Origin of the sequence: Streptosporangium sp. NPDC000095 (genome assembly GCF_042899335.1) — a bacterium.
GTDB lineage: Bacteria > Actinomycetota > Actinomycetes > Streptosporangiales > Streptosporangiaceae > Streptosporangium.
Genome location: NZ_JBIAZS010000008.1, coordinates 283,265 through 339,230 on the forward strand (window position 1 = coordinate 283,265; position 55,966 = coordinate 339,230).

General features: G+C 71.4%; 53 protein-coding genes and 1 riboswitch (1 of these 54 only partly in view). Of the genes, 23 read left to right on the forward strand and 30 right to left on the reverse strand.

Annotated features, from left to right (window positions below; translation table 11 throughout):
- Window positions 1–73: 73 nt before the first annotated feature.
- Complete coding sequence (locus ACFY3V_RS20100) at window positions 74–469, reverse strand: VOC family protein (RefSeq protein WP_350947205.1); 396 nt, start codon at window positions 467–469, stop codon at window positions 74–76.
- Between the two features lie 273 nt (window positions 470–742).
- The gene (locus ACFY3V_RS20105) at window positions 743–1,702 is read right to left on the reverse strand and encodes a helix-turn-helix transcriptional regulator (RefSeq protein WP_389775196.1); all 960 of its coding nucleotides are present in this window, start codon (window positions 1,700–1,702) and stop codon (window positions 743–745) included.
- An 81-nt stretch (window positions 1,703–1,783) separates the two neighbouring features.
- On the opposite strand from ACFY3V_RS20105, the gene ACFY3V_RS20110 reads away from it, so the two are divergent.
- The 5 genes from ACFY3V_RS20110 (at window position 1,784) to ACFY3V_RS20130 (ending at window position 6,216) form a co-directional block, all read left to right on the forward strand.
- Window positions 1,784–2,530 (forward strand): alpha/beta hydrolase, encoded by a 747-nt coding sequence (locus tag ACFY3V_RS20110; RefSeq protein WP_362901313.1) that lies wholly within the window; start codon window positions 1,784–1,786, stop codon window positions 2,528–2,530.
- A 195-nt stretch (window positions 2,531–2,725) separates the two neighbouring features.
- Complete coding sequence (locus tag ACFY3V_RS20115; protein WP_389775200.1) at window positions 2,726–3,694, forward strand: ABC transporter ATP-binding protein; 969 nt, start codon at window positions 2,726–2,728, stop codon at window positions 3,692–3,694.
- Window positions 3,694–4,419, forward strand: coding sequence for an ABC transporter permease (locus ACFY3V_RS20120; RefSeq protein ID WP_362901309.1), 726 nt, complete (start codon window positions 3,694–3,696; stop codon window positions 4,417–4,419). The genes ACFY3V_RS20115 and ACFY3V_RS20120 overlap by 1 nt, the downstream gene beginning before the upstream one ends.
- Before the next feature lie 22 nt (window positions 4,420–4,441).
- The gene (locus ACFY3V_RS20125) at window positions 4,442–5,614 is read left to right on the forward strand and encodes a histidine kinase (RefSeq protein WP_362901307.1); all 1,173 of its coding nucleotides are present in this window, start codon (window positions 4,442–4,444) and stop codon (window positions 5,612–5,614) included.
- The gene (locus tag ACFY3V_RS20130; RefSeq protein WP_362901305.1) at window positions 5,611–6,216 is read left to right on the forward strand and encodes a response regulator transcription factor; all 606 of its coding nucleotides are present in this window, start codon (window positions 5,611–5,613) and stop codon (window positions 6,214–6,216) included. Before ACFY3V_RS20125 ends, ACFY3V_RS20130 begins: the two co-directional genes overlap by 4 nt.
- 95 nt (window positions 6,217–6,311) lie before the next feature.
- On the opposite strand, the gene ACFY3V_RS20135 is transcribed toward ACFY3V_RS20130, so the two are convergent.
- Window positions 6,312–7,202 (reverse strand): SGNH/GDSL hydrolase family protein, encoded by an 891-nt coding sequence (locus ACFY3V_RS20135; RefSeq protein ID WP_389775205.1) that lies wholly within the window; start codon window positions 7,200–7,202, stop codon window positions 6,312–6,314.
- A 164-nt stretch (window positions 7,203–7,366) separates the two neighbouring features.
- Between ACFY3V_RS20135 and ACFY3V_RS20140 the strand changes: the two genes are divergently transcribed.
- The 3 genes from ACFY3V_RS20140 (at window position 7,367) to ACFY3V_RS20150 (ending at window position 10,186) form a co-directional block, all read left to right on the forward strand.
- On the forward strand, window positions 7,367–8,596 hold the full coding sequence (locus ACFY3V_RS20140; protein ID WP_362901301.1) for an isochorismate synthase: 1,230 nt from the start codon (window positions 7,367–7,369) through the stop codon (window positions 8,594–8,596).
- Window positions 8,597–8,924: 328 nt separating this feature from the next.
- On the forward strand, window positions 8,925–9,479 hold the full coding sequence (locus tag ACFY3V_RS20145) for a GNAT family N-acetyltransferase (protein WP_350947196.1): 555 nt from the start codon (window positions 8,925–8,927) through the stop codon (window positions 9,477–9,479).
- Window positions 9,480–9,556: 77 nt separating this feature from the next.
- Complete coding sequence (locus ACFY3V_RS20150; protein WP_389775209.1) at window positions 9,557–10,186, forward strand: hypothetical protein; 630 nt, start codon at window positions 9,557–9,559, stop codon at window positions 10,184–10,186.
- Window positions 10,187–10,315: 129 nt separating this feature from the next.
- Here ACFY3V_RS20150 and ACFY3V_RS20155 read toward each other — a convergent pair whose 3' ends face one another.
- Window positions 10,316–11,041: a MerR family transcriptional regulator gene (locus ACFY3V_RS20155; protein WP_389775212.1), complete on the reverse strand. Its 726-nt coding sequence runs from the start codon at window positions 11,039–11,041 to the stop codon at window positions 10,316–10,318.
- An 87-nt stretch (window positions 11,042–11,128) separates the two neighbouring features.
- Between ACFY3V_RS20155 and ACFY3V_RS20160 the strand changes: the two genes are divergently transcribed.
- Window positions 11,129–11,605, forward strand: a complete 477-nt coding sequence (locus ACFY3V_RS20160; protein WP_362901295.1) for a DUF6194 family protein — start codon at window positions 11,129–11,131, stop codon at window positions 11,603–11,605.
- A 196-nt stretch (window positions 11,606–11,801) separates the two neighbouring features.
- On the opposite strand, the gene ACFY3V_RS20165 is transcribed toward ACFY3V_RS20160, so the two are convergent.
- The 3 genes from ACFY3V_RS20165 to ACFY3V_RS20175 form a co-directional block, all read right to left on the reverse strand.
- Window positions 11,802–12,437 (reverse strand): DedA family protein, encoded by a 636-nt coding sequence (locus ACFY3V_RS20165; protein ID WP_350947180.1) that lies wholly within the window; start codon window positions 12,435–12,437, stop codon window positions 11,802–11,804.
- 378 nt (window positions 12,438–12,815) lie between these two features.
- Window positions 12,816–13,445 (reverse strand): YigZ family protein, encoded by a 630-nt coding sequence (locus tag ACFY3V_RS20170; protein ID WP_362901292.1) that lies wholly within the window; start codon window positions 13,443–13,445, stop codon window positions 12,816–12,818.
- A gap of 43 nt (window positions 13,446–13,488) precedes the next feature.
- Window positions 13,489–15,417: a sigma-70 family RNA polymerase sigma factor gene (locus tag ACFY3V_RS20175; protein ID WP_389775217.1), complete on the reverse strand. Its 1,929-nt coding sequence runs from the start codon at window positions 15,415–15,417 to the stop codon at window positions 13,489–13,491.
- Between the two features lie 377 nt (window positions 15,418–15,794).
- Between ACFY3V_RS20175 and ACFY3V_RS20180 the strand changes: the two genes are divergently transcribed.
- From ACFY3V_RS20180 to ACFY3V_RS20195, 4 genes are all read left to right on the forward strand, one after another.
- Window positions 15,795–17,195 carry a DUF1996 domain-containing protein gene (locus tag ACFY3V_RS20180; RefSeq protein ID WP_362901288.1) on the forward strand — a complete coding sequence of 467 codons (1,401 nt, stop codon included), beginning with the start codon at window positions 15,795–15,797 and terminating at the stop codon, window positions 17,193–17,195.
- A 112-nt stretch (window positions 17,196–17,307) separates the two neighbouring features.
- Window positions 17,308–17,907 (forward strand): DUF305 domain-containing protein, encoded by a 600-nt coding sequence (locus ACFY3V_RS20185; protein ID WP_362901286.1) that lies wholly within the window; start codon window positions 17,308–17,310, stop codon window positions 17,905–17,907.
- On the forward strand, window positions 17,904–19,286 hold the full coding sequence (locus tag ACFY3V_RS20190; RefSeq protein WP_362901284.1) for a ferredoxin reductase family protein: 1,383 nt from the start codon (window positions 17,904–17,906) through the stop codon (window positions 19,284–19,286). Before ACFY3V_RS20185 ends, ACFY3V_RS20190 begins: the two co-directional genes overlap by 4 nt.
- A 372-nt stretch (window positions 19,287–19,658) precedes the next feature.
- Window positions 19,659–20,645 (forward strand): sulfotransferase, encoded by a 987-nt coding sequence (locus tag ACFY3V_RS20195; protein ID WP_362901282.1) that lies wholly within the window; start codon window positions 19,659–19,661, stop codon window positions 20,643–20,645.
- Window positions 20,646–20,726: 81 nt separating this feature from the next.
- Here ACFY3V_RS20195 and ACFY3V_RS20200 read toward each other — a convergent pair whose 3' ends face one another.
- From ACFY3V_RS20200 to ACFY3V_RS20210, 3 genes are all read right to left on the reverse strand, one after another.
- Entirely contained in the window at window positions 20,727–21,617 is an 891-nt protein-coding gene (locus tag ACFY3V_RS20200; protein WP_362901280.1) for a hypothetical protein, read from the reverse strand.
- A 433-nt stretch (window positions 21,618–22,050) separates the two neighbouring features.
- A complete protein-coding gene (locus ACFY3V_RS20205; RefSeq protein ID WP_362901278.1) occupies window positions 22,051–23,373 on the reverse strand; it encodes a lanthionine synthetase LanC family protein in 1,323 nt (440 codons plus the stop codon).
- Window positions 23,374–23,500: 127 nt separating this feature from the next.
- A complete protein-coding gene (locus ACFY3V_RS20210; RefSeq protein ID WP_389775223.1) occupies window positions 23,501–24,337 on the reverse strand; it encodes an inositol monophosphatase family protein in 837 nt (278 codons plus the stop codon).
- A 130-nt stretch (window positions 24,338–24,467) separates the two neighbouring features.
- Here ACFY3V_RS20210 and ACFY3V_RS20215 point away from each other — a divergent pair, with 130 nt between their 5' ends.
- The gene (locus ACFY3V_RS20215; RefSeq protein WP_350947170.1) at window positions 24,468–25,205 is read left to right on the forward strand and encodes a GntR family transcriptional regulator; all 738 of its coding nucleotides are present in this window, start codon (window positions 24,468–24,470) and stop codon (window positions 25,203–25,205) included.
- Window positions 25,206–25,353: 148 nt separating this feature from the next.
- Entirely contained in the window at window positions 25,354–27,633 is a 2,280-nt protein-coding gene (locus ACFY3V_RS20220) for an AAA family ATPase (RefSeq protein ID WP_389775227.1), read from the forward strand.
- Window positions 27,634–27,750: 117 nt separating this feature from the next.
- Here ACFY3V_RS20220 and clpB read toward each other — a convergent pair whose 3' ends face one another.
- The 8 genes from clpB to ACFY3V_RS20260 all read right to left on the reverse strand — a co-directional run bounded on the left by clpB (window position 27,751) and on the right by ACFY3V_RS20260 (window position 37,103).
- On the reverse strand, window positions 27,751–30,357 hold the full coding sequence (clpB, locus tag ACFY3V_RS20225; RefSeq protein ID WP_362901271.1) for an ATP-dependent chaperone ClpB: 2,607 nt from the start codon (window positions 30,355–30,357) through the stop codon (window positions 27,751–27,753).
- Window positions 30,348–30,836, reverse strand: coding sequence for a chaperone modulator CbpM (locus ACFY3V_RS20230; protein WP_362901269.1), 489 nt, complete (start codon window positions 30,834–30,836; stop codon window positions 30,348–30,350). Before ACFY3V_RS20230 ends, clpB begins: the two co-directional genes overlap by 10 nt.
- On the reverse strand, window positions 30,836–31,786 hold the full coding sequence (locus ACFY3V_RS20235) for a DnaJ C-terminal domain-containing protein (RefSeq protein ID WP_389775232.1): 951 nt from the start codon (window positions 31,784–31,786) through the stop codon (window positions 30,836–30,838). The genes ACFY3V_RS20230 and ACFY3V_RS20235 overlap by 1 nt, the downstream gene beginning before the upstream one ends.
- On the reverse strand, window positions 31,786–32,361 hold the full coding sequence (locus tag ACFY3V_RS20240; RefSeq protein ID WP_389775234.1) for a nucleotide exchange factor GrpE: 576 nt from the start codon (window positions 32,359–32,361) through the stop codon (window positions 31,786–31,788). The genes ACFY3V_RS20235 and ACFY3V_RS20240 overlap by 1 nt, the downstream gene beginning before the upstream one ends.
- On the reverse strand, window positions 32,354–34,273 hold the full coding sequence (gene dnaK, locus ACFY3V_RS20245) for a molecular chaperone DnaK (RefSeq protein WP_362901263.1): 1,920 nt from the start codon (window positions 34,271–34,273) through the stop codon (window positions 32,354–32,356). Before dnaK ends, ACFY3V_RS20240 begins: the two co-directional genes overlap by 8 nt.
- A gap of 216 nt (window positions 34,274–34,489) precedes the next feature.
- Window positions 34,490–34,972 (reverse strand): general stress protein, encoded by a 483-nt coding sequence (locus ACFY3V_RS20250; protein WP_350947163.1) that lies wholly within the window; start codon window positions 34,970–34,972, stop codon window positions 34,490–34,492.
- 192 nt (window positions 34,973–35,164) lie between these two features.
- The gene (locus ACFY3V_RS20255) at window positions 35,165–35,806 is read right to left on the reverse strand and encodes a response regulator transcription factor (RefSeq protein ID WP_362901261.1); all 642 of its coding nucleotides are present in this window, start codon (window positions 35,804–35,806) and stop codon (window positions 35,165–35,167) included.
- Between the two features lie 172 nt (window positions 35,807–35,978).
- A complete protein-coding gene (locus ACFY3V_RS20260; RefSeq protein ID WP_362901259.1) occupies window positions 35,979–37,103 on the reverse strand; it encodes a histidine kinase in 1,125 nt (374 codons plus the stop codon).
- A 157-nt stretch (window positions 37,104–37,260) separates the two neighbouring features.
- Here ACFY3V_RS20260 and ACFY3V_RS20265 point away from each other — a divergent pair, with 157 nt between their 5' ends.
- Both ACFY3V_RS20265 and ACFY3V_RS20270 read left to right on the forward strand, forming a co-directional pair.
- A complete protein-coding gene (locus ACFY3V_RS20265) occupies window positions 37,261–37,947 on the forward strand; it encodes an ATP-binding cassette domain-containing protein (RefSeq protein WP_362901257.1) in 687 nt (228 codons plus the stop codon).
- Window positions 37,944–38,681, forward strand: a complete 738-nt coding sequence (locus ACFY3V_RS20270) for an ABC transporter permease (protein ID WP_362901255.1) — start codon at window positions 37,944–37,946, stop codon at window positions 38,679–38,681. The genes ACFY3V_RS20265 and ACFY3V_RS20270 overlap by 4 nt, the downstream gene beginning before the upstream one ends.
- Window positions 38,682–38,803: 122 nt before the next feature.
- Here ACFY3V_RS20270 and menD read toward each other — a convergent pair whose 3' ends face one another.
- Together menD and menB are read right to left on the reverse strand one after the other, a co-directional pair.
- Complete coding sequence (gene menD / locus ACFY3V_RS20275; protein ID WP_362901253.1) at window positions 38,804–40,462, reverse strand: 2-succinyl-5-enolpyruvyl-6-hydroxy-3-cyclohexene-1-carboxylic-acid synthase; 1,659 nt, start codon at window positions 40,460–40,462, stop codon at window positions 38,804–38,806.
- A gap of 175 nt (window positions 40,463–40,637) precedes the next feature.
- Complete coding sequence (gene menB / locus ACFY3V_RS20280) at window positions 40,638–41,486, reverse strand: 1,4-dihydroxy-2-naphthoyl-CoA synthase (RefSeq protein ID WP_350947313.1); 849 nt, start codon at window positions 41,484–41,486, stop codon at window positions 40,638–40,640.
- A 116-nt stretch (window positions 41,487–41,602) separates the two neighbouring features.
- Between menB and ACFY3V_RS20285 the strand changes: the two genes are divergently transcribed.
- The 3 genes from ACFY3V_RS20285 (at window position 41,603) to ACFY3V_RS20295 (ending at window position 44,842) form a co-directional block, all read left to right on the forward strand.
- Window positions 41,603–42,796 (forward strand): AMP-binding protein, encoded by a 1,194-nt coding sequence (locus tag ACFY3V_RS20285; RefSeq protein ID WP_389775306.1) that lies wholly within the window; start codon window positions 41,603–41,605, stop codon window positions 42,794–42,796.
- A 51-nt stretch (window positions 42,797–42,847) separates the two neighbouring features.
- Entirely contained in the window at window positions 42,848–43,222 is a 375-nt protein-coding gene (locus ACFY3V_RS20290) for a hypothetical protein (protein WP_362901249.1), read from the forward strand.
- A gap of 195 nt (window positions 43,223–43,417) precedes the next feature.
- Window positions 43,418–44,842, forward strand: coding sequence for an RNA polymerase sigma factor (locus ACFY3V_RS20295; RefSeq protein WP_362901247.1), 1,425 nt, complete (start codon window positions 43,418–43,420; stop codon window positions 44,840–44,842).
- A 225-nt stretch (window positions 44,843–45,067) separates the two neighbouring features.
- Here the strand turns inward: ACFY3V_RS20295 and ACFY3V_RS20300 are convergent, their stop codons facing one another.
- On the reverse strand, window positions 45,068–45,277 hold the full coding sequence (locus tag ACFY3V_RS20300) for an MbtH family protein (RefSeq protein ID WP_362901245.1): 210 nt from the start codon (window positions 45,275–45,277) through the stop codon (window positions 45,068–45,070).
- Window positions 45,278–45,757: 480 nt separating this feature from the next.
- Window positions 45,758–46,159 carry a hypothetical protein gene (locus ACFY3V_RS20305; protein WP_350947155.1) on the reverse strand — a complete coding sequence of 134 codons (402 nt, stop codon included), beginning with the start codon at window positions 46,157–46,159 and terminating at the stop codon, window positions 45,758–45,760.
- 195 nt (window positions 46,160–46,354) lie between these two features.
- Here ACFY3V_RS20305 and ACFY3V_RS20310 point away from each other — a divergent pair, with 195 nt between their 5' ends.
- A complete protein-coding gene (locus tag ACFY3V_RS20310; RefSeq protein WP_362515827.1) occupies window positions 46,355–46,957 on the forward strand; it encodes a TetR/AcrR family transcriptional regulator C-terminal domain-containing protein in 603 nt (200 codons plus the stop codon).
- 409 nt (window positions 46,958–47,366) lie between these two features.
- Entirely contained in the window at window positions 47,367–47,558 is a 192-nt protein-coding gene (locus ACFY3V_RS20315) for a DUF5999 family protein (RefSeq protein ID WP_307558872.1), read from the forward strand.
- Window positions 47,559–47,565: 7 nt separating this feature from the next.
- Here ACFY3V_RS20315 and ACFY3V_RS20320 read toward each other — a convergent pair whose 3' ends face one another.
- Window positions 47,566–48,198, reverse strand: a complete 633-nt coding sequence (locus tag ACFY3V_RS20320) for an alpha/beta family hydrolase (protein ID WP_389775310.1) — start codon at window positions 48,196–48,198, stop codon at window positions 47,566–47,568.
- 146 nt (window positions 48,199–48,344) lie between these two features.
- Here ACFY3V_RS20320 and ACFY3V_RS20325 point away from each other — a divergent pair, with 146 nt between their 5' ends.
- Entirely contained in the window at window positions 48,345–48,695 is a 351-nt protein-coding gene (locus ACFY3V_RS20325; RefSeq protein ID WP_350947153.1) for a hypothetical protein, read from the forward strand.
- 163 nt (window positions 48,696–48,858) lie between these two features.
- Here ACFY3V_RS20325 and ACFY3V_RS20330 read toward each other — a convergent pair whose 3' ends face one another.
- From ACFY3V_RS20330 to ACFY3V_RS20360, 7 genes are all read right to left on the reverse strand, one after another.
- A complete protein-coding gene (locus tag ACFY3V_RS20330) occupies window positions 48,859–49,641 on the reverse strand; it encodes a tetratricopeptide repeat protein (protein WP_389775245.1) in 783 nt (260 codons plus the stop codon).
- Window positions 49,642–49,776: 135 nt separating this feature from the next.
- A complete protein-coding gene (gene gcvP, locus ACFY3V_RS20335; RefSeq protein ID WP_362901241.1) occupies window positions 49,777–52,632 on the reverse strand; it encodes an aminomethyl-transferring glycine dehydrogenase in 2,856 nt (951 codons plus the stop codon).
- Between the two features lie 179 nt (window positions 52,633–52,811).
- Window positions 52,812–52,904: riboswitch (glycine riboswitch) on the reverse strand.
- Between the two features lie 14 nt (window positions 52,905–52,918).
- Entirely contained in the window at window positions 52,919–53,539 is a 621-nt protein-coding gene (locus ACFY3V_RS20340; protein ID WP_350947150.1) for a MerR family transcriptional regulator, read from the reverse strand.
- A gap of 144 nt (window positions 53,540–53,683) precedes the next feature.
- Window positions 53,684–54,154, reverse strand: a complete 471-nt coding sequence (locus ACFY3V_RS20345) for a bifunctional nuclease family protein (RefSeq protein WP_326639501.1) — start codon at window positions 54,152–54,154, stop codon at window positions 53,684–53,686.
- 79 nt (window positions 54,155–54,233) lie between these two features.
- On the reverse strand, window positions 54,234–54,884 hold the full coding sequence (locus ACFY3V_RS20350) for a MerR family transcriptional regulator (RefSeq protein ID WP_386205217.1): 651 nt from the start codon (window positions 54,882–54,884) through the stop codon (window positions 54,234–54,236).
- Between the two features lie 26 nt (window positions 54,885–54,910).
- Entirely contained in the window at window positions 54,911–55,423 is a 513-nt protein-coding gene (locus ACFY3V_RS20355) for an FHA domain-containing protein (protein WP_350947148.1), read from the reverse strand.
- Window positions 55,424–55,782: 359 nt separating this feature from the next.
- Window positions 55,783–55,966, reverse strand: partial view of a mannose-1-phosphate guanyltransferase gene (locus ACFY3V_RS20360; RefSeq protein ID WP_362901238.1) — the end only. 2,318 nt of this gene lie beyond the right edge of the window; only the last 184 of its 2,502 coding nucleotides appear in the window; its start codon lies off the right edge, out of view — the gene reads right to left on this strand; its stop codon occupies window positions 55,783–55,785.

Here is a 55,966-nt window from a genome sequence, read left to right on the forward strand (position 1 = left end):
GAGCACGCGTGGCCACGTACATCGCATGCGACGGATCCCACCGACGGGGGCGGGATCCGTCACGGCGAGAAGATCAGGCGAGGTTCAGCTGCCAGGAGACGCCGAAGCGGTCGTTGGTCCAGCCGAAGCGCTTGCTGAAGCCGTAGGAACCGAGCGGCATCAGCGGTTCGCCGTTCTCCGACAGCGCCGCGTACAGGCGCTCGATCTCCGCGTCCGACTCGCACTGCACGTACAGCGAGACCGACGGGGTGAAGCCGAAGGCGTGCTCCACGTTGCTGTCGATGGCCATGTACTGCCCGCCCGCCATCGTGAACGTGGCGTGCATCACGCTGCCTTCCGCGCCGGGCCCCTCGGGGCCGTAACGGAGGAGGTTGAGAATCTCGGCGTCGTCGAAGAGCGACGTGTAGAACGTCATCGCTTCCTCGGCCGCGCCCTGGAACATCAGGAAAGTGGTGATCTTCTGCGACATCGGGGCTCCCATCAGAGGGGGAATGGATGAGAATGTCCGCCGTTACGGGAACGTCCCGCTCGACGACGGCTTCGATGCCGGACCCGGCGGCCAGGAACATCGAACACGTACTCGGCAAATATTTCAGGCTCTGCTTATATAAGTCAAACTCGATACACTGGAGTGCCGACCACGCCCACCGCGCGACAGAGCAAGCGCCCATCGAAACCGGATTACATTCAACAAAAGGAACCCTTGCTCCTCATCGCTCGACGACTTCGTCCCCGGGGCGCTTCAGGGTGGGGAGGCGTCGGCGGAGGCGACGAGGCGGGCGGCCAATGCCCTGACCTCGTCGCGCAGCTCCGCGGGGGCGATCACGGTGAACGGTCGGCCGAAGCCGGCGAGCATCCGCGCCATCCCGTCCAGCCGCTCGGCCCTGGCGGACAGTAAGATCCCGCCGGAGGTCTCGGCCAACGTCGCCGTGGCGGCGGGGATCCACGCGGCGGCCTCCTCCAGGGTGGTCTCCAGCAGCACTTTGACCTCGTGCCGGTACGGCACCGCCGACAGCGATCCGACCACGTGGGCCACCGGGTCGAAGCCGTCGGGAACCTGGAAGCCCTGCTCGGTACACGCGGCGCCCGCCACCCGATCCACCCGGAACGTCCTGATCTCCCCGCTGCCGTGGTCAAGCCCGGCGACGTACCATCGGCCGGAGTGGAAGACGATGCCGTACGGGTCCAGATCGCGCTCGGAGGCGTCACCGCGCCAGGAACGGTAGGCCAGCCGGACGGTGACCCGGCGCCGGGCGGCGCCGGCGAGAGCGAGCAGCGGTCCCGCCTTCGGAGCGCTCACCCTCGGCTCCGCGTTCCCGGTGTGGCCCAGCGTCTCCGACACCGCGTCGACGCGCTCGCGCAGCGGGCGCGGGAGCACCCTCTGGATCTTGGCCAGCGCGCTCTCGGTCGCGGCCTCCCCCACCGCCAGCCCGGTCCGCCGCCCGGCCAGCAGCCCCAGCACCACGGCCGTGGCCTCGTCGTCGGTGAGCATGAGCGGCGGGAGCTTGTAGCCGGGCAGTAGCCGGTAGCCGCCGTACCGGCCCCGCTCGGCCTGGACCGGCACCCCGAGCTCCGACAGTCTCACCGCGTAGCGGCGGACCGTGCGCTCGTCCACCTCCAGCCGTGCGGCGAGGTCGGAGCCGGTCAGGCCGGGGGTGGCCTGCAGCAACTCCAGCAACGCGAGCACCCGGCCTGCGGTCATCGAAATTCCCCTCAAAAATCAGGACTGATTCTGTCCGGATTCGATCCTAGGGTGAAACCAGGCGAACAGAGGAGAGACAGTATGAGCACCTACGTCCTGGTCCCTGGCTTCTGGCTCGGCGCGTGGGCCTGGGAGAAGGTCACCGGGCCGCTGCGCGAGGCCGGACATGACGTCCACCCGGTCACGCTCACCGGCCTTGGTGACAGGGTTCACCTGGCGGGCCCCGAGGTCGACCTGGAGACCCACATCCAGGACATCGTCAACACCGTCGTCTTCGCGGATCTGACCGAGGTGATCCTCGTCGCCCACAGCGGGGCCGGCGCCCCGGTCACCGGTGCGGCCGACCGGATTCCCGAGCGCGTCGCCCGGATCGTCTACGTCGACAGCGGACCGATGGCGGACGGGATGTCCCAGCTGGACCTCCAGGAGCCCGAGTGGCGGGCGTTCGTCGAGAGGCGGGTCACCGAGCGGGGCGAGGGAGTGCACTACCCGTTCCCCTCCTGGGAGGAGCACGAGCGTGCCGGCGCCGGCCTGGAAGGACTGGGTCAGGCCGAGCGCGAGTGGCTCGCCGCCCGCGCGACCCCGCAGCCGTACGGGACCATGACCCAGCCCCTGATGCTCAAGGGGGGCGCGGACGAGCTGCCCAAGACGCTTGTCACGTGCTCGTTCCCGCTGGAGCAGGTGCACGCCATGATCGCCTCCGGTCATCCCTTCTTCACCGCGCTCGCCGGGCCCGAGTGGAGCTTCGTCGCGGTGCCGACCGGTCACTGGCCGATGGTCTCCAGGCCGCGGGAGACCGCCGCCGCGCTGGCCGCGCTGGCGGGCTGAGAGGGGACAGGCTCGGGCGGAGGACCTCGGAGAGCACGGCGCCAGGGCCCCGCGATGCCCTGGCGGACCGGCCGAGCCCGGGAGGGCCGGACATCCCGGAGTTCTCGGAAGGGCGGAGCACCGGGACATTTGTCATGACTGGCTGTGGATCGATGGATCTGCCTCGAACAACGCACGCTCCGTAGCGTCATCCACATGACAGACGACACGAATGACGCGAATGACACGGTGTCACTCAAGGACGTGACCAAACGCTTCGGGGCGGTGCGCGCCGTGGACGGTCTCAGCCTCGGCATCCCCGCCGGGCGCACCGTCGCCCTCCTCGGTCCCAACGGCGCGGGAAAGTCGACCACGATCGCGCTGCTGCTCGGGTTGCTGACCCCCGACTCCGGGACGGTACGCGTCCTCGGGGGCACCCCCGAGGACGCGATCCGGAGCGGGCGGCTGGCGGCGATGCCCCAGGAGGGCGGCCTCGTCTCCCGGACCACGGTCCGCGAGCTGGTCGGATTCGTCTCGGGGACCTACCGGGCGCCGCTCCCCCTGCAGGAGGTGCTGTCGATCGCCGGGCTGGAAGGGCTCGCCGGTCGCAGGCTGGAGCGGTTGTCGGGCGGCCAGGCACAGCGGGTCCGCTTCGCGCTCGCACTGGCCGGAGACCCCGAGCTGATCCTGCTCGACGAGCCGACCGCGGCGCTGGACGTACGGGCCAGGCGGGAGTTCTGGGAGAGCATGCGCGCCTTCACCGCGCGCGGCAGGACGATCCTGTTCTCCACCCACTACCTGGAGGAGGCCGACGAGTACGCCGACCGGGTCGTGGTGGTCGACAAAGGCCGGATCGTGGCCGACGGCACCAGCGGGGAGATCAAGCGGCTGGTCGCGCTGTCCACGGTCAGCGTCACCGCCGGTGGGGACGGCGCCTTCCTGGAACGCCTGCCCGGGGTCGTCTCCGTCGAGATCCGGGGGGAGCGAGCCCACCTGCGTACCCGCGACGCCGACGCCACCGTCGTGGCACTGGCGGCGGCGGGAGGCGTACGAGACCTCGAGGTCGTTCCCGCCGCGCTCGAGGACGCCTTCCTCGCACTGACAGGGCAGGCGGGCCAGGCAGGACCGACAGGACAGGCGGAACGGGCAGGGCGGGCACCGAGACCGTCGGAGGTGGAGGTCTGATGCTCGGCTACGTCCGCCTGGAGGTCACCAGAATCCTCCGCGACCCCGGATACGTGATCATGGGTTTCGCGATGCCCGTGACGATGTACCTCGTCTTCACCAACCTCGGAGTGGCGGGCGACGACCGCGTCTGGGCCGCCCTCTACATGATGGTCAACATGGCCGCCTTCGGCGCGATCGGCTCGGCCTTCAACAACGGCGCCGGCATCGCCGAGGACAGGACCGCGGGCTGGCTGCGGCAGCTGCGGACCACTCCCCTCGCCCCGGTACGGGTGGTCGCGGGCAAGGCGGCGACCGGTGTGCTCATGGTGCTGCCCGCGATCACCGGGGCGTGCCTGTCGGCGGCGCTGCTCAACGGGGTACGGCTGGAGGTCTGGCAGTGGATCTCGATCGTGCTCCTGCTCTGGGTGGGTTCCCTGCCCTTCACCCTGCTCGGCATGGCCCTCGGCTACCTGTTCAGTGGCCAGACCGCCGCCGTGTTCACCATCGCGGCCAACATGACGATGGCGATCGTCGGAGGGCTGTGGCTGCCTACCGAAGGCTTCCCCTCCTGGCTGAGGACCGTCGCGCAGTGGACGCCGAGCTTCGGCTACGCCGACCTGCCGCGCAAGGTCGCCTTCGGCGAGACCCCCGGGGCCGGCACGGCGCTGATCCTGACCGGCTGGCTGGTCGTCTTCGGAATCCTGGCGGTGTACGGCTACCGCCGGGCAGGGCGCGCGCGATGAGCCGCGTGATAGGAGTGACCCGATGAGCGGGAAGGCGGAGCGGCCCCGGGAGGTGCGGGTGAAGGGGCCACAGGCTGTGGAGGTGACGGGCGGGAAAGAGGCCAGGAAGGGGCGGGAGAAGATGGCAGGGAGGGAGGGCTCACAAAGAGGGGGAGGCGGACCTGGAGAGTTCGCCTTCTACCCGTGGCTGATGCTCGCCTACCCCCCGATCAGTGACCTCGCGGCGGGCCACGTGCGGCCGGTGGTGCCGGCCGCGCTGGGCGTCGCCGCCTTCGCCGTCCTGTACGTGCTGTGCGTCCGGCTGGCCTTCCACAACGGGCGGCGCGCGGCGACCGTGGCGCTGGCCGGGCTGCTCACGGTGGCCTTCCTGCTGCTGGCGGGCTTCGCGCACAACTGGTTCTACCTCGCGCCGCTGATGACCATCGCCTGCGGGGTCGTACTGCGCGGCCGATCCGTCTACGTCATCCTCACCGCGCTCACAGTCGCGCTGGTGGCGGTGATGTGGCGCTCGGGGGCGAGCTGGCAGAGCATCTCCCTGGCCAGCTGGGGGACGACCACCGGCGGCCTCGTGGTCAGTGTCGTCCTGAAGCTGTTCTCCGTGATCGCCGAACTCCAGGAGACCCGCGAGGAGCTGGCCCGGGTCGCGGTGGCCGAGGAGCGGCTGCGCTTCTCCCGCGACCTGCACGACCTGCTCGGGCACACCCTGTCGGTGATGGTGGTCAAGGCGGAGGCCGTACGACGGCTCGCCCCCCGCGACGCCGAGGCCGCGGCGCGGCAGGCGGCCGACATCGAGGCCGTCGGCAGGGAGGCGCTCACCGAGGTGAGGGCCGCGGTCACCGGCTATCGGGGCCGAGGGCTCGACGCGGAGCTGGCCTCGGCGCGCACGGCCCTGGCCGACGCGGGCATCACCGCCACCGTCACCGTCACCGGGGAACGGCGGGCACCGGAGGCCGACGCCCTGCTGGGCTGGGCCGTGCGGGAAGGGGTGACCAACGTGGTCCGCCACAGCGCCGCGGGCACCTGTGAGATCCTCCTGGAGGGAACGACGCTGGAGATCCGTGACGACGGCCGGGGACGCGGCGGGAGCCCGGCGGGCAACGGCCTGCGCGGCCTGACCGAGCGGGTCGTCGCACTCGGCGGGACGCTGGAGATCCATGACCACGACGGCTTCCTGCTGAGGGTGACGCTTCCATGATCAAAGTGCTGCTCGCCGAGGACCAGGGCATGATGCGCAGCGCGCTCGCCCTGCTTCTCGACCTGGAGGACGACATCGAGGTGGTCGCCACGGTCACCAGGGGCGACGAGGTCGTGCCGGTCGCGCTCGCCGTGCGACCCGACGTCGCCCTGCTGGACATCGAGATGCCGGGAGCGAGTGGCCTGGAGGCCGCGGCCGGGCTGCGGGACGGGTTGCCGGGCTGCAAAGTGCTGATCCTGACCACCTTCGGCAGACCGGGCTACCTGCGGCGGGCGATGGAGGCGGGCGCCGCCGGGTTCATGGTCAAGGACGGTCCCGTCGAGGATCTCGCCGCGGCGATCCGCCGGGTCCTGGCCGGCGAGAAGGTGATCGACCCCGTACTAGCCGCCGCCGCGCTGAGCACCGGTACCAGCCCGCTCACCGATCGCGAACGGGACGTGCTCGCCGCGGCGGCCGACGGCGCGGCGATCTCCGACATCTCACGGCGGCTGCACCTGTCGGAGAGCACCGTGCGCAACTACCTGTCCGCCGCGATCGGCAAGACCGGCACCCGCAACCGCATCGAGGCCGCCCGCACCGCCCGGCACAACGGCTGGCTCTAGACCACCCGCCTCACCTCCCCCGAAACGGACCGACCACGAGGGAGACCCGGCGCCGTGCGCAACGGAGGCGCGCACGGCGCCGGGCAGGGCCGAGATCAAAGAACGGGGGCCGGGGCCGGGACGGGCCCGGTGTCGCCCGCTGTGTCGTTCTCGGTGAGCCAGTCGCGCATCATCGCGTAGGTCTTCTCCGCGATCAGCTTCTGGCCCGCGGCGTTGGGGTGGAAGAAGTCCCACTTGCTCAGGTGTCCGGTCGTGAAGCGCTGCCTGAAGACCTCGTTGCCGTCGAACCTGCAGGCGGGGCCGTACGCCGCGCAGACCCTGGCGAGCGCGGCGTTGTAGTCGGCCACCCTGGCTCGCACGCGGTCACGGCGCGCCTGGTCGGCCACCGAGGTCGAGGTGGGCCGCGCCAGCATGGTGGGGCAGATCCGGCCCACCGCCCAGAACCCGCGCGCCACCGAGTTCTTCCTGCCGATCTGCCACAGCCGCTTGAGGTCGGGGATGCTCGCCACGAACACCCGGCCGCCGGGGCGCCCGGCACGGAACAGCGCCAGGGCCTCGGCCACCCGCCTCTCGTAGACGGCCACGGGGGTCATCAGCCGTTCGGCGGACACGCAGGCGTCCTGGGCGCCGATCAGCACCGTCACGTAGTCGGCACGCCGGCTGACCGCCCGGGCCACCTGCCCGGCGAGGTCGGCGCTGGTGGAACCGGGGACGGCGAGGTTCACTGTGCTCCCGGCGACCACGTCCGCGGCCCGCAGCCTCACGTACTGACTCTGGACGCTCGGATGGTCACCGGTGGACCAGGAGCGTGAGGCGCAGGTGAGGTACCAGCCGCAGGCGTTGAACCCCGCGCTGATGGAGTCGCCGAGCGCGGCCATGACCACCGGCCGCCAGGGCTCCGCCGTCCGGGTGGCTCCGGCCGGGGGCGCCCAGGCGGTCATGAGGGCGGCCAGCCCTGTGAGTGCTGTCACAGTCGTGCGAAGCATGACACCTCCGCTGAGAGATCGCGTCTGCTTCGGATGTATCACCGCAGGCCAGGACGGTAGAGTCTGTTGACCGAGTGCCTTGGTTTTCTTGACAGCGCGTGGCGGATGTGCTGGCGGGCATACTGCCGTCGAACACGTTCAGTTCCCCGCATAGAGTGGCGGAGGTGAGTGTAGCGCTCGGATCAACCCGTCCTCTCGTGGTGACGACCACCCCCATCGACGACCCCGGTGACCTGTTCACCCGACTGCCCGAGGCCGCCCCCTACGCCTGGGTGAGACACGGAGAGGGCCTCGTCGCCTGGGGCGAGGCCGTCCGCCTGACCGTGCCGCCCGGTCCGGGCCGTTTCGACTGGGCCCGCGACCGGCTGTCGGGCCTCTTCGGTGAGGCGCACGTCGACGACGACGTGACGGCGCCCGGCTCGGGTCCCGTCGCCTTCGGCTCCTTCACCTTCGATCCGGAGGCGCACGGCTCGGTTCTCGTCGTCCCCCAGACCATTCTCGCCCGCCGCGACGGCCGCGCCTGGCTGACCACCGTCGGCGAGCGGCGGCTCGACGCGGTCACTCCACTCCGCGCCCCCGGCAGGATCCGCTACGGCGACGGCAGCCTGACCGCGCCCGAGTGGGAGCACGCCGTGGCCAGGGCCGTCCGGCGTATCAGGTCGGGCCGGCTGGAGAAGACCGTGCTCGCCCGCGACCTGACCGCCGTCGCGGAGCGTCCGATCGACGTCCGGCTGCTGCTCGCCCGCCTGTCCGGACGCTACCCGGAGTGCTACACCTTCTCCTGCGCGGGGCTGGTCGGCGCCACGCCCGAACTACTGGTCCGGCGCGCCGGGGAGACCGTCGAGTCCCTGGTGCTCGCCGGCACGATCCCGCGCGGCGCCGACGAGGCCGACGACGTGGCGCGCGGCACGGCCCTGTTCGCCTCGGAGAAGAACCGCTACGAGCACGCCTGCGCGGTCGCCTCGGTGCGCGAGGCGCTCGACCCGCTCTGCGCCGAACTGAAGATCCCCGAGGAGCCCGAGCTCCTGGTGCTCTCCAACGTCCAGCACCTGGCCAGCCCGGTGCGGGGACGGCTGTCGGACGGGGCCTCGGTCCTTGACGTGGTGGCGGCCATGCACCCGACCGCCGCCGTCGGCGGCACCCCCACGGGAGCGGCTCTCGGCGTCATCCGCGAACTGGAGGGCATGAACCGCGCCGGGTACGCGGGCCCGGTGGGCTGGATCGACGCGCGGGGCGACGGTGAGTGGGGCATCGCGCTGCGCTGCGCCCAGATCGAGGGCCCCACCGCCCGGCTGTTCGCCGGCTGCGGCATCATGGGCGACTCCGATCCCGCCTCCGAGCTCGCCGAGGCCGAGGCCAAGTTCCGGGTGATGCGATACGCCCTGGAGGGCTGAGGCCGATCCGGCGCCCTCCCCTCCCGTCCTGGAGAGGCGGGCCGTTCCTCCTGGCCGTCTCCCGGCTCCGAGGGCGGGCCGATTCCCCTTTCCCGCGCCCTCCCCCGGGAGAGCGTGAGCGGTCACGGCGGGTGACGCCCGCCCTCCTTTTCTGGAGACACCAGGGAGACGTCCCGGCTATCCCCGCCCTGCTTCGCCGCTACCCGGTGAATAGGCGTACTCTCACAAGTGCAATACGTCGGATATTTCCAGCAAGAAACCGATATTTCTCCAGGTCGGCGTCCTCTCGTCGCCGTATGGCCGGTCAACTCGTCAGGGAGAGGAAAACATGGCCCTACTGACCACCGCCCGCCTCACGGTGCGTGACTGGAGTCCCGACGACGCCGCCGAGGCCCTCGCCATCTACGGTGCCCCCGAGGTCACCCGGTGGCTCTCCCCCGCGATGACGCAGCTCGAGGGCGAGCAGGCGATGCGGGCCACGCTGGAGTCGTGGGACCGTAACCGCAGCACCCTCACGCCCCCGCTGGGCCGGTGGGCGATCGTCCGCAACTCCGACCAGCGGGTCGTCGGCGGCCTCTCCCTGCGCTACCTGCCTCCCGACGAGGAGGACATCGAGATCGGCTGGCAGCTCTCCCCCGACGCCTGGGGAAAGGGCTACGCCACCGAGGCCGGCCGCGCCCTGGCCGCCTGGGCGTTCTCCATCGGCGCCCACGAGCTGGTCGCGGTCGTCCGGGTGAACAACGACCGCGGCGCGGCGACGGCCAAGCGCATCGGCATGCAGTGGGTCGGGGAGACGGACAAGTACTACGAGACGCGTCTCAACGTCTACCGGCTCTGGCCCAGCGACCTCTCCCCCGCCGACAAGGACCCGCTCCGCCCCTGAGGCTCCGATGCCAGGAGCCCTCTGGGAAATACGGGAACCTCTGAGGCGTGCCATGCCGCTGTTACTACGCTGGGTCGATGACCGATCAAACGATCTCCGCGGGTGGTCGGGCGACGAACCTCGATCTTGAGTCCGTCCTGGCCTCGAGGTGGGCTGTTCCCGAGTCCTTCGACGCTGAGGAGTTCCGTCGAGCCGAGGCGTTCTGGCAGGCACGGCACGCGGAGGACGAGCGGCTCCTGCGGGTCCGCGCCGCGGCGGCCCACCTTGTCGAGTCCTGGACGGGGCACACGCCGCGTGACGTCGGCTCCTTCGGGATCCAGCTCAACCTTCAGACCAGTGATCTGGACCTGGGAATCGGCTACCCGATCGCCGGTCGCGAGGAGCTGATGGCGGCGCTCGCCCCGCACGCCGCCTTCAAGGGCGAGCGCTTCACCCGGTTCACCACCACCCGGCTGGTGTTCTCCTTCGAGGTCGACGGCGTCGAGATCGACCTGTCGGCGCTGACCGAGGAGGACTTCGTGGTCGCGTGCCGCATGCTCGACGAGATCGACACCGGCATGAGCCGCCAGGAACGGATCGCCCACACCTGGGTCAAACACCTGCTGCGCGCCACCGGCCGGACACGGGAGTACGCGGCCTGGAAGCTGGCCACCTACTCCCGCTACTGCCCGGAGTTCAACTGGGTGCCCATCTCCGAACCCGCCTGAGGTGCAGCGGGTCAGGTGCCGCACGGATCAGCCGCGTTGATCAGTGCCCAGCCTGTCGTGGCCGCCCACCGGCTGTGCTCATGGACGAGCCGGTCGGCGACCTGCGTGCGTGGAGTAGAAAGCCGGGACTCAGGCCCGTACGTCCACGGCGGTCTCCCTGGAGGCGCCCGCCGGCGGGATCAGCGTGCTGAGCACGGCGGCGGCGTCGAGGAGGGCTCTGGAGCGGGCGTCGACGCTCGCGTCCCTGGCGGCCAGCGTGGTCATCACCTCGTCCCAGCGGCGGGTGCGCCGCAGCTCCGGCATCAGGGCCCGGAGCGGGGCGACGCGGTGGCCGGCCAGGCGTAGCTGATGGACGATCCGCGCGTCCTGGACATCGTCCGGGAAGTATCGCCGCGGTCCTCCCGGGGAGGCCCGGCGGGGGACGACGAGGCCCTCCGCGTCCCAGTGCCGCAATGTCGAGGGGCGCACGCCGAGCGCGGCGGCGAGTTCGGAGACGCTCATGACATCCGAGGGGCGTACGTCGCCGATCGTCTCTCCGGAGATCGTCGCGGCGGCCTCCCTCGCCAGCCTGAGCTCCCGTCGTTCCGTGTCGAGCCTGGCGTGCGCCGCGTCGAGCAGGGCGAGCACCTCCGAGGCTGGGCGCGCGTGCGCCGCGCGCATGATCCTCCTGGCCTCGATGGGCCCCGTGGCCTCGGCGAGGGCCCGATAGGCGAGCGCGGAACGCAGATGGGCCTCGCCGTAGATCCGGTATCCCGTGCCGGTGCGCGTCGCCGGGGGCAGGACGCCGTCGCGTTCGAGATTGCGCACCTGCTGGACGGAGTATCCGGCCTGTCGCGCGACATCGACCGTCCGCATATTTCCTGATTTGCGGCTTTTCACCCCTCTACCTCGGGGTGTTCGGGGAAAAGTCTCCACAACCACATGAATGAAACGCTACAACGCATGAGTATCGACGAGATCATCGAGTTCCTCACCGGCCTCGACGGGGTTCTCACCCTCAGGCCCGCGCCCGGTGACGGTTCACCCGAGATCAGCTGGGGTGACGCGTTCTTCTACTACGCGCCCGACGGCGAGGTCCCGAAGGCGACCCAGCCCTTCGCGACGATCGTGACGAAGGACTATCCGGACGACGAGTTGTCGCGTCTGAACCGTCCCGGTGTCTTCCGCCTGAACCTCTTCGCGGGAAAGGACGCCTTCGTCGGCTGGACGGGCCGCCGGCCGCGTGACACGGCCACGGACGAGGCCGACCCCAGCGTGATCGACTCCGTGATGGCGCACCCCGTCTACGGCCCGCTGGGCTGGCTGGCCGTGGTGAATCCGGGGCCGCGGACCGAGGCTGCGGTCCTGGAATTGCTGCGCACGGCCCACGGCCTGGCCCGCTCGCGCCACCGGCGACGCGCCGGATCGGCGTCACCCTGATCACCGATCCCCGCCGCACCGTTGCCGGCCCTTCGACAGCCCTTCTCCCTCGCCGGCGCCCACAGACCTCCGGAACGCGCGGAAAAGGTGTCGCGAACGGGAAAGGACCCGCCGGGAGAGGCGGGGAGCGCCCGGGGTGACAGACCCCGGGCGCTCCCCGCCCGCGCCGGGCGGGCCCTGATCGGAGTGTTCGCGGCTAAGCGTGGTGCCTGCCCTTGCGCCTGTCGGACAGCTTGACCACGATGAAGACAATCATGGCGAGGATCACGATGCCCAGCACCGACTTCGACACCACCCCCATGTACTCCTCGACCAGCTCCCACTGCTCACCGAGCAGGAACCCCGCCATCACGAAGGCCGTGTTCCAGATGAGGCTGCCCAGGGTGGTGAGGAGCGTGAAGATCATGATCGGCATGCGCTCGATCCCCGCAGGGATCGAGATCAGGCTGCGGAAGATGGGGATCATCCGTCCGAAGAAGACGGTCTTCCTGCCGTGCCTGGCGAACCACGCCTCGGTCTTCTCGATGTCGGAGACACTGACCAGCGGCAGCTTGGAGGCGATGAACACCACGCGCTCCCTGCCCAGCAGGGCTCCGACCCCGTACAGCGCGAGCGCGCCGACCACCGATCCCAGGGTCGTCCAGAGCACGGCGTCGAACAGCCCCATGTTCCCCTTGCTCGCGGTGAAGCCCGCCAACGGCAGGATCACCTCGCTGGGCAGAGGCGGGAACAGGTTCTCAAGTGCGATCGCCAGCCCCGCCCCGGGCGCACCCAGGGTTTCCATAAGGTTGATCGCCCATCCGGCGACTCCGTCGAGATTCGGTGAACTCATAGGGACAAGGCTACGGAGAGCTGCGTACGGTCTGGATGAGGAACGCCGCCTTCCTCACCTGGTGTGCGCCGCGGAGCTCGGCTGCGGAAAACCGCAGCCGAGCTCCGCGCGGGCGTGACGACCGGATGTCGTTCGAGGTTTTCCCACGTCAGAGGGGAATCGGACGGTCAGGGCGGGGGCGACGGTGGCACGGAAGGATCCCGTACCGCCTCCGAGGACGGGCGGCCATGGCCGTCGGCCGGCACCGTCACCCCGTCCGAGTGTGACCCATCCCACATTTATTGCCGACGGGAACGGCGCGTGCCGAGGGCTTTCCCGGGGAAGGGGCGCCGCCTTTCAGCCGGGCCCGGCCTGCGACAGGCACAGGACGGGTGGGGGTCAGGCGTCCCTGAGGTGGACCGCCTCGCCCGGCTCGATCCCGGCGCGGCCTGCGGTCAGCGTCGCGACCCAGCCGGGAAAGGCGGGCAGATCCCGCTCGCGCACCGCGACGCGGAAGCCGACGTCCGCGCCGTAGCGGACCTCTCTCACCTCGTACGGCGAGGCGTGCAGGTCGTTCTCCAGCCGCCCGGCCCTGACGTGGTCCACGGTCACGGTCATGACCCTGGCGGGCACCATGCCGACCAGCGGCGTGAGGTCCAGCGTCTTGCCGACCGAAGAGCCATACGCGCGGACCAGCCCTCCGGCGCCGAGTTTCACCCCTCCGAAGTATCGGGTGACCACCGCCACCACGTCGGCGACGCCCCGGCGCAGCAGGGTCTCCAGCATCGGGGTCCCCGCGGTGCCGCCGGGCTCGCCGTCGTCGTCGGCCCGCTGGACCCGGCGGTCACCGCCGATCACGTACGCCGAGCAGTTGTGCGTGGCGTCGCCGTGCAACCGCCTGCGGGCGGCGACGAACTCCCTCGCCGCCTCCTCTGAGGAGACCGGGCCGACCGTGCACAGGAACCGGGAGCGCTTGATCTCGATCTCGTGTTCCACGGTCTCCCGCGGAGTCAGGTACGGGTCGGGCACCCGGCAAGGCTATCCGTCCGAGTGCCGCCCAGGGACACGACGCTCAGCGTGCCGCCTGGAAGGCGCGGCCGGCGCGGGTGGCGGTCCCGTCGCCGCGGAACAACCCGCTGCCCGGCTCGGTCTCCGAGGAGGGCAGGCCGAACCAGGCGTAACGTCGCACGTACGGCAGGGAGGCCAGCATCCTGGTGGAGGCCGTGACGAACGCGGCCTGCTGGGCGTCACTGGCGTAGCGGGTGCCGTTCGAGAAGTCGATCAGGGCGTACTCGGTGAGCCAGATCGGCTTGCGGTAGCGCTGGTACACGGCCTGGATGTACGACTTGAGCTGGTTCACCGCGGGCTGGGGACGGAAGTCCGCCCCGTACCAGTGCAGCGCGATGAAGTCGACGCGGTAGTCCCGCTCCTTGGCTCCGGACATGAAGCGGTCCAGCCAGCCGCCCGGGGTGTCGGCGCCGAACGCGACGGAGGGGCTGCCGAGCACGCGGCCCGCGGACATGAGGTCCGGCCAGAGCGACAACGCCTCCTCCACGGTCATGTTGGCCTGCTCGGGCAGGTCGGGCTCGTTGAAGGCGAGCAGGTAGGGCCCGGCGCGCCTCGCCTGGGCGAGGTTCTCCGGCGTGACGCTGCCCGCCCCCCAGATCATCGGGACGAACCCGTCCGCCCTGGGACCGGTGACGCCCTCGCGGCGCGTGGACCAGGTGTAGTACCAGCTCGCGCCGGACTTCGCGAGGGCCGAGCTGAGGCCGGGCATCTTCCATACGCCCACCCCCTTCCTGGGGGAGGTCACGACCGCGGGCGGCGGGGTCGGCGTGGGAGTGGGAGTGCGGGAGGCTCGCCTGCGGCTGGGCGCGGGGGACGGGGAGGCTTCGGGGGTGGCGCGCGCCGACGGCGTCCGCGCCGGGGGCGGCGACAGCGAGACCGCCGGCGCGGGTACGGCGAGCGAAGGAGCGGGCTCGGGGGCGGGAGCCGTGAACTGCCCGAACACCAGGACGCCCGCGACGACGACGGCCACCGCGCCGCCGATCGCGGCAGGGGCGGAGGGCAGGGAGGCCGACAGGCCCGTCCGCGCCGTCTCGGTCGCCTTGAGGGCGTGCGCGCCGTGGGAGGCGGCGTGCGCCACCGCCTCGACGGCGGGGGGAGCGGCCTGGAGATGGTGCAGGGCGAAGCCGACGGGGACGGGCAGCAGCGGCAGCCCACTGAGCAGCCGGTCGATGGGCAGCAGGCCCGCGGTGTGCCCCTGGCAGACGGCGCAGTCACGGATGTGCCGGGCGAAGCGCTTGCGCCACAGCGGGCTGGGGAGGCCGTCCCAGTTCGCGGTGAGGGCGCCGAGCCCGGGGCATCCCGAGCCGGCGCGCAGCGCCCGCACGATGGTGCGCGCCGTCTGGACCTGTTCCTTCATCCGCTGGACGCGTACGGCGGTGTGGCGCCCCGACAGGCCGAGGGCTCCGGCGAGATCGGCACGGTCGAGTTCGCCGGTCTCCTCGAGCCACCACAGGGCGAGGAGCGCCTGGTCGTCGCCGTCCAGCCAGCGGGTGGCCTCGGCGACCTCGCGGCGCTGGTCGGTGAGCCCGAGCCTCAGGATGGTCACGGCGGCGAAGTCCGAGGCGGGGTCGGGCACCTCCTCCGCGGTGTCGAGGTCCGCCCTGCGGTGCTGGGTGGTCCTGCGATCCTGCTCGTGGTCGCGCACCTGGCGGACGGTGATGGCCACCAGCCAGGACCGGTATGCCTGCGGGTCGCGCAGGTCGGGCAGCGCGCGGACGACCCGCAGGAACGTCTCCTGGACCACGTCGTCGACGTCGGTGTGGCCGTTCAGCGCTCGCCCGACGATGTTGTAGACGAGCGGGAGGGAGTCGGCCACCAGCGCGTCCAACGCCTGCTGGTCCCCGTCGCGTGCGGCGGCCACCATCGCCGTGTCGGGTCCGCCCCTGCCGGTTCCGCGCATCGCACTCCGCTTCCTGTCGCCGTCCACGGTCATCGCCCCCGAGCCGCTCCGGGCGGCGCGCAGGGACGATTCTCTCCATAACCCCTCATAGCGGAAGACCAACGAGCCCCCTCTATGGAGACCGGCAGCAGGTCAGGGAGACAACAAAAATCTTCTCCGCCCTTTTTCTGAGATTTTCTGAGATTTCCTTGGGTTTTTTGTTGTCGCCCGTCCCCCCGCCGGTCTCCAGTCCAGGAACAGAACACGCCCGGCGCCGGGCGTGACGGCGAAGGAGGCTCGTGACGGTGACACCGCGAAGGCGCACGGTGACACCGCTGTCCGCCGACACACCGGGCCACGAGCCGGTCCGTCCGAGACGCCGTCGAGCATCACGTCCACCACAACTCGATCCCCCTAAGGACCTCATCCACATGAGTGAGACCGTTCCGAACACCACGGCCCCCGGCCGCAGATCGGGCGGGCGAGTCCATCGCCTCGCGCTCGCCGGCACCCTCGCGACCGTCCTGGGCGTCTCCCTGGTGAACGGCGTCACCCCGGCCGGCGCGGCCGAGGCCCCGCTGTCGCAGAGCGGCAGGGCCACCGCCTCCTCGTCCGAGAGGGGCGACCTGTCCGCCGCGGCCGCGATCGACGGCAAGGAGAACACCCGCTGGTCGAGCGCCTTCAGTGACCCCCAGTGGCTCCAGGTCGACCTGGGCGCGTCCAAGGCGATCAAGAAGATCGTGCTGAAGTGGGAGAACGCCTACGCCACGGCCTTCACGATCCAGACCTCCTCCGGTGGAGGCCAGTGGAGGACGATCCACACCACGACCGCGGGCAAGGGCGGCGTGCAGACCCTGAACGTCTCGGCCACCGGCCGCTACGTCCGGCTCAACACCACCAGGCGCTCCTCCCAGTACGGGGTCTCGCTGTGGGAGTTCGAGGTCTACGGCACCGGCTCGGGCACCGCCACCCCCAGGCCGAGCGCCACCCCGACGAAGCCGGCCCCCACCACCACCGCGACCCCGCCTGCTTCCGGCACCAACCTGCCCAAGGGCCCGGTCCCGCCCGGCGCGGTGCGGGTGGCGGAGTTCCTCGCCGAGTGCCCCTACACCCACCGGCTGCCCGACGACCCGATCGTGATGCCGGGCCTCGCCGGCGGGTCGCACATGCACAGCTTCTTCGGCAACACCTCCACGAACGCCGACTCCGACATCAAGAGCCTGCTGAAAGGGGGCACCACCTGCAGCCCCAAGGCCGACCTGTCCTCGTACTGGGTGCCGACCCTCTACAGCAACGACAAGCCCGTCGAGCCGACCGGCACCACGTTCTACTACCTGGGTGAGGGCATCAAGGACGAGCTGATGGCCCAGACCCGGCCGCTCCCGCTGGGCCTGCGCATCGTGGCCGGCAACGCCAAGGCGACCGGTGTCAACGACCCCACGAGCAGCTCGCGCTGGTCGTGCCTGCACGCCGGCGAGGTGGGCTCCTCCAAGAACTTCGTCAACTGCCCGGCAGGCAAAATGCTGGAGTCCTACCTGGACTTCCCGCACTGCTGGAACGGCAAGGACCTGGACTCGCCCGACCACAAGAGCCACATGTCCTATCCGGTGAACGGCGCCTGCCCGGCCTCGCACCCGGTGATCGTGCCCAAGCTGCGCCAGGTGCTGCGCTACCCGGTCAGCGGCGACCCGGCCAGGTTCCGGCTCTCCTCGGGCCCCGGTTACACCATGCACGCCGACTTCTTCAACGCCTGGCCCGAGGCCGAGATGGAGCGCCGCGTGCGTGACTGCATCCGCCCGATCGTCAAGTGCGGCGCCGACGGCACCCCCTGAGACGACAGGTGATCGCTTTCAGGCGCGAGACACACCGTCCGGCCTGAACAGGGCGAGGCCCCACACACCGGGTCTCGCCTCACCACGGGATCGGCGTGAGCGAAGGAGCGACATGAAGGCGTCCACGATCGGCGCGACGGTACTCGCCGTGCTCACCGTGCTGCTGGTATCACGATGTGTCGCCGCCGAGCCGCCGACCCATTCGGCCGCGAATCACCCGTCGTCACGAAGCGGACCCGACGCGCCTCCCACACCGACCGGAAGCGCGTCGGGCTCCTTCAACGGCACCGACATCGCGTGGTTGCAGTTGATGATCCCGATGACCGAGCAGGCGGTACGCCTGCTGGAGCTGGCCCCCGGCAAGACCTCGAATTCGAGGATCACCCGATTCGCCGAGGAGAACGTCGCCGATCACCGTACGACGCTCGGAAGGTTGCGCGACCTGCTGCGGAGGTCCGGGGTGCCGGAGAGCGACGAGCACGAGGGGCACGACATCCCGGGCATGGTGATCCCCGACGACTTCGCGGCCCTGAGACGGGCCGACGGCGCCGCGTTCGACCGGCTCTTCACCAGGAACGCGCGCGAATATCTCACCCAGTCGGTCCTGGTCGCGAAGGGCGAGCAGAAGTCGGGCTCCGACCCGGAGACCAGGGCGTTCGCCGCCACCCTGGAGAAGGACCACGGCGACCGTCTCACCCGGCTGAAGCCGTGAAAGGCCCCGCCTCCGCCCCCGCCCCCGGCACGCGCGCACGGCGACGCGCCGCCGTCCGGCCGCCCGCGCGCCGGGCGCGGCCCTTTCCGGTCCTCGCCCTCGTCTGCGCCGGGGCCATCGCGGCGACCGCGACGTGCTGGTCGGACCTGACCTCGGTCTCCGGGGTCGCCGGGGCACTGGCCTGGGCGGGCAGGCTCACCGGCATGCTCGCGGGCTACGCCTGCGCCGTCCTGCTGGGGCTGATGGCCCGCGTTCCCGCGCTGGATCGCGGGGTCGGGACCGACCGGCTGGCCCGCTGGCACGCGACGGGCGGCCGCCACACCATCGTCCTGTCGGCGGCCCACATGCTGTTCGCCGTCGCGGCCCATGTGGCACGGTCCGGCACGAGCGTGTTCGAGGGGACCGCGGGGCTGATCCTGGACGGCCCGGCCATGCTGGAGGCGACGGTCGCCCTCCTGCTGCTGACCGGCGTCGCGGTCGTCTCGGTGCGCGAGGTGCGACGCAGGATGCGGTACGAGATCTGGCACTACCTGCATTTCATCACCTACGGGGCCGTCTTCCTCGGGTTCGGCCACCAGCTCACCGGGCCGGACCTCGCCGGCGGCGTCGTCATGAGGGTGTTCTGGTACGCGCTGTACGCCTCCGTCGTCGCCCTGCTGGCCTGGTACCGCTTCCTCACCCCCGTCCACCGTGCCCTGCGCCACCGGCTGCGGGTCGCCGGAGTCCGCAGGGAGTCGTCCACCGTGGTGTCGGTCTACCTGACCGGGGAGCACCTGGAGGAGCTGGGCGCCGAACCCGGCCAGTTCTTCCGTTGGCGGTTCCTCGCCCCTGGCATGTGGTGGACGGCCAACCCCTACTCGCTGTCGGCACCCGCCAACTCCCGCTTCCTGCGGATCACCGTCAAGGGTGTCGGCGACCACAGCGGCGCGCTGGCCGGGTTGCGGCCCGGTACCCGCGTGTGGGCCGAGGGCCCCTACGGGGCCCTCACCGCCGCGCGGCGCCGCAGGCCGCAGGTTCTGCTGGTCGGCGGCGGCGTGGGGATCAGCCCGCTGCGCGCGCTCTTCGAGACGCTGCCCGGCGAGGTGACCCTCGTCTACATGGCGCGCCGCGACGAGGAGCTGATCCTCCGCGACGAGCTGGACGCCATCGCCGCCGTGCGCGGCGCGACGATCCACTACACCGTGGACGAGCTCACCGGATCGTCGGGTGGGCGGAGCGTGCCGCTGACCGGGCGCGCCCTGCGGGCTCTGATACCCGGTCTGGCCGTCCACGACGTCTATCTGTGCGGCCCCTCCGGCATGACGGTCGCGGCGCGCCACGCCCTGCGCCGCGCGGGCGTGCCCGGCCGGCGCATCCATGTGGAGTCGTTCGACTTCTGAAGGGCGAGCCGGGTCGCGGCGACGGCTTCGTCCGGCTCCGGCTCGGCTTTTTGACCTCGGTGTTCGCGCCGCCGGCTTACGCCGATCACCGCCGCGACGTGACGGCACCGTTCGGCGACGCACCCGCGCCGGTCACCCCGGCGCAGCGCGACAAAACTCCTTCACAGTGGCGAAACAGCAGAAAAGAACTCGGCGTTCATCGGACGGGACAGACCTCTTCACATCCATGACCTGGAGATAGATGCGATGACTGAAATCTCCGCCATCGGGAACTCCCCCTGGGGCACGGCGATCGCACGAGCGGGTGCTTGCCTTCGCCCGAGAAAGGGCTATATTTACCAATAATCATAGTAGGGATTAAGGGTAATAACGATGCCCCTGCCGAATTTCCTCACGATCGGTGCCCCGAAAGCCGGGACCACCGCCCTGCACGCCGCACTGGCCCGGCACCCGGGACTGTTCATGTCCCCGGTGAAGGAACCGAAGTTCTTCCTCAGCGACGGCCCGCCGCCGACCAGGGGGGGACCTGGCGACGCCCAGACCTACCGCGAGCACGTCTGGCAGCGCGAGGAGTACGAGGCCCTGTTCACGGCGGCACCGCCGGGCACGCTCACCGGCGAGTCGACCCCGTTCTATCTCTACGACCTGGCGGCGCAGCGGCGCATCAGGGAGACCATCCCCGGCGCCAGACTCATCGTGGTGCTGCGCGACCCGGTGGAGCGCGCCCACTCCAACTGGACCCACCTGTGGTCGGCCGGGCTGGAGCCGATCGGCGACGTGGTCCTCGCCTGCGCCGAAGAGGAGCGGCGGGTCAGGGCCGGCTGGGCGCCGTTCTGGCACTATCGCGGGCTCGGCAAGTACGGGGAGCAGCTCGAGCACCTGTTCACCCTGTTCCCGCGCGAGCAGGTGCTCGTCTACCGCTACCGCGACCTGGTCGACCGCCCCGCCGAGACCCTCGACCGGATCTTCCGCTTTCTCGGGGTGGAGACCGGCGTGGTCACCGAGGTCCCCAGGGAGAACGTGACCGCCCACCCGGAGCCGACCCGCGGGCACCGGATGCTGTCGCGGGCGCTGCGGGTGGGATCGTCCGTGGGACGTTTCCTGCCGTCGCGGGTGAGTGTGGCACTGACCGACCCGCTGGAGCGCAGGCTGCAGGAGCGGGCCCGCTCCCGCCAGCCGCTCACCTGGGACCAGCGGGAGAAGCTGATCTCCTACTTCACCGAGGACGTGGCGCTGCTGCAGACGGTGACCGGCGAGGACTTCAGCGACTGGCTCCGTCCCCGCGAGCGCTCGGGCGGCCTGGTGGGCACCCGCCCCAACGGCCAGCGCCAGGCGCGCAACGGCCGCCCCCAGGCGTAGCGAGACGCTCCGGGAAGCGGCTCGACGATCTCCGCCGGACGGTCCCGGGCACCGTGGCACGCCCGGGACCCCGTGCCGTGATCAGCGCAGTTCGGTGCGGAGCTCGTGCGCCCCGTCCGCACGGGTGTACTCGTAGTAGAGCCGCCGCCCGCCGCCCGGCAGATCCACGATGTCCAGGTAGCGAAGGCCACCGCCCGCGTACGGCGAGACCCCGACGGGCTCGGTGCCGAGAGGGGTCAGCTCCGCCGGATCCGTGCCGACCGCGACACCGGTCTTCTCCTCGTAGTTCTCCGCCGCGGTGGCCCTGCCGTCGTAGAAGGCCACCACCCTGTCGCCGAGGAAGCGGACCGCGGCCACCCGCGCACCCCTGGCGTCCCAGGTGCCGGGACGGCCGCTGAGCGCGGTGCCCTGCCAGGTCCACTCGATGCCGTCGGCACTGGTGGCGTAGTCGGTCACCATCTGGTCGGCCTCGTGGTCCTCCTCCAGCGGGTGACAGGAGGCCCACAGGTGCCAGAGGCCGTCCCGCAGCACGATCACCGGGTCCTTGACGCCGGTCTTCGGGTCGCCCGGCAGCACGACCTGCCGCTGCGAGGCCTGGAAGCCGGACGGGTCGTCGGCCTCCAGCACCTCGACCCGCCAGTGCTTGGTGTCGTAGGTGGCGCAGCTGAGGTAGAGCCTCCAGCGTCCCTCCGGCGTGCGTACCAGGGTGGGCCGCTCCAGCGACTCCGTGTCCATCTCCTCCCTGCCGATCGTGAGCAGGGTCTCGAACCGCTCACCGTCGACGGAACGGGCGACGGCGACGGCGTAACCACGGCCCTCGCCGACGGGGCGGCGCAGCCGGTAGGCGAGGTAGATGAGCCCGTCGCTCGCCACGGCGCTCGGCGCGCCGGCCCAGTGGCCGGCACCCGGCTGTGCCGGTTCGATCGCGACGACGGAACGGCCGGGGTCGGGAAGGAAGTCCTCGATTGTCACGACACCGAGATTAGGCATGCCTTGCGCAACACTCACGGAGAATCACCAATCATCATCACGAGCTTTGTCACCCCTTGACGGCCAAAGGGCAGATCATCCTTGGTTTCTCCGGCGCGAGGGGCGCCGGTGGCCGCCACCTTCCGCGACCGGGTCGGCACGATCGGGCGTACCGGGGGTGACCCGGTCCGGGGTGCCGGGACGGTGCCGGAGGGGTGTTCGCGACGCCGGGCCCGGTGAAGGCCTCGATGCCCGACCGTACAGGGTCCGGAGAGCTGCTCGGACGCGGCGGGCCGAGGACGCGTCCCCCTCGCCACCAGGTCGCGGATCCGCGTCGCGCCCTCCGCCCCATCTCGCTGCGGCGCCCTCTCGTCACGCTCGTCCGCGAGAGCGGCCGGCCCGCCGGCGACACGCCTTCCACGATCGTCCGGAGCCGTCAGGAGCGTCGGAGCGTCGCGCTCGGCAACGGGATCGCGGGGAACGGATTGTCCGGCGGCAGGATGAGCCGCCTCGCCTCCTGCGGGCGGGCGGTGGCCTCCAGGTGCAGGAGTGCGGCCCCGACCCCCGCTGCCCCGACCATGTAGCCGGTGTCGGCGGTCACCTCCCAGGGGCGCAACCGCCGGTAGGCCTGGTACCAGCGGGTGCCCCTGCCGTCGTGGCCGGTGGCCCGGCCGACCAGGTTCTCCCCCAGCGTGCGGGCGAACTCCAGATGCCGGCTGTGGCCGGTCGCCGCCCAGAGTCCCACGAACAGCTCCACCAGACCGGCGGTGCCGCAGCACTGGCAGGCCGAGTTCCAGGAGCCGCCGCTCTGGTTGGCGGGGGCGCCGCTGCGGACGATCCCCCGCGCCAGCCGTTCGGCCCAATCGAGATCCCCGGCGTCGCCCGACACCCGGTGCAGCTCGTAGAACATCCGGGCGACCCCGGCCGAGCCGGAGCAGAAGCCCAGGTAGTGCAGGTCGCGGCCCTGCGGGATGTGGTGCGGCACCAGCGCGCACCGCTCGTTCACGGCGCTGACCGCGCGGACGAAGTCGGCCCCCCTGCGGGAGGCGCCCAGGAAGGCGCTCTCGCCGGTCACGCCGTACAGGCGGGCGAGCAGGAAGGCGGTGCCCGCGGTGCCGGACAGGAAGCCGGGGGTGACCGCGTCCAGGGGCAGGTCGGCGCAGGCGCCCTCGCCGAAGCGGTGACCGGGGACGACGAGCGTGGCGATGCGGGCGCCGGCCTCGACCGCGACCTCCTGGTAGGCGGGCACTCCCAGGATGCCCGCGGCGTGCAGCAGGCCGAGGATGATCCCGCCGTCACCTCGCTGCGCGGGGTCGCCGGTCCAGCCCAGGCCGCCGTCGACGGGGCGGGCGCTGCGCACGATGCGGTCGGCGACGGCGCCGGCCTCGACCTCGAAGCCACCCTCGCCGGTGGCCCAGCCGGTCTCGGCCAGGGCGAACATCACTCCGGCCAGGCCGTGATGGAGGGAGAGGTCGGCCTGCTCCCGCCAGGTGGCGGCGAGGTATCGGGCTCCGGCCGTGGCGTCGTCGAGGTAGCCGTCGTCTCCGGTGGCGGCGGCGAGTTCCAGGAAGAACAGGATGATCCCGGCCGCCCCCGAGTACAGCGAGAGGGGGTGGTCGGGCATGGCGGCCCGGCCTCGGGGGTCGGGATTGGCCAGCCAGTGCCGTCCGCGTTCGTCGTCCACGGCCGCGGAACGAATCCAGCGCGCGGCGCCGACCGCGGCGGCCAGCGGGCTCTCGGCCTCCGGCTCCAGGCTCATGGCGGCTCCTTCGTACGGCGAGACAATCATTTTACCTGTATTTCCTACAGGATCAATAGGTAATCTGGTTCACCGACACGCGGAACCTGCCCCGCGCGAGGGTCGACCATGCGGGCCCTTCGCCGGCTCACCCCGGCCCGCCGACGTCTCGGACCTGGCGGTCGTGAAGGAGCAGCTCGCTCATGACCGATCCCGCCAGGTCGAAGCCTCCGACGTGGGCGAGGTAGCCGCCGGCCTCGAAGACCGACCCGTCCAACGGGATGAAGACGCCTCCGGCCCGCCGGACGAGCAGCGACCCCGCCGCCATGTCCCACGGACTGACCCTACTGCCGTAGGCGACGTCCGCCCACCCGCCCGCGACGTACGCCAGCTTGAGCGCGGTGCTGCCCGGGCGGCGCGTGGAGGCGAACGCCTCCAGCATCCTGCCGAACCGGCGCAGCGTCTCCTCCCCGCCCTCGGTCACCTCGCGGGGAGTGGGATAACTGGTCAGCAGAACCCCCTCCCGGTCACGTGTCGCGCCGGCGCTGCGCAGCCGCGTGCCGTTGCACCAGGCACCGCCAGGATCGGCTCGGAACTCCTCGTCTCGCACCGGGTCGTACACCACCCCGGCGACCACCTCGTCCCCGACTGCCGCGGCGATCGACACGCAGAAGAACGGCAGCCCCGCGGCGAAGTTCGCGGTCCCGTCGATCGGGTCGACGTACCAGCGGATCTCACCCGAACCCGTGCTGCCGCCCTCCTCGCCGATGACCGTGCTCCCCGGGACACGCCTGTCGATGACCTCTCGGATGATCTCCTCGGCGGCACGGTCATGCTCGGTCACCGGATCGTGGAAGTCGCTCTTGGTCTCGATCGCGGGACGCGACCTGAACGCCCCGCGGAGCCGGTCGCCCACCGCGCGGGCGGCCTCGACCGCGACGGCGGACAGCTCCGTCGCGGTGCTCTGATCCCTGCGCTGATCCATGCTTCCTCCAGTGGCGCGAACGGCGGCGCGAACAATGGTCCCTGTCCCGGTGGCCAGGACCGGACGGTTTTTGTCAAGACATTCTGATGTCCGCTAGCCTGACGGCGCGGCGTGTCAACGGGGAGGGCGAATGACGCAGCTCGCCATCGATCTCGACCGGTCCAGCCCGGTCCCGCTCTACTTCCAGGTGGCCGAGCAGATCTCCGAGGCCATCCGCCGCGGCGATCTGCCCCCGGGGGCGCGTCTCGACAACGAGATCCTGCTCGCCGGTCGGCTGGGCCTGTCGCGGCCGACCATCCGCCAGGCGATCCAGTATCTGGTCGACAAGGGCCTGCTGGTGCGCAAGCGAGGTGTCGGCACCCAGGTGGTGCACGGCCAGATCAGGCGTTCCATCGAGCTGACCGGCCTCTACGACGACCTTCGCAGGGCCGGTCAGGAGCCGGCCACCAGGGTGCTGCTCCTGGGCCCGGCTCCGGTGGGCGAGGACGTCGCCGCGACCCTCGGCGTCGCGCCCGGCACCGAGATGCTCCGCCTGGAGCGGATCCGCTACGCCACGGGGGAACCGCTCGCCCTGTTGCACAACTGGCTGCCCTGCGGGCTCGCCCCGCTGACCGCCGAGGGCCTTCGGGAGCACGGGCTGTACGAGACGCTCCGCGCCTCCGGGGTGCGGATGCGCGTGGCGAACCAGCGCATGGGGGCGCGGGCGGCCACGGCGGCCGAGGCGAGGCTGCTCGGCGAGCGGCGCGGGGCGCCGCTGCTCACGCTGATCCGCACCACCTACGACGACCAGGGCAGGGCCGTCGAGCACGGCTCCCACCTCTACCGGGCCTCGCACTACTCCCTGGAGGTCACGCTCATCGAACGCTGACCGGGCGGCGGGCTCCCCAAGGTCAAATCTGCGCCAAACAACCGGTGCGCGATGGTGCCCGACGCGTGATGATTCGTCCCTTGGGGATGTCATATGCGTAATCACCGCTCAGGAAGCGCCGGTATGACGCCAGATCCGAGACAAGACCATGCGCGGCCGGAAGGATGAGTGGGCGGCGGCCCTCGCCCTGCTCGAAGGCGTCGCGTCCACGACCCGGAACGTCATGCTCGTCGAGGGCGAGCCGGGGATAGGCAAGTCGCTGCTGCTCGCCGAGGCCGCGAGCGCCGCGAGCGCGCGTGGGATGTCGGTGGCGGGCGGCCGGGCCGACGAGCTGGGACGGCTCACCCCCCTGGGGCCGCTGCTGTCGGCGCTTGAGGAGTCACCGACGACTCCGATGCCCCTGACCAGGAGTTTCTTCCCCGACGGGCCGGAACTGCTGCTGTGGCTGGCCGAGCAGGTCCGTACCTCGCTGGAGAGAAGACTCGCCTCGGGGCCTCTGCTGGTGATCCTCGACGATCTCCAGTGGGCCGACCCCGCCACGATCATGGCCCTGCGGACGATGCCCTCGCGACTCGCCTCACGCCCGGTGACATGGCTGCTGGCCCGCCGCGACGCCCCGGCCGGCGGCGACGCGGGCCGGCTTTTCGACCTGCTGGAGGAGGAGGGGGCCGCCCGGACCGTTCTGCGCCCGCTGGACGAGGGCGCGGTGGCCGAGGTCTCCGCCGACATCCTGGGCGCGCCACCCGGGCGGGAGCTGGCGGCACTGGCCGCCCAGGCCGCCGGCAATCCGCTCCTGCTCTCCGAGCTCCTCACCGGGCTACGCGAGGAGGGCGCCGTCCTGGTCGAGGACGGCGTCGCCCGGCCGGCCGGGATCACCTCCGCCCAGGCGGCGCTGCCCGCGCGCCTGCACGATGCCGTCCGACGCCGCCTGAACGAGCTCGGCACCAGGACCCGTTATCTGCTGGAGGCCATCGCGGTGCTCGGCCGCTCGGTCACACCTGCGTACGCGGCCAGGATGCTCGGCGAGACCCCGGCCGCGTTGCTCCCTCCGCTGGAGGAGGCACTCGCGGCCGGGGTCCTCGTGGCCACCTCGGACGAGCTGACGTTCCGTCACGAACTGGTGTGGCGGTCGGTCGTCGACAGGGTGCCCTCACCGGTGCGGCGAGCGCTGCGGGAGCAGGTCGAGCGCTCCACCGCGCCCCTCCGGGGCGGCGACGGCGGGAGGCTCCTGGACCTCTCCCTGCTCGCGTGGAACGAGGGCGACCTCTCTCGCGGGCTGGGCCTGGCGCGCGAGGCCGTGGAGCGACCGGTCCGCGGCCCGCACCGGCAGCCGCGGGCGGTGCTGGCCACGATGCTCGTCGACCTGTGGCTGCTGGACGAGGCGGCAGCGGCGACGGAGATCGCCGCCGAGGAGGCCGACACCGAGGGTGAGCCCTCGTGGGCCGCGGAGATCCCCGTTCTCCGCGCCCGCCTGGACCTGGCCGCGGGCCGGATCGGCGCAGCGATCAAGCACGCGGAGGTCGCCCTGACCACCGCCGAGGCCCTGGAAGCGCCGATGCTGGTCTCCTCGTCCCTGTCGGTGCTCGGCACCGCGTCACTGCAGTCGGGCGACCTGCCTGGGGCCGTCAGGTACATGGAGAGGGGCCTGGTCAGGCCGGCAACCGGCATGCCGCCGCCCGCACGGCTGCGATCGGAGCTGGTGGCCGCACGGATCAGGGAGGCGCGCGACGGCGCCGCGGGTGGCATGAGCTCGCTCGGCGGGGTCTACGACGCGCTGCCCCTGTACCTCGGCGCGCTGACCGGCGAGCCCGCGGCGGCGGCGTGGCTGGTGCGGGTGGCGATGGCCGTGAACGACCGGCGCAGGGCCGACGCCGTGGTCGACGCCGCCGAGGACGTCGCCTCCCGCAATCCCGGCCTGTCCAACCCGTCGGTCTCCGCCGACCACGCGCGAGGGCTGCGGGAGGGTGACGCCGAGGCGCTGGGCCGCGCGGTGGCCGGGTACGTCGATCCCTGGGCGAGAGGGTCGGCGGCGGAGGACCTCGGGGTGCTGCTGGGGGTGGGCGACGGCCACAGGGAGCTGGCCGTGGGGAGCCTGAAGACCGCCCTGACCTGCTACGGGGCCGTGGAAGCCGTCCGGGACGCGGCGCGGGTGCGGGGCAGACTGCGGCGTCTGGGCGAGCGGTGCCGCCACTGGGTAAGGACCGCCCACCCCGCCTCGGGGTGGGCCAGCCTGACCGGCACCGAGCAGGCCGTCTGCGATCTGGTCTCCCAGGGGCTGACGAACCGGCACGCCGCCGAGCAGATGTTCATCAGCGAGCACACCGTCGCCTTCCACCTGCGGCAGGTCTACCGCAAGCTGGGTATTCACTCGCGGGTCGAACTGGCCAGGCTCGCGGCGCAGGAGAGCGGCCACCGGCGTCCTGGCTGACGTCCCCCTGGCGCGTTCTCCTCGAGGAGGGCGGGACGCGGTTCCGGTGTCGCACGATATTTTGATATTTCGTTATTTCGGTGACGTCGACCGTTCCGCTGGTCCGCGGTCGGCGACTCACCCGTAGGTGACGGCGAGTTCGTCGTCGCCGAGGTCCACCCGGACCACGGCTCCCTCGTCCGCCTCCCCCGACAGGAGCGCGCGGCCGATGCGCGTCTCGACCTCCCTGGCGATGAACCTGCGCAGCGGGCGGGCTCCGTACACGGGGTCGTAGCCTCGCTCGGCGATGTGCCGCAGCGCCGCCTCGGTGACCTCCAGCCGGATGCCCCGCTGTTCGAGGCGGTCGCGCAGCTCGACGAACATCAGGTCGACGATGCGTTCGATCTCCTCCGGGGTGAGCGGCTTGAAGATCACGATGTCGTCGACGCGGTTGAGGAACTCGGGGCGGAAGTGGGAGCGCAGCTCGGCCATGACCCGCTGTCTCGCCTCGGGCTCGATCTCCCCGGTCGAGGTGACGCCGTCGAGGAGGTACAGGGAGCCGAGGTTGGAGGTCATGATCAGGACGGTGTTGCGGAAGTCGACGGTCCTGCCCTGCGCGTCGGTGAGCCTGCCGTCGTCGAGCACCTGCAGCAGCGTGTTGAAGACATCGGCGTGCGCCTTCTCCACCTCGTCGAAGAGCACCACGGAGTAGGGCTTGCGCCGCACGGCCTCGGTCAGCTGGCCTCCCTCCTCGTACCCGACATAACCGGGGGGCGCGCCGACGAGACGACTGACCGTGTGCCGCTCCTGGTACTCGCTCATGTCGATGCGGATCATGTTGTCCTCGGTGTCGAAGAGCGCCGCCGCGAGCGCCTTGGCCAGCTCCGTCTTGCCGACGCCCGTGGGCCCCAGGAAGATGAACGACCCGATCGGGCGGCGCGGGTCCTTGATGCCGGAGCGTGCCCGGATCACCGCGTCGGCCACCAACCGCACCGCCTCGTCCTGGCCGATCACCCGCTCGTGCAGGATCTGGTCGAGCCGCAGGAGCTTCTCACGCTCGCCCTCGCGCAGCCGGCTCACCGGGATGCCCGTCCATCGGGAGACGATCATCGAGATCTCCTCGTCGGTCACGACCTCGCGCAGCAGGCGCGAGGCGCCCTGCTTGGAGTACAGCCGCTCCTCCTCGGCCTCGAGCCGCCGCAGCAGCTCGGGCAACCTGCCGTGCCGCAGCTCCGCGGCGCGGTTGAGGTCGTAGTCGCGCTCGGCCCGCTCCGCCTCCGCGCGTACGTGCTCCAGTTCCTCGCGCAGGGCCTGGACGGCGCGCAGGGCGTGCCGCTCCGCCTCCCACTGCGCCCGCATCGCGTCGGCCTGGGCGCGCAGGTCGGCGAGTTCCCTGCGCAGCTCCTCCAGCCGGGTCCCGCTCGCGGAGTCCTCCTCCTTCGCGAGCGCGGCCTCCTCGATCTCCAGGCGCATCACCCTGCGGGTGAGCTCGTCGAGCTCGGCGGGCATCGAGTCGATCTCCGTACGCAGCATCGCGCACGCCTCGTCCACCAGGTCGATGGCCTTGTCGGGCAGGAAACGGTCGGAGATGTAGCGGTGGCTCAGCACGACGGCCGCCACCAGCGCGCTGTCCTGGATCTTCACGCCGTGGAAGATCTCCAGGCGCTCGCGCAGGCCGCGCAGGATGGACACGGCGTCCTCGACCGAGGGCTCGTCGACCATCACCGGCTGGAACCGGCGCTCCAGGGCCGCGTCCTTCTCGACGTGCTTGCGGTACTCGGCGAGGGTCGTCGCCCCGATCATGTGCAGCTCACCACGGGCCAGCATGGGTTTGAGCATGTTGCCCGCGTCCATCGCGCCCTCGGCGGCTCCCGCGCCCACCACGGTGTGCATCTCGTCGACGAAGAGCAGGATCCGCCCTTCCGCGGCCTTGACCTCGTTGAGCACCGCCTTGAGCCGCTCCTCGAACTCGCCCCGGTACTTGGCCCCGGCCACCAGCGAACCCATGTCGAGGCTGAAGACCGTCTTGCCCTTGAGTCCCTCCGGCACGTCCCCGTGGCTGATCCGCAGGGCGAGGCCCTCCACGATGGCGGTCTTGCCCACACCGGGGTCGCCGACGAGGACCGGGTTGTTCTTCGTCTTGCGCGACAGGATCTGGATGACGCGGCGGATCTCGGCGTCACGCCCGATGACCGGGTCGAGTTTGCCGGACATGGCGTCGGCCACCAGGTCGCGCCCGTACTTCTCCAGCGCCTCGTACGCCACCTCGGGCATCGCGGAGGTCACCCGCTGGTTGCCGCGGATCGCGGTGAGCGCCTTGAGGAAGCCGTCCCTGGTCAGGGCCTGCTCGTGCAGCAGCCGCCCCGAGGCCGTCGAGCCGCCCTCCTCAAGCAGGGCGACGAGCAGGTGCTCCACCGACACGTACTCGTCCCTGAGCCGGTCGGCCTCCCGCTTGGCCGTCTCCAGCAGGCGGGAGAGCCGCTGCGTCACGTAGACCTGGCCGGGCGAGGCGCCGGGACCGCTCACCTTGGGGCGGCGGTCCAGCCCCGCCTCCAACTCGGTCCTGAGCCGGTCGGTGTCGACGTTCGCGTACGAGAGCAGGCGCGGGATCAGCCCGTCCGGCTGGTCGAGCAGCGCCAGCAGCAGGTGCTCGCCGTCCACCTCGGTGTGCCCGAAACGCAGGGCCTTGGTCTGCGCGTCGTGCAGCGCCTCCTGTGACTTCTGCGTCAGCTGGTTCATGTCCACGGCGGGCCTCCGGTGGGTCGGGAACGACCGCGCTGGGCGGCCTCGAGTTCTGCGATGCGGTCCAGCAGGTCCAGTACGAGGCCGAGCGCCGCGTAGTTGATCGAGAATCCGGCGCGCAGCCGCCGGATGCGCGCCATGGTGAGCAGTTGGGGAGGCGGGAACCACAGGTTCCCCTCGGCGTCGGTCCAGGCGTCGAGCAAACCCAGCACGACGAGGCGCCGCAGCAGGTCGGGGTGTGTCCCCGTCCGGGCGGCGAACGTCTCCAGATCCAGGCGCGCGGGCCTGGTCAGCTGGTAGGTCCTCCCTGCCTCTCGCGGGACCTCTCGCGGGGCCTCCCTTGGGGCCTCCCGCCGGTTCTCTCGCGGGTGGGAGACCGCGTCCGGGGCCGACGAGCGTCCGGCGCGCTCCGCCCGCTCCCGCGGGTGGGCGGGGCGCGGCTCCGGCCGGCGCGGTCCGCGTTCGGAAAACGGGTCGTTCATCACCGTCTCCTCGGGTCGAACGTGGAAACCGAGGAGAGCTGCTCGAACAACCGCCGCTCCTCCTCGGACAGCCGTTCCGGGACCATGATCCGCACCTCGGCGTACAGGTCGCCCGGCTTGTCGCGACGGCTGGGCATCCCCCGGCCGCGCAGCCGCAGCCGCCTGCCGCTGGACGTGCCCGGCGGCACCTTGACCTTGGTCTCGCCGCCGGGGGTGTCGACCGCGACGGAGGCTCCGAGCGCCGCCTCCCATGGGGCGACCGGGAGCAGGACGTGGATGTCGCGCCCCTCGGCCCGGTAGCGGGGGTGCGGGGCGATCCTGACGATCAGGTAGAGGTCGCCCGCGGGCGCCCCTTCACCGCCCTTGCCGCCCTGACCGGCCAGCCTGACGCGCTGGCCGTCGGTGACGCCCGGCGGGATGTCGACCCGCAGCCGACGCGAGCCGACGGTGATGGAGCGGGGCCCGCCACGGTAGGCGTCCTCGAAGGACAGCACGATCTCGGCCTCCTGGTCGGCACCGGGAATCGGCCCCCAGCTCGCGCCGGAGCGCCCCCTCCTGCCGCCGGAGAACAGCCCTTCGAGGAGATCGTCGAGGTCGACGCCCTCCTCGAAGCCGCCGAAGCCGCCGCCACGGGGACCCGCTCCGCTCCGGCCCCCGGCCCGGCCCGCGCCCGCCCCGCGTCTCCCGGCGCGCGCCCACGTCTCGGGGTCGACGTCTTCGGGCACCTGACGGAAATCCGGCCCGAAGGCGTCGTAGCGGCGCCGGGTCGCGGGGTCGGACAGCACGCTGTAGGCCTCGGAGACCTCCTTGAAGCGGTCCTCGGCGGAGGGGTCCTTGTTGACGTCGGGATGGTTGGCCCGCGCCAGCTTGCGGTAGGCGCGCTGGATGTCCTCCTGGCTCGCCCCTCTCCGCACGCCGAGGATCTCGTAGAAGTCCCGGTCAGGGGGCATCATGCCCCCTTGGCCACCACGACCAGCGCGGGCCGCAGCTGCTGTTCACCGTCCCCGTAGCCCGGCCGCACCACCCGTACGACCGTGCCGTCGGGCACGCCCTCCTGCGAGAGCACGCCCACCGCCTCGTGCCTGGCCGGGTCGAACACGGCCCCGGTATCGTCACGACGCGCGTACCCGAGGCGGGAGAGCACCTCCTGCGCCTGGTCGCGGATCACCCGCAACCCGTCGGCTATGGAGACGGGATCGGTCTCGGCGTGCTCCAGCGCGCGGTCCAGGTTGTCCAGTACGGGCAGCCACTCCCCGGCGGCCCGGGCCCGCTCCTCCGACCGGGTCCGCGCGGCGTCCCTGCTGACGCGTTTGCGCAGGTTGTCGAGGTCGGCGAGGGCACGCCGCCACCTGTCCTGGAGATCGGTCACCAGCGCCTGGAGCTCCACGACGCGCTCCTGGAGCTCGTCCGGGGCCTCCAGGCTCTCCGGGGGCCCCGGGGACCCCGGGTGCTCCTCCCGGACCTCCGGCCCCCGGTCCGGTGTCTCCTCCCGGCCATCGCGCCGTGCCTCGGGTGTCTCACTCATCGGTCGTGAACTCCGCGTCGATGACGTCGTCCCCGCCACCCTGGGAGCCGGCCGGTCCCGCGGCTCCCGGACCGCCCGCCGCCCCGCCGGTCCCCGGGGCTCCGTCGCCCGAGACGCCGGCGCCCGCCGCGGCGAGACCGTGGTAGGCCTGCTGGAGCTCGGAGGTGAGCGAGCGGACCCGGTCGAGCGGGGCCTCCTGCTTGATCGCGTCGCGGGCGTCGTTCACCAGCATCTCCCCGCGCGCCTTCTCGTGGACGGGTACCGAGTCACCCAGCTCCGCCAGGCGACGCTCCACCTGGTAGGCGGCACTGTCGAGCTCGTTGCGCGCGTCCACCACCTGCCGCATCCGCTGGTCCTCCTCGCGGTGCCGCTCGGAGTCGGCGACCATCCGCTCGACCTCGCTCTTGTCCAGGTTCGAGCTCTCGCTGATCGTGATGCGCTGCTCGGCGCCGGTGTCCTTGTCCTTGGCCGAGACGTTCAGGATGCCGTTGGCGTCGATGTCGAAGGTCACGTCGACCTGCGGCACACCGCGCGGCGCGGACCGGATGTTCTCCAGCCGGAACCGGCCGAGGGGGCGGTTGTCGGCGGCGCGCTCACGCTCGCCCTGCAGGATGACGACGTCCACGGCGGTCTGGTTGTCCTCCGCGGTGCTGAACGTCTCGGAGCGGCGGGCCGGGATGGTCGTGTTGCGCTCGATGACCTTCGTCATCACCCCGCCGAGCGTCTCGATGCCGAGGGAGAGCGGGGTCACGTCGAGCAGGACGACGTCCTTCAGCTCACCCTTGATGACGGCGGCCTGGATCGCGGCGCCCAGCGCCACGACCTCGTCCGGGTTGACCGTCATGTTCGGTTCCTTGCCACCGGTCATCCGGCGCACCAGGTTCTGCACGGCGGGCATCCTGGTCGACCCGCCCACCAGGATCACCTCGTCGATGTCGTCGGCGGTGAGCTTGGCGTCGGCCATCGCCTGCTGGACCGGCCCTTTGCACCGTTCGAGCAGGTCGGCGGTGATCTCCTCGAAGGTCGAGCGCCTGAGCGTGGCGTTCAGATGCTTGGGGCCGGAGGCGTCCGCGGTGATGAAGGGCAGGCTGACCTGCGTCTGGCTGACCGCCGACAGCTCGACCTTGGCCTTCTCGGCGGCCTCGAACAGCCGCTGCAGGGCCTGCGGGTCCTGACGCAGGTCGATGCCGTTGTCCCGCTGGAACTCGTCGGCGAGGTAGTCGACGACCCGCCGGTCGAAGTCGTCGCCGCCCAGGTGGGTGTCGCCGGCGGTCGACCGCACCTCCACGACGCCGTCCCCGATGGCGAGGATGCTGACGTCGAAGGTTCCACCGCCCAGGTCGAAGACGAGCACGGTCTCGCTCTCCTTGCGGTCGAGCCCGTAGGCGAGGGCCGCCGCGGTCGGCTCGTTGATGATCCGCAGGACTTCCAGGCCGGCGATCTTCCCCGCGTCCTTGGTCGCCTGGCGCTGGGAGTCGTTGAAGTAGGCGGGTACGGTGATGACCGCCTCGGTGACCTTCTCCCCCAGGAACTTCGAGGCGTCGTCCACGAGCTTGCGCAGGACGGCCGCGGCGATCTCCTCGGGGGCGTACGACTTCTCGTGGATCTTGAAGCGGACGGCCCCCTCCGGGCCGGGAACGACGTCGAACGAGACGGCGTTCAGCTCGCTGGAGACCTCCTCGTGGCGGCGGCCCATGAAGCGCTTGGCCGAGTAGATCGTCCCCTTGGGGTTCAGGATCGCCTGGCGGCGAGCCAGTTGCCCCACCAGGCGTTCGCCGTTGTCGGTGAACGCCACGACCGACGGCGTCGTCCGGGCACCCTCGGAGTTGGGAATCACCGTGGGCTTGTCGCCCTCCATGGTGGCGATCACCGAGTTGGTGGTGCCCAGGTCGATTCCGACTGCTTTAGCCATGCTGCCCTCCTATGCGCTGCGGCACCGGCGCCCGCCGGACGGCGTCGTCGGTGCCCATCCGACAGCCCGGCGTCCCCCGGGCCCGGTGGTTCCGCGTCTTCACCGGAACCGCCCGGCGGATCGGGCCGGCCGGATGGGCGGACATGGGACGGCGGCGCGAGCGACATCGCCCGCGCCGCCGTCAGTACGGGCTCCGGCCCGGGTGGCTCCGGCCGGTCAGATCTGCTGATGCATCTGCTGGGACGTACCGACGTTGAGCAGCCTGCGCGCCTCGGCGGCGTGCGCGGCCGCCGCCAGCACCTCGTAGCGGTCGGCGACGATCGCGCTCGACGACAGGAAGTCGCGTTTGCCGCCGGTGAGCGCGTGACCGACCAACCCGAAGATCACTCCGGCGATGGCACCCCAGATCAGGCCCCACAGCACCAGGATGAAGGGGAAGCGCCCGGGAGTGAAGATCGCGAAGAACAGGCCGATCAGCAGTCCGAACCAGGCTCCGGTCGCCGCGCCCATCCCCGCGGCGCGGAGATAGGTCAGCCGCCCGAGCACCCGCTCGATGAGCCGGAGACCGACTCCGACGATCATCGTGTGCTCCACCGGGAACTTCTGGTCCGACAGCTGGTCCACGGCACGCTGGGCCTCGGCGTAGTCGCCGAAACTCGCAACCGTCTCATAGCCGGTCAAATTGACGTCAGGTCGCATGGCACTTCCCTTCGACGGGCACCCGCGAGGTGAATCCGTACTCGACTCACCCTGACCCCGCGACGGCGTCCCCACATCCCCAGACCTGACAGTCATCGCCGTCGCCGTCACCCCGGCGCGGGTTCCCCTGCCGTCGGGCCACCGCCGGGGAGGGCTCCCGGCGCGCCCCCACCGTCGGCCGGGAATCCGCTGTCAGTCGGGGGCCAGGCCATGCCGGAAGGCGTACGTCACCGCCTGGGCCCGGTCGCGCAGTCCCGCCTTGGCGAAGAGATTGTTGATGTGCGTCTTGACCGTCGCCTCGGAGATGAACAGCTCCCGGGCGATCTCCGCGTTGGAGCGGCCCGCCGCTATCAGCCGCAGCACCTCGCTCTCGCGGCGGGTCAGGCCGTCGGGCGGGTCAGGCGTGCGGCGGCTCCCGGCCACCGCCTCGGCGAGCCGCCGCTGGACACCGGGATCGAACTGGGCCTCACCCTCGACCACGGTGGCGATGGCCGAGGCGAGGGACTCGGCGTCGGCGTCCTTGGTCAGGTAGCCCCGCGCCCCCGCGGCCAGCGCGGCGAAGACCGACTCGTCGTCGGAGTACGTCGTCAGGACCACCACCTGGATCTCCGGGTGGGCGGCCCTGATCCTGCGGGTCGCCTCCACCCCGTCCATCCGGGGCATCCGCAGGTCCATCAGGACCACGTCGGGCCGAAGAGAGCCGGCGAGCCCGACCGCCTCCCGTCCGTCGGCCGCCGCCCCCGCCACCTCGATGCCGGGCAGCAGCCCCAGGAGCAGCACCAGCCCCTCGCGCACCACCGTCTGGTCGTCGACCACCAGCACCCGCACGCTCACCCTGCCTCCCTGCCTCCCTGCCTCTCGAACGCCCGCCGAACCCCTTGAACGCCCCTCGAACGCGCCCGCGTGCGCCGATCACACTCCCCGGCGTGGTCGTACCGTACGGCACCGGCGTGACCCGTCCGCGGCGCGGCGCCCACCCCCGCGATGGCGCCGCGCCGCGGGCGGCTCACGCCGGGACCCGCAGCAGGACCTCGAAGCCCTCCTCACCCGGACGCACGGCGAGCGAACCACCGATCAGCTCGGCCCGCTCCCGCATGCCCACCAGCCCGTATCCGCCTCCCGACGGCGCCGCCGGGCCCGGCGGGCCGCCCGTGTCGCGTACCTCCAGCTCGCACCAGCGGCCGACGCGGCGCAACGCCACCGACGCCGCGGCGCCCGGCGCGTGCTTGCGCACGTTCGTCAGCGCCTCCTGCGCGGTCCTGGCCACCGCCAGCCGTGCCCCCGCCTCCAGGCCGTCGAGGTTCCCCACGACCGAGACCGCGCAGGGCGAGCCGGTCACGGAACGGAACTCCACCGCCAGCCGCTCCAGCCGCTCGGCCAGCGGAAGCTCCTCCCCGCGCAGCGCGTCTAGCGCCCTGCGGGTCTCCTCGAGCCCGGCGCGCGCCAGCCGCACGGCGCGGTTCACCCGGTCGAGGGCCGCCGCCGTGTCCTCTCCGCGCTCGGGTCCCCGCTCAAGCCCACGCTCAAGCAGCAGCCGCGCGCCCTCCAGGTGGACGATCTGCGCCGACTGCGAGTGCGCCAGGATGTCGTGGACCTCCCTCGCCAGCCGGGCCCGCTCGGCCAGTACCGCCTCGCCCGCCCGCGCCTCGGCGAGCGCGGCGGCGTGATCCCTGGTCGCCTTCACGTGCCGCATCAGGAAGACGAAGACGGCGACGTAGGTGAGGCCGAAGGTGTTGCCCAGCACCTCCGCGACCGGCAGCCCGAGCAGGAAGGACACGGCCGTCGTGGCGGCGACGTCCGCCGTGACCAGGAACGCCGCCGGCCAGAGGCGGGTTTTGAACGGCGCGGCGAAGATCACGATGTACATGAACCCCATGCCGCTGTAGGGGCTGATCCCGTGCAGGGCCAGTCCCCCGGCCAGGGTCGCCGCGAGCAGCGGGGCGTCTCGGCGCGGCTCCCGGCCGAGCAGCACCCACAGGCAGCAGCCGACGGTGGCGGCGCCGAGCGGGACCACTCCGAGCAGACCGGGCCAGCCCGTCTCGACCGCGCCGATCACCGGACCGGAGAGGATGTAGCCCACCAGCACGACGGTGAGGAACCGGCGCACCGAGGGGCGGCGGAGAAACGTCACGCCCACAAGCTATCCACGCCCCCCTGCGGCGGGCCATGGGCCTCGGGGTGGAGATCGCCTCCACCCCCGGCGGCCCCGATCTCCTCCCGGGTGGACATCGCGAGATCCATCCCCGGGACCGTGCGCTCCCACCCGCCCGGGGGCCATCGTCGAGGTCATGTCAGCAATCAGCGTCACCCACCTCGGCAAGTCGTTCGGCGGGGTACGGGCCGTCGACGACCTGTCGTTCACGGTGGAACGGGGAACACTCACGGCCTTCGCCGGCCCCAACGGGGCGGGCAAGACCACCACCCTGCGCATGATCCTCGGCCTGGTCACGCCCACCGAGGGCAGCGCGACCATCGGCGGCGAGCCCTACCGCGACCTGAAACGCCCCGTCCGGACGGTCGGCGCGGTGCTGGAGGCCACCGCCTTCCACCCGGCGCTGAGCGCCCGCACGCATCTGGAGGCTCTCCGTCTCGCCGCGGGCCTGGATCCCGGACGCGTGGAGCAGGTTCTGGAGCAGGTCGATCTCACCGCCGCGGCCGACCGCAGGGTGCGGGGCTTCTCCCTGGGCATGCGTCAGCGGCTCGCCCTCGCCTCCGCCCTCCTGGGCGACCCGGAGATCCTCGTCCTCGACGAGCCCGCCAACGGCCTGGACCCGGCGGGCATGCGCTGGCTGCGGGGTTTCCTGCGGGCCTACACCCACCAGGGGCGCACGGTCCTGGTCTCCACCCACGTGCTCGCCGAGATCAGGCAGATCGCCGACCACGTGATCATCGTCAGGGCGGGGCATCTGGCCTGGCAGGGCCCGCTCGCCCCGGAGACCGACCTGGAGGAGCTCTACATGGAGGTGACCTCGTGAACGGCCTGATCCGCGCCGAGTTGCTCAAGGCACGCGCGAGCCGCACCACCTGGATCCTCGCCGCCCTCGCGCCCCCGCTGTGCGTGGCCTGGGCGGGGCTGATGGTCTTCCTGATGGGCCTGGAAGGCGGGATGCCACTCGACGCGCAGATCGAGAACGTCTACAGCATGGCCCAGCAGGCCTACGTCGTCACCCTGCTGCTCGGCGTACTCGGCATGGCCGGGGAGAACCGCCACCAGACGATCACCTGGCAGTTCCTGGTCACCCCGGGGCGGAGCCGGGTGGTGACGGCCAAGCTGACCGCGTACGGGATCGTCGGCCTGCTGATCGCCACGGTCTCGGCGCTGGTCACGCTGGTGGCGGGCCTGGTCACCCTCACTCTGGCCGGCCACCCCGCCTGGAGTCCCGGCGTACCCGCCGTCCTGCTCGGCTCGGCGCTCGGGGTCGCCCTGTATGGCCTGCTCGGAGTGGCTCTGGGCGCTTTGATCCGCAACCAGGTCGCGGCGGTGGCGGTGGCGCTGGTGTGGTTCATGTACGCCGACTACCTGCTCGTCAGTTTCCTGCCGGAGCTGGGCAGATGGCTGCCGACCGGGGCGGCCAGGGCCCTGAGCGGCATGCCCCTGCGTACCGGTGAGCTGCTGCCCGCCTGGGCCGGCGGGATGCTGTTCGCGGGCTACGTCGCGGTGATCGTGCTCGCCGCCCGCGCGCTGACCCTGCGTCGCGACATCACGTGATCTCGCGACACCGCGGCACGACCCCTGTCACGGCACCTTCATGACACCGTCACGAAGCGCGTCGGACCGGCCGCGCCGCGCCTCGGAAAGCACGCGGTGCGATGTGATCGGAGGAGGCGGTGTCACGCCATGGTGTCGCGGACGGCGGCGTGGGCCGCCTCACGCATCATGGAGTGCAGCACCGCGTTGGACTCCCGGTCCGTCCGCACCTCGATCATGCGCAACCCGTCGCCGCGCAGCGCCTTGACCAGCTGCCCCGGCTCGTCCACGAAGGTGTACGGCGTGCCGGTGGCGGCGGCCACGTAGCCCAGGTCCACCCCGTGCGAGGTGCCGAAGACCCGCTCGAAGGGGTCGCGCAGCGCGGCCTGGGGAAGGAGTGAGAAGATCCCGCCGCCGTCGTTGTTCACCACGACCAGGCAGAGATCCGGGCGGGGCTCGCGGGAGCCGAGGACCAGCCCGTTCTGGTCGTGCAGGAAGGTCAGGTCGCCCATCAGGGCGTAGGAGGGGCCGTTGTGCGCGAGGGCGGCGCCCATCGCGGACGACACCACACCGTCGATCCCCGCCGCCCCCCGGTTGGCCAGGACCCGCAGACCTCGCCGGGCACGCATCGCCTGGTCGAGGTCGCGGATCGGCATGGAAGAACCGGAGAACAGCAGCGATCCGTTGGGCAGCGCCTCCGCCAGGTCGCGGGCCAGGCGCGGCTCGCTGAGCCCCGTACCGTCCAGCACCTCGTCGATCGCGGCCCTCGCCGCCGTCTCGGCACGGCGCCAGGAGTGCAGCCACGCGTCGTCGCCCGCGGTGACCGGGATCTCCACCACCTGGGCGACCTGGGTGGCCGAGCGGGTCGGGTCGGGCCAGCGGGTCATGTCGGCGGCGACCACGATGTGCTCGTCCGCGTGCCTCAGCCAGTTCAGCAGCGGCCGGGACAGGCCGGGACGGCCCAGGGTGACCACGACGTCGGGACGGTGCCGGTCGGCGAACTCCGGGGTGCCGAGGAGGAAGTGGTAGGTCGACATCGCGTGGTCGCCGTAGCGGGCGCCGCCGTTGGGCTCCGACAGGACCGGCCATCCGGCCATACCCGCCGCCGCCACGTATCTGCGCGTGTTGGTCGCGCCGTCTCCGACGACCAGCACACCCCTCCTGGTCGGCGGCAGGTGCAGGGCCACCGGCGGGGAGGCCACCCTGGCGCGGATCCACGGCCCTTCGCTGTCACCCTCCAGGGACTCGCACCAGGACGGGTCGCCGTCCGGGACCAGCGGCTCGCGGAAGGACACGTTGAGGTGAACCGGACCCGGGTCGTACGGGCCCAGCGCGCGCTGGTAGGCGCGGCAGGCCGTCGACCGCCAGTAGGCGACCTGGCCCAGGCGGTCCTCGGGCACGCCGATCTCGCCGAACCAGCGGACGGCCGTGCCGTACAGCTTGATCTGGTCGACGGTCTGGCTGGCGCCGGTGTCGCGCAGCTCCGGCGGGCGGTCGGCGGTGAGCACCAGCAGCGGAACCCCCGACTCGTGCGCCTCGATGACGGCGGGGTGGAAGTTGGCCGCCGCGGTGCCGGAGGTGCAGATCAGGACGACCGGGCGGCCGCTACGGCGGGCGAGGCCCACCGCCAGGTAGGAGGCCGAGCGCTCGTCCACCCGCACGTGCAGCCGGATACGGCTGTCGGCGTGCACGGCCAGGGCGAGCGGCGCCGACCGCGATCCGGGTGCGAGCACCACGTCCGTGAGACCGCAGCGGGCGAGCTCGTCGACCAGCACCGTCGCGAGCGCGGTCGCGGGATTCACCGCACCGCCTCCTTAACTCCGCACCCGGGGGGGTGAGTCCGTCCTGAGGCGCGCGAAGGCGACCTCGTCCATGCGGGGCGGCGCGCCTCGGGACCGAACCGCCTCGGACCCCCGCCATCCCCGGGGGCGGCGGGAGAACCTGTCCCCGCCACCCGGCCGTGAACTTCCGCCGCCGCTAGGGACGGCGCGGGAACTTGCCGAAGTCGGGGGCGCGCTTCTCCTTGAACGCGTCGCGGCCCTCCTGCGCCTCCTCGCTCATGTAGTAGAGCAGGGTGGCGTCACCGGCGAACTGCTGCATCCCCGCGGCGCCGTCGGTCACCGCGTTCAGCGCGCCCTTGAGCATACGCAGCGCGAGCGGCGACTTCTCCAGCATCTCCCTCGCCCACTTGACCGTCTCCGTCTCAAGCTCGGCGAGCGGCACGACCGCGTTGACCAGGCCCCAGTCGAGGGCGGTCTGCGCGTCGTACTGGCGGCAGAGGTACCAGATCTCACGGGCCCGCTTCAGGCCGACGGTCTCGGCCAGCAGCCAGGAGCCGTAGCCTCCGTCGAAGGAGCCGACCTTGGGGCCGGTCTGGCCGAAGACCGCGTTGTCGGCGGCGATGGACAGGTCGCAGCACACGTGCAGCACGTGGCCGCCGCCGATGGCGTAGCCGGCGATCATCGCGATGACCGGCTTGGGGCAGCGGCGGATCTGGACCTGTAGATCGAGCACGTTGAGCCGGCCGACGTGCGGGGTGGACTTGTCGACGTAGCCGTCGTCGCCGCGGATCTTCTGGTCACCGCCGGAGCAGAAGGCCCTGTCACCCGCGCCGGTGAAGATGATCACGCCGACCTCGGCGTCCTCCTGGGCGACGTTGAAGGCGTCCTTGAGCTCGAAGAGCGTCGTCGGGCGGAACGCGTTGTGGCGCTCCGGGCGGTTGATCGTGATCTTGGCGATACCCTCGCCGGTCTCGTAGACGATGTCCTCGTACTGGCCGGACCTCTTCCAGTCGACCGCGCCGTCGCGCTCGGACGCCTTCTCCACCGCCCGCTCATCCACGCCCGGCTCGACCCGCTCCGTGCCCACGATGGCTTCACCCTCTCCGCTGCGCCGGTACCCCCGGCCGTTGTCCGGCTTCCGGCACTAACCTTACGACCGTGATGACCGCTCCTGCGCACGAGGCGTGGCTTTCCGTAGAACGGGAATTGCACGCCGTGGTATCTCCGGCGACCTCGGAGTTGTTCCGGGCCGTCGGCGCGGCGCTGGACGGCAGCGGCCCGGCCGTGCTGCCCCTCTCCCCCGCCCTGCCCGCCCCCGCACTGCGGGCGACGCTCGACGCGTTGCGCCCGACCCATGTGAACGGAGTACGCCGCGAGGGCGGCGTCGGTGTGCCCGCCGAGGTCGCGGTGGTCATCGCCACCAGCGGCTCGACCGGCGTCCCGAAGGGCGTCCAGCTGTCCGCCGAGGCGCTGCTCGCCTCCGCGTCGGCCTCGTTGCGGCGCCTGGGCGCCGCAACGGGCGAGCGCTGGCTGTGCTGTCTGCCTCCCTCCCACGTCTCCGGCCTGCAGGTCCTGGTCAGGTCGCTGCTGGGCGGGACCGAGCCGATCGTGCACGACGGGTTCTCCCCCGAGGCCGTGCTCTCCAGCGGCGCGGAGCACGTCTCACTGGTGCCGACCCAGCTGCGCCGGCTGCTCCAGGTGGATTCGACGCGTCTCCAGCGCCTGTCGAGGATCAGGACCATCCTGCTCGGCGGCGCCGCCGCTCCCCCCGGCCTGCTCGCCGCGGCCCACGCGGCCGGCGCCCGGGTGGTCACCACGTACGGCATGAGCGAGACCTGCGGCGGGTGCGTCTACGACGGCGATCCCCTCAACGGGGTGGGGATCGCCGTCGTAGACGACGGCCGGATCCGTCTGAGCGGACCCATGCTGTTCTCCGGCTATCGGCTCCGCCCCGACCTCACCGAGGCGGCCCGCGACGGCGACTGGTTCCTCACCTCGGACCTGGGCACCCTGGAGGGAGGGCGGCTACGCGTGCTGGGGCGGGCCGACGACGTCATCAACACCGGAGGTGAGAAGGTGGTCGCCGCGGCGGTGGCCGCCGTGCTGGCCGAGCATCCCGCGATCGTCGACGTCGCCGTGGTCGGCCGTCCCGACCCCGAGTGGGGCGAGCGGGTGGTGGCCGTCGTCGTCTCGCCCTCCCCGCCGCCCCTGGCCGAGCTGCGCGCCCTCGTCAAGAAGCGGATGCCCGCCTACGCGGCCCCTGCCGACCTGACCGTTGTGACCGAAATACCGCTTCTGGCCAATGGCAAGCCGGATCTCGCGGCTCTCCGTTATGGTCGTGATCGGGAACCGTGAAGGTGCCCCCGAACGTCCAATGAGGTAGCCGAAGCAGGAAGGACAAGCCCGATGAACGTCACCCGGAAGACATGGGTCTCGGCTGGAATCGTGAGCCTGGTCCTCGCCGGCGGCATTTCCGTCACGGCGGCCGCCGCGTCGGGCGGGATCGGGAGAGCGGAGAAACCATCGGACGAGCCGGTGCCCGCCGTGTCCCCGAACGAGCCGGGAGCGCCCTCGTACGAGCCGTCACCGACCGCGTCCGCTCCTCCCGCCGAGGACTACGTGGTCTCCAAGGAGGTCAACCCCGACCCCGAGAAGGTCTTCGGTTACTGGAACGAGGACCGGCTGGAGCAGGCCGAGCCCTTCCCGATGCCCATGGTCGACGGCCCGCTCGAAGGCTCCTCGGAGTCGGCGAAAGAGGGCCCCGTGGAAGTGATCGAATAGGCCCTCTCGGGCACCCGCGCGCGGGTGGATCGCCGACACGGCGGTCCACCCATCATATTTTCCGAGTCAAGTCGGGAACAGAATGTTCTTGCCTGGGGTTATTGGTACTGGTGCGCCGAGCGGCTCCCAGACCGCCCCACCCCAAGACCAGCAAACCGTAAATTCAGACGACTCCGTGATGGAGGAGGTGTCCTCATGCCCCCAGCCGCCGTGGCGACCTCATCTGAGGCCCCGACGACCCTCGACCAGCTCCTTGACCGAGGACGAGTCCAGGGTCACCTTTCACTCGCGGAGCTGCGTCACGCCTTCGCCGAGGCGGGCGTCAGCCCCACCGAGGGCAGGTCGATTCTGCGCGAGCTCACCGAGGCGGGCGTCAGCCTGGCGGCCGAGAACGAGCCCACACTCTCGGCATCCACCGCCAAGAGCACCCGCAAGACCTCCGCACGCAAGACGAAGACCGCCTCCGCGAGGAAGACCTCGACGAAGGCCGAGCCCGTGGCCGGCGCCCCCGACGCGACCAAGGTCCCGGTGGAGTCCTCCGGGGACCTCAAGACCACCAGGAGGACCAAGGCCGTGAAGGCCGCCGGGACCACCGCCAAGGGCACCAAGGACGCCAAGGACACAGCGGCGGAGCCCGAGGACGAGTGGAACCCGGCGGAGGAGCCCGAGGTGGAGGCCGAGCCGACCCTCGACCTCGACGACCAGTCCTCCGTCATGGGTGACTCGGTGCACACCTACCTGAAGTCGATCGGCCGTCGCACCCTGCTCACCGCCGCACAGGAGGTCGAGCTGGCCAAGCGCATCGAGGCCGGCCTGTACGCCGAGTCCAAGCTGGAGGCCGACCCGGGCCTGTCCGCGGTCGTGCGTGACGACCTGGAGTGGATCGCCGAGGACGGCCGCCGGGCCAAGGACCACATGCTGGAGGCCAACCTCCGCCTGGTCGTCTCCGTGGCGAAGAAGTACACCGACCGGGGCATGGCCCTGCTCGACGTGGTCCAGGAGGGCAACCTCGGTCTGATCCGCGCGGTGGAGAAGTTCGACTACACCAAGGGCTACAAGTTCTCCACCTACGCCATGTGGTGGATCCGCCAGGCCATCCAGCGCGGCTTCGCGGACTCGGCCCGCACGATCAGGCTGCCGGTGCACGTGCTGGAAATGCTCTCCAAGCTGTCGCGCGTCGAGCGCGACATGCACCAGCGCCTGGGCCGCGAGCCCACGCCGGAGGAGCTGGGCGTCGAGCTCGACAAGAGCCCCGACCAGATCGAGGAGCTGCTGCGCACCAGCCGCCAGCCGATCAGCCTCAACGCCACCATCGGCGAGGACGGCGAGACCACCATCGGCGACCTCATCGAGGACGTCGACTCGCCCGAGGCCTCGGAGGTCGTCGACCGTCAGCTGCTCGGCGAGCAGCTGCGCGGCGTGCTGGGCAACCTCTCCCCCAGGGAGGCCAAGATCATGGCCCTGCGCTTCGGCCTCGTCGACGGCAAGCCCCACACCCTCGACGAGATCGGTAAGCACCTCGGCCTGACGCGCGAGCGCATCCGCCAGCTGGAGAAGGAGTCGCTCTCCAAGCTTCGCCACCCCAGCAACACCCGCCCGCTGCTCGACTGGGCCAGCTGACCCGGCCGCCCGTTTCGAAGGGCGCCACCGCGAGACCTCCTGTCCGCGGTGGCGCCCTTCCGCGTTTCCGGCCCCGCCCAAGGGGTGTCCCGACGGAATCGGCGCGATCGCCGGGCGTCCCTCCCGGAAGGTCGGCGCGGGGGGCCAAGGTGGACCAAGGCGACGGTCACCCGTATCCGGCCTCGAAGGCCGGGAAGGCGCGGAGGCCGGGAAGGCGCGGAAGGCTCAGCCGTCCATCTGGGCGATGAGGCTCCTTGGGCGCATGTCGGTCCAGGAGCTCTCGACGTAGGCGAGGCAACCGGCGCGGGAGTCCTCACCGTGGGCGATCTGCCAGCCCGCGGGGACGTCGGCGAACGCGGGCCACAACGAGTGCTGCCCCTCCACGTTCACCAGCACCAGGAAGGACGCGCCGTCGTCGTCGAAGGGGTTGATCATCGGTTACCTCCAGCAGGAACGGGCAAGGATCGGGGATTCGTCCGGCACCGGGAGCGGCGGTCGGCACGGGGTCCGCGTGCGGGCGTCGGCGCGCGGTTTTCCCGCCGACGCGCCCGGAGGCCGCCGAGCACCGATCTCCCGTCGCGTTCTCGGAGCCATCAGGCAGGGGTTGGGGCAGAGGAAAATGCGTGGCGTGCACATCTCAGCGAAATACCTGGTCACAGCGTTAGGCGAGCAGTCGGGGGCTGTCGGAATGACAAGGTTTATTAGGTAAGCCTATCCTAAAATCCACCTCATCGACGGCGATGTCAAGGCTTATGGGGGATGACGGCGTCCAGGCCCCCGCAGGCCCCCCGGAGGCCCGCCGGGGGCGCCCGCGGCGGGCCGGGACCACGAAGGGCTCCTCCCCGCGGTCTTCGGCCGCGGGGAGGAGCCCTCTCGAACGGGAGCCCTGAGTGCCCAGGGTGCTTGGGATGAAGGTCAGCGGGCGGAGGCGGCGACCGGGCGGGGAACCCGGGGGATGCCGGTCAGCCGGTTCTGCTCGCGAAGGGTGCGCAGGCGGTTGACCTCCGCGGTCCACTCGGCACCCCGGGGGGTCGCCCTGCCCTTGCGGCGGCGGATCCGGTCGTCGTACGCCTTGACCCCGAACGTCGCACGCTGGTTGGCCTCGGCCGCGCGCAGGGCCTCGGTGAGAGCCCTGTCGAACGCCAGCCCGGCGGCTCGCAACTCCTGCACCGGAGCCGCGGCGGCCTGCGCCCGGCGCACCTCGGCCTCGGCCTCGCGCGCCTTCTCGAGAAGCTCGGGAAAGCTCTTCCCGACCTCCTGGTCAGCGTGGTGACGAACCTCCGCCTCCCGGCTCACGCTCGGTCGGAAAAACGCCATCTTCTTCCCTCTCTCACCGGTCGCCGGGCCTCCTCCGGCAGATCACCGCTCGTAGCCTACGCGCTCAGCCCTCACCCCACACACTCAGGGACCCGACCTCTCCCGGACGACCCCGTCCCGCCGCGCGACGGAGGTCCGTCCTGTTCGGCGCGCCGCCCTTTACGCAGTAAGGCAGGCGGTGGCAGGATGCCTCCCATGCCCGCCAAGCGACCACCCGTCCCGCTCTCCAGGGAGCGCATCATCGACGCCGCCCTTCACATCGCCGACGGCCAAGGACTTCGGCGTCTGACGATGCGACGGCTGGGCGACGCGCTCCAGGTGGAGGCGATGGCCATCTACCACCACCTGCCACGCGGCAAGGACGCCCTCATGGACGCGCTGGCCGAGCACGTCACCACCGTGCACGCCGAGCCGGGCGAGAGCTGGCAGGAGAGCGCGAGGGCCTGGTGCCGGGCGAGCAGGGCAGCACTGAGGGAGCATCCCGGGGTGCTGGCCCTCGCCCTGACCAAGCCGCCGAGAGGCAGGGCGGCGATCGCGATCAGGGAGCAGACCGAGCAACTGGCCGAGGCGGGCCTGGCCGACCCGGCGGGGGCGGTACGCGCCCTGCGGGCCTACGTCTTCGGCGCGGTGGCGGTGGAGGTGCAGCAGTCGGGCTGGGCCGAGCCCTCGGGCGACGAGGACGAGCCCTGGCGCCCTCCGTCGAGGGGAGGCGGTAGCCCGGCGGCGGACACCGACTTCGAGCACGGGCTGGACGCGCTCCTGGCCGGCCTGGGCACGCGGGAGGGCAGGAGCCGCTAAGGGCCAGGCCAGGGGCGCGAGGGCCGACATCGGGGCACGTCAGCAACTTGTAACCGATCGTTTACCCGCCAGGCGGCGTGTCGGACTTGGTTGAATGTGCTCATATGAGGCATGCTGTGTTATAGGTCACATCCCCCGACAAAGCCCTGACGGACTGGCCCTCTAGCAGTCCCAAACAGTCCTAACGGGCTATGTCGCCGAGGTGCGATCGATCGCACACTTGATCTACTTGATGTGCGACCCTCGCTCTGTTAGGGGTCGCATGGCCATATGTCAACATTCAGATGCTCGTCCCCGTCATACGTGGGAACGGAGACCCATCGGTGACGGTGCCGCCGGATGTCCGATGCCCACCCCCGTGCCCGGTGTGACACGGGCGAGCCGACACGAGAGATCCGGAGGCACGCCGATGTGCCCGCACGAGCCGTCCTGTCCGTCCGCCGACGCGCTGGACCGCGAAGCCGCCCGCACCATGGCGGCCCACCCCGAGCAGGGCTGGAGCCTGCTCTGCAACGGTGTTGTGCTGTTCGAGGACACCGGCGAGCTCCTCCCCGACGGTGCCGTCATCGAGCCGCACCGGCCACTGGCCGGCGTCGTCTGAAGACCCGTCACCCCCGACCGGTCACGCTGAGCGGGTCCACCGAGCCCGGCCGCATCCTCGTGTCGAGCCACTCGGCGACCACCTCGCCCACCCTGGTGGGACTCCTCCCGAGGTCGTGACCCTCTCCCGGCAGCACCACCAGGCGCGCGGCGTCCGCCGCCTCGGGCACGCCGAACGGGTCACGGTCTCCGCTCACCACCAGCACGTCCACACCCGCCGCACGCAGCTCTCCCGCGCGTGACCGCTCCGGCTTCCTCGGCGGGTGCAGGGGGAAGGCCAGCGCGACGACCGCGTGGGCACCGACCCGCTCGGCCGTACGGCACGCGACCCTCGCCCCGTTGCTCCGCCCGCCCTGCGCCAGCGGCAGCCCCGGATAGCGCCCGCGCAACTCCGCCACCAACCTCTCCCACGCCTCGTCCTGCTTGACCGCCGACCCCGGCGCCCGGGCCCCGCGCACACGAAACGGCTGCAGCACCCGCGCGACCGTCCCGCCGATCGCCGTCACGGCGTCCCGCACGGCCAGCAGGTCCGGGGCGTCGACTCCCCCGGCCGAGCCGTGGGTGAGCACCAGCAGGAAGCGCGGGGCGGCCACCTCGTCGATCTCCACGAGGGCCGGGCCGTGCGGGGTCACGATCTCCAGGGGCCCGGCCGTGCTCGCCGGAAGCCGGGGTTCCGCGGTGGTCCGCGGGGCGGACGCCTTCGCGAGGGGGGTGGAGTCGAAGGTGGACACGAATCTCGTCCTAACGGCTGATGCCCGGCGGCCGGGGGCGAGGGAACAATCGAAGCGTGCAGGACTACCAAGATATCCGCCAGGACATGCGCGCCACCATCGAGGCCCGGCGCGACCTCGGCCCGGAGTACGAGGCCGCGCTCGTCGACTCGTTCGTGTCACGTCTCGACGCGACCATCGCCCACCGGGTGCGCGCCGAGTTGCACGCCACCGGGGCACCGGCGGCCAGGCCGCGCAGGAGCACGAACTCCTCGATCCCGATCGCCCTCGGTTCCATGGGCATCGGGATCCCGCTCACCGCCATCGCCGCGCAGAACGCCGGCACCGCCGGACTGCTGCTCGCCTGGGGCGGAATCGTCGCGATCAACTTCGCCCACGCCCTGAGCCGCTGGCGGGAGCGCGACTGACGGCGAGGGCGCCGCGGGGACGGGGAGACGCCTTTCCTGTGGTCCCCTGTGGATCCGCCACTCCCGGACAGTGTCCGGCCCGGCCTCATCGGCCCGGCGACCGCCCGACGTCCGCCCACAGGGCGACCGCCGCTCCGCGCACGGCCCCCGAAGTCACCGGACCTCAGAGATCCCGGTCGAGGCGCAGGCGGACCTCACCGGCGAGGTCCTCGTCGGCGCTGTCCAGACCGTAGCGCCACACCCGCTCGGCGTCCTCGTCGCGCCCCCTGAGCGGAAGGGTGCGCGCCAGGAGCTCGATGGCCAGCGCACCGGTCTCCACGTCTCCGCCCTCCTCGATCGCACCGGAGAACTCGGCGCAGGCCATCTCCAGATGAGCGATGCCGAGCATCACCCGCAGTCTCGGCACCTCGGCCGCATCCGGCACCGAGAGCGCCTCCAGGAGCACCTGCGCGGCCTCGGCCGGCTCGCCCTCCTCAAGGAACACCTCCGCCAGCCGCTGAGCGGCCCGAGGAGCGATCTCCGGGTCACGGGTGGCGAGCGCCTCGCGAAGCGACCGCTCGGCCTCCTCATCGCCCGTGGCGAGCCGCGCGAGGGCCATGTGCGCCAGCGGGACGTAGGCGGGGTGGCCGACACCCAGCGCGGCCTGCCAGGCGGCGCGGGCCTGCTCCGCCAGGTCCTCCCTTTCGAAGCTCCCCGCGAGCAGGCAGGCGGCCTGGGCGGCGAACTCCGGGTGCCCGGTCGCCAGCGCGGTGCGCGCGGCCGCGCGGGAGCCCGGCACGTCTCCGCTCTCCTCGAGCACCACCGCGAGCCCCACCGCCGCCTGGGCCCTGTCGGGTTCGTCGGGATCGGCGACCAGCTCAGCGAAGATCGTGGCGGCGCCGTCGAGATCGCCCGACTCGGCCAGTCTTCGCGCGGCGTCCAAGGGACGGGTGTCCACCTCAGGCATGCATGATCCTTCCGGATACGGAGACGCCCCGAGCCTAACGACTCGGGGCCTCGTCCGTCCCCCCGCATTCCCGGCGGATATCACGGTTCGCACGGGTTTCCCGGCTCTCGCGCGATGTCCACGAGGCCGGCGGGATCAGTCCTCGTACGCCTCCAGGGGAGGACAGGAGCAGACCAGGTTACGGTCGCCGTAAGCCTGGTCGATACGGCGGACCGGCGACCAGTACTTGCCCTCGCGCACCGACGGCAACGGGTAGGCCGCCTCGGTGCGGCTGTAGGGGTGGGCCCACTCGTCGACGACGAGGCTGTCGGCCGTGTGCGGGGCGTTGCGCAGCGGGTTGTCGGTCCTGTCGTACGCGCCGGAGGCGACCTTCGCGATCTCCTCGCGGATCGAGATCATCGCCTCGCAGAACCGGTCGAGTTCGGCCAGGTCCTCGCTCTCGGTCGGCTCGATCATCAGCGTTCCCGCCACGGGGAAGGACATGGTCGGGGCGTGGAAGCCGTAGTCGATGAGGCGCTTGGCCACGTCGTCGACCGTCACCCCGGTCTCCTTGGTGATCTGGCGCAGGTCGACGATGCACTCGTGGGCGACGAGGCCGCCGCGGCCGGTGTAGAGGACCGGGTAGTGGGGGCTGAGCCTGCGGGCCAGGTAGTTGGCCGACAGGATGGCCTGCTCGGTCGCCGCCTTCAGGCCGTCGGCGCCCATCATCCGGATGTAGGCCCAGGAGATGGGCAGGATGCCCGCCGAGCCGTACGGCGCGGCCGAGACCGGGCCGACCATCGTACCCTCACGCAGCGGATGGCCGGGCAGATAGTCGGCCAGGTGGGCGCGGACCGCGACCGGGCCGACGCCGGGGCCACCGCCGCCGTGCGGGATGCAGAAGGTCTTGTGCAGGTTGAGGTGGGAGACGTCCGCCCCGAACTCCCCCGGCCTGGCCAGGCCGACCAGCGCGTTGAGGTTGGCGCCGTCGACGTAGACCTGCCCGCCAGCCTCGTGCACCAGCTCGCAGATCCGGACGATCGTCTCCTCGTACACGCCGTGCGTGGACGGGTAGGTCACCATGATCGCGGCAAGCTGCTCGCGGTGCTTGTCGATCTTCGCGACGAGGTCGTCGAGGTCGACGTTGCCCTTGTCGTCGCAGGCGACCACGGCCACGCGCATGCCGGCCATGACGGCGCTCGCGGCGTTGGTGCCGTGCGCGGACGAGGGGATCAGGCAGACGTCGCGGCCCGACTCTCCGCGCGCGGTGTGGTAGGCGCGGATCGCCAGCAGCCCGGCGAACTCCCCCTGCGAGCCGGCGTTCGGCTGAAGCGACACGGCGTCGTAGCCGGTGACCTCGGCGAGCCAGCGCTCCAGCTCCCCGATCAGCTCGATGTGGCCCGCGGCCTGGTCCTCGGGCGCGTAGGGGTGCAGCCCGGCGAACTCCGGCCAGGTGATCGGCTCCATCTCGGTGGTCGCGTTGAGCTTCATGGTGCAGGAGCCCAGCGGGATCATCGACCGGTCGAGCGCGATGTCCTTGTCCTGGAGCCTTCGCAGGTAGCGCAGCATGGCCGTCTCGGAACGGTGGCTGTGGAAGACCGGGTGGGTCAGGTAGTCGCTGACCCGCGCCAGCGCGGCGGGCAGCGCGTCGTGGGCGGCGGCGTCGAGGTCGGCCAGCACGGCGCCGCTGATCTCGAAGGCGGCCAGGACCTGCTCCAGGTGGAGCGGCTCGGTCTTCTCGTCGCAGGTGACGCCCACGTGGTCGGCGTCGACCAGGCGCAGGTTGACGCCGTTCTCGCGGGCCGTGGCGACGATCTCCTCGGCGCGGCCGGGCACCCTGGCGAGCACGGTGTCGAAGAAGGTGTCGTGCACGACCTCGACACCGCCCTGGCGCAGGCCCTCGGCGAGCACGACGGCGTGCCTGTGGGTGCGCCGTCCGATCCTGCGCAGGCCCTCGGGTCCGTGGTAGACGGCGTACATGCCGGCGATCACGGCGAGCAGCACCTGCGCGGTGCAGATGTTGCTGGTGGCCTTCTCCCGGCGGATGTGCTGCTCACGGGTCTGGAGGGCGAGCCGGTACGCGGGGCGTTTGTCGGCGTCCTGGGAGACGCCCACCAGGCGGCCCGGCAGCTGGCGCTGGAGACCGTCGCGGACCGCCATGTAGGCGGCGTGGGGGCCACCGAAGCCGAGGGGGACGCCGAAGCGTTGCGAGGACCCGACGGCGATGTCGGCGCCGAGCTCGCCCGGCGCGGCCAGCAGGGTGAGGGCGAGCAGGTCGGCGGCGGCGACCACCTGGGCGCCGCGCGCGTGGGCGGCGTCGGCGACGGCGCGGAAGTCGCGGATCCTGCCGCTGGCGCCGGGATACTGCACGAGCACCCCGAAGCACTCGGGAAGCTCGGCGGTGAAGTCGCTCTCGACCAGTTCGATGCCGAGCGGCTCGGCGCGGGTGCGCAGCACCGCCTTGGTCTGCGGCAGCGCGTCGGCGTCGACCACGAACACCTTCGAGGGGCCGCGGCCGGCGCGGCGGGCCAGGGTCATCGCCTCGGCGGCGGCGGTGGCCTCGTCGAGCAGGGAGGCACCGGCGACGTCGAGGGCGGTCAGGTCGGAGACGACGGTCTGGAAGTTGATCAGGGCCTCCAGACGGCCCTGGGAGATCTCCGGCTGGTAGGGCGTGTACGCGGTGTACCAGCCGGGGTTCTCCAGGAGGTTGCGGCGGATGACGCCCGGAGTGATCGTGTCGTGGTAGCCCAGGCCGATCATCGAGGTGAGCACGGTGTTGCGCCCGGCGAGGACTCGAAGCTCCGCGAGGGCCTCGGACTCCCCGGCCGCCGGGGGCAGGCTCAGCCGCCCCGCGGAGCGGATCGCCTCGGGCACGGCCACCGCGACCAGGTCGGCCACGGAGGCGAATCCGACCGCCTCCAGCATGCGGGTCTGGCCGGCGTCGTCCGGCCCTATGTGGCGGGTGGAGAACGGCAGGGAGCCGAGTTCGCTGAGCGATGACAGGTCGGTCATGGTGAAGCCTCCCGGGACGGGGTGGAGACCGGCGCTGGGCGCGGGCGTATGCCTGGTCTCCCCCTCTGTCATCACGACCGTCTCACGCGTCGTGACCTGAGAGCTTCACCTACCCGTGACGGGAGGCTTGCACCGTCGGTGAGTCGCACCTGGCCGGCGCGCCTGCTTTCCAGAGTTGCCTCGTCCGTGCGGTACCGGGTGCCTGAGAGATTCCGGGGAGGTTGCTCCTTCGGCGCCCCGCTCGCTGTCGGGGTCTCTCCCGCACAGGGTCAGCAGCAGTCCGAGTTTACCCGGTTCGTCGTGCTCTGCGACGGCGGGCCAGCTCATCGGCCTGATGATCGCCTAAAGGGCCCTCGCTCGACTCCGCACGTTCGCCGGGCAGATCCGCGAGGGAGCCCTCCACCTCCTGCCACACCCGTCCCAGTGCTATGCCGAAGACTCCCTGGCCGCCCTGGAGGAGGTCGATCACCTCGTCGGGCGAGGTGCACTCGTAGACGCTCACCCCGTCGCTCATCAGGGTGATCCCGGCCAGGTCGTTGACGCCCCGGTCGCGCAGGTGCTGCACGGCGATGCGGATCTGCTGGAGGGAGACGCCGGTGTCGAGGAGCCGTTTGACGACCTTGAGCACCAGGATGTCGCGAAAGCCGTAAAGGCGCTGGGAGCCGGATCCGTGGGCGGCTCTCACGGTGGGCTCGACGAGGCCGGTGCGCGCCCAGTAGTCGAGTTGCCGGTAGGTGATGCCGGCCGCGGAACAGGCCGTCGGGCCCCTGTAACCGATGTCGGCGGGCACCTTCACCGGTTGCCCGTCGAACAGCAGACCCTCTTCACCCGCGCGCTGACGTGCCGACTGGCGCCGTTTCGGGTCATCCTGATCGGCGTTTCTACCCTCGCCGCTGCTGACCGCCACGCGGACCTCCGGCTTTCTCTCATCCCACGGCCTGATCTGGGGGTTTACGCACGGCCGCAGGGTTCACATGCACCGTAGGACTGGGGCCAAGTCCAGTCAACGACCCCACTCGGCGCGTCGTGAAGCGTAAATGCACCGAAATTCCTACCCCGCGCGGCCGAAGTCCTCGGGCGTGATCGTGTCAAGGAACTCCCTGAACTTCTCCACCTCGTCCTCCTGGTCGTCGGGGATGATCACCCCCGCCTCCCGGACCACATCCTCACTCGCGAAGATACGTGCGCCGGTTCGAAGTGCCAAGGCGATCGAGTCCGAGGGACGCGCGCTCACCTCCACCCCGTTGGAGAACACGAGATCGGCGAAGAAGATGCCGTCGCGCAGAGCGACGATGTTGACCGTGCTCAGCCGGACTCCGAGCCCTTCGAGCACGTCACGGAACAGGTCATGAGTGAGCGGCCGGGGTGGTGGTTCCTCGGCCTGGGCCATGGCGATCGCCGTGGCTTCCGTCATGCCGATCCAGATAGGCAGGTAACGCTCCCCATGCGTCTCTTTCAACAAGACGATCGGCTGGTTGGAGGGCATTTCAACTCGAACGCCCACGACCTCCATCTGCAACACGGGCTGCTCCGTCTTCGCTGGATTCCGACCGGTTTGTTCAACGTAACACTCGTGGGGGTACGAGTGCCTGGTCAGGCTCTCACCGACCCAGAGCCCCACGCACGCCGGAACGCAGCAGCGAGGCGTGCAATTCCAGCAGCAGGCCGGAAATCTCCCTCGCCGTCTCGTCGGCCTGGTCGATCGCACCCGGCCCGCGACGGCGCAGCAGCGGGGCGACGGCCTGCTCCACCAGGCCCGCCTCGCGCTCGGCCGCGGCCTTGACCGCCCTCAGGTGGCGGGCGCGCAGGCCGAAGGCGGCGAGGGCTCCGACGCTGCGGGCCACGGCCAGCGCCTCGGCGTCGTAGTAGCGGGCCACCGCGGCCAGCAGGCCGTAGTCCTCAAGCTCGGCGAGGGTCTCCTCGTCGAGCTCGGCGGCGGCGATCAGCTCCTCGCGGGTGAGCCTGAGCTCGGGAGGCGCCTCGTCGGGGACGGCGCGCGGCCGGGCGGCCGGGCGCTCCTCACGATCGGCCGCCTCCAGATGATCCTTGATCACTCGCAGCGGCAGGTAGCGGTCACGCTGCTCGCTGAGGATGTAACGGAGCCGCTCGACGTCGGCGTAGCTGAACTTGCGGTAACCGGAGGGACTGCGCTCCGGCTCGATCAACCCCTCGCCCTCCAGGAAACGAATCTTGGAGATGCTGACGTCGGGGAACTCGCCCTGCAGGAGGGCGAGCACCTCCCCGATGCTCATGTGCGCACGAGCGGCCTGCGAGCTCATCATCCTCCAGCGGCGCCGCGGGTGAGGAAGACGAGGCGGAACTTGCCGATCTGCACCTCGTCCCCGCCGTACAGCGGGACCTCCTCGATGCGCTCGCGGTTCACGTACGTGCCGTTGAGGCTGCCGACGTCACGGACGGTGAAGACCCCGCCGCCGCGCCGGTAGAACTCCACGTGACGGCGCGAGACCGTGATGTCGTCGAGGAAGATGTCGCTCTCCGGATGGCGGCCCACGGTGGTGAGATCGCTGTCGAGCAGGAACCGGCTGCCGGCGTTGGGGCCGCGCATCGCGACCAGCAACGCGGTGCCCGGGGGCAACTGCTCGACGGCCTGCCGTTCGGCGAGAAGCGTCTCACCTGTCTCCGCCTCATATGCCTCGATCCCGGAGAGGGAGATCGTCGATGTGCTGTCTCCGGCGGTCTCGGCTTTGGTAAGCGGCGACCCGCATCGTGAACAGAAACGGGCATCCTCAGGGTTGGCATGACCGCACTGCGTGCAGTAGACGCTCGGCATCGATCGGCTCGGCCTCCTACCGCGAAGACGCGGCAACGGTGCTCAGTGATGCGCGCCTCGCTTCTTCGCTTCTCAAGTGTTTTCTCGGACTGCGAATGCCGCAACATACAGTGATGAGGCGCGAAGGTCAAGGTTGACGCTGAACCGCGGGTACGGTCGGTGACAAAGTTACAGTGGGGCACTGTCTCCGGTCCATGGCGCCGCGCTGTGTTTTGTCGCGACCCCTCGCCCCCGAGCGCTCATCCTCCTCCCTTCCCGTCCGGCTTTCCCGTTCCGCTCGGCTCACGCCCCTCCCTTCGCCCCCTCTCCCCCGGCTCCCCCGGTGTCCGGTTGGGCCCACCTGAGCCCGTCTGTGCCCCTCAGCCGCCCGCGGCGTCCTCGACCACCCGCGCCCAGTGCTCGATCAGGGTCTGCGCGGAGTCGACGTCGAAGCCCTCGGCCCACAGGTGGGTGACCGCCTCCGTCGGGTCGGGCAGCACCAGGGCCCAGCTGCCGTCCTCGGCGACGACCCGGACCCCGTCGGTGGTGTCGATGCGGTAGTGC

Bases quoted from the DNA above. Each gene is read 5' to 3' on its own strand.
- ACFY3V_RS20355 (WP_350947148.1), bottom strand. From the start codon at position 55,423: ATGCCGAGCGTCTACTGCACGCAGTGCGGTCATGCCAACCCTGAGGAT.
- ACFY3V_RS20250 (WP_350947163.1), bottom strand. From the start codon at position 34,972: ATGCGACCTGACGTCAATTTGACCGGCTATGAGACGGTTGCGAGTTTC.
- ACFY3V_RS20240 (WP_389775234.1), bottom strand. From the start codon at position 32,361: ATGAGTGAGACACCCGAGGCACGGCGCGATGGCCGGGAGGAGACACCG.
- ACFY3V_RS20160 (WP_362901295.1), top strand. From the start codon at position 11,129: ATGAGTATCGACGAGATCATCGAGTTCCTCACCGGCCTCGACGGGGTT.
- ACFY3V_RS20205 (WP_362901278.1), bottom strand. From the start codon at position 23,373: ATGAGCCTGGAGCCGGAGGCCGAGAGCCCGCTGGCCGCCGCGGTCGGC.
- ACFY3V_RS20350 (WP_386205217.1), bottom strand. From the start codon at position 54,884: ATGAGCATCGGGGAGGTGCTCGCCCTCCTGCAGGGCGAGTTCCCCGAC.
- ACFY3V_RS20315 (WP_307558872.1), top strand. From the start codon at position 47,367: ATGTGCCCGCACGAGCCGTCCTGTCCGTCCGCCGACGCGCTGGACCGC.
- ACFY3V_RS20150 (WP_389775209.1), top strand. From the start codon at position 9,557: ATGACCGATCAAACGATCTCCGCGGGTGGTCGGGCGACGAACCTCGAT.
- gcvP (WP_362901241.1), bottom strand. From the start codon at position 52,632: ATGACCGACCTGTCATCGCTCAGCGAACTCGGCTCCCTGCCGTTCTCC.
- ACFY3V_RS20220 (WP_389775227.1), top strand. From the start codon at position 25,354: ATGCGCGGCCGGAAGGATGAGTGGGCGGCGGCCCTCGCCCTGCTCGAA.
- ACFY3V_RS20285 (WP_389775306.1), top strand. From the start codon at position 41,603: ATGACCGCTCCTGCGCACGAGGCGTGGCTTTCCGTAGAACGGGAATTG.
- ACFY3V_RS20185 (WP_362901286.1), top strand. From the start codon at position 17,308: ATGAAGGCGTCCACGATCGGCGCGACGGTACTCGCCGTGCTCACCGTG.
- ACFY3V_RS20155 (WP_389775212.1), bottom strand. From the start codon at position 11,041: ATGCGGACGGTCGATGTCGCGCGACAGGCCGGATACTCCGTCCAGCAG.
- ACFY3V_RS20135 (WP_389775205.1), bottom strand. From the start codon at position 7,202: ATGCTTCGCACGACTGTGACAGCACTCACAGGGCTGGCCGCCCTCATG.
- ACFY3V_RS20145 (WP_350947196.1), top strand. From the start codon at position 8,925: ATGGCCCTACTGACCACCGCCCGCCTCACGGTGCGTGACTGGAGTCCC.
- ACFY3V_RS20235 (WP_389775232.1), bottom strand. From the start codon at position 31,786: ATGCCCCCTGACCGGGACTTCTACGAGATCCTCGGCGTGCGGAGAGGG.
- ACFY3V_RS20175 (WP_389775217.1), bottom strand. From the start codon at position 15,417: ATGACCGTGGACGGCGACAGGAAGCGGAGTGCGATGCGCGGAACCGGC.
- ACFY3V_RS20330 (WP_389775245.1), bottom strand. From the start codon at position 49,641: ATGCCTGAGGTGGACACCCGTCCCTTGGACGCCGCGCGAAGACTGGCC.
- ACFY3V_RS20180 (WP_362901288.1), top strand. From the start codon at position 15,795: ATGAGTGAGACCGTTCCGAACACCACGGCCCCCGGCCGCAGATCGGGC.
- ACFY3V_RS20130 (WP_362901305.1), top strand. From the start codon at position 5,611: ATGATCAAAGTGCTGCTCGCCGAGGACCAGGGCATGATGCGCAGCGCG.
- ACFY3V_RS20310 (WP_362515827.1), top strand. From the start codon at position 46,355: ATGCCCGCCAAGCGACCACCCGTCCCGCTCTCCAGGGAGCGCATCATC.
- ACFY3V_RS20110 (WP_362901313.1), top strand. From the start codon at position 1,784: ATGAGCACCTACGTCCTGGTCCCTGGCTTCTGGCTCGGCGCGTGGGCC.
- ACFY3V_RS20210 (WP_389775223.1), bottom strand. From the start codon at position 24,337: ATGGATCAGCGCAGGGATCAGAGCACCGCGACGGAGCTGTCCGCCGTC.
- ACFY3V_RS20230 (WP_362901269.1), bottom strand. From the start codon at position 30,836: ATGAACGACCCGTTTTCCGAACGCGGACCGCGCCGGCCGGAGCCGCGC.
- dnaK (WP_362901263.1), bottom strand. From the start codon at position 34,273: ATGGCTAAAGCAGTCGGAATCGACCTGGGCACCACCAACTCGGTGATC.
- ACFY3V_RS20305 (WP_350947155.1), bottom strand. From the start codon at position 46,159: ATGGCGTTTTTCCGACCGAGCGTGAGCCGGGAGGCGGAGGTTCGTCAC.
- ACFY3V_RS20165 (WP_350947180.1), bottom strand. From the start codon at position 12,437: ATGAGTTCACCGAATCTCGACGGAGTCGCCGGATGGGCGATCAACCTT.
- ACFY3V_RS20100 (WP_350947205.1), bottom strand. From the start codon at position 469: ATGTCGCAGAAGATCACCACTTTCCTGATGTTCCAGGGCGCGGCCGAG.
- ACFY3V_RS20265 (WP_362901257.1), top strand. From the start codon at position 37,261: ATGTCAGCAATCAGCGTCACCCACCTCGGCAAGTCGTTCGGCGGGGTA.
- ACFY3V_RS20105 (WP_389775196.1), bottom strand. From the start codon at position 1,702: ATGACCGCAGGCCGGGTGCTCGCGTTGCTGGAGTTGCTGCAGGCCACC.
- ACFY3V_RS20195 (WP_362901282.1), top strand. From the start codon at position 19,659: ATGCCCCTGCCGAATTTCCTCACGATCGGTGCCCCGAAAGCCGGGACC.
- ACFY3V_RS20120 (WP_362901309.1), top strand. From the start codon at position 3,694: ATGCTCGGCTACGTCCGCCTGGAGGTCACCAGAATCCTCCGCGACCCC.
- ACFY3V_RS20300 (WP_362901245.1), bottom strand. From the start codon at position 45,277: ATGATCAACCCCTTCGACGACGACGGCGCGTCCTTCCTGGTGCTGGTG.
- ACFY3V_RS20125 (WP_362901307.1), top strand. From the start codon at position 4,442: ATGAGCGGGAAGGCGGAGCGGCCCCGGGAGGTGCGGGTGAAGGGGCCA.
- ACFY3V_RS20295 (WP_362901247.1), top strand. From the start codon at position 43,418: ATGCCCCCAGCCGCCGTGGCGACCTCATCTGAGGCCCCGACGACCCTC.
- ACFY3V_RS20215 (WP_350947170.1), top strand. From the start codon at position 24,468: ATGACGCAGCTCGCCATCGATCTCGACCGGTCCAGCCCGGTCCCGCTC.
- ACFY3V_RS20115 (WP_389775200.1), top strand. From the start codon at position 2,726: ATGACAGACGACACGAATGACGCGAATGACACGGTGTCACTCAAGGAC.
- ACFY3V_RS20290 (WP_362901249.1), top strand. From the start codon at position 42,848: ATGAACGTCACCCGGAAGACATGGGTCTCGGCTGGAATCGTGAGCCTG.